This is a genomic window from Photorhabdus sp. RM322S, from assembly GCF_042879395.1.
In the GTDB taxonomy this organism is placed as follows: domain Bacteria; phylum Pseudomonadota; class Gammaproteobacteria; order Enterobacterales; family Enterobacteriaceae; genus Photorhabdus; species Photorhabdus khanii.
In genome coordinates, this window is sequence record NZ_JBHFKW010000010.1 from 1 (window position 1) to 57,269 (window position 57,269).

Genomic DNA, 57,269 nt, shown 5'->3' on the forward strand with positions numbered 1-57,269 from the left:
AGCGCAGGTTTTGCCTGAAATCACAGCTTGTTGATGACCGGGCCGGATCGGTGAAGTAAGCCAGCGGCGGGCCATCCAGTTCACCAAAAATGCGATATTTTCCCGCCCACGCAATTTTCCCGTCCTCGTCCGTGACTTCCAGCGGCGCACCGTTGATATCGGTGTGGTACCAGAAGTAATGGTGTCTGGCTCCCCGTGTGACGATGCTGGCCAGCGGGGTGTAGCTGTCATGGGATTCATAGCAGTAGGTCTGTGTTTCGCCACTTTTCGTGTCACGCTCCTGCAACAGCCGCAGGCCATGCCAGACAAAATCAGTTTGTTCATAACGCGCCAGTCCATCAATCCCGATTTTCACCCCCTTGCGGATACGCCGTCCAAGGGCATCATAGTGATAACGCGCCGTTGTGTTGCCGATGACCGCCACGGTCAGGCGGTTGTCACCATCATAGCGGTAATCCTGGGTTTCGCGCATTCTGCCCTCGCGGCGGGTCATGTTGCCGTGCGGGTCATGCTCATAGCGCCATTTCCGCCAGTAGCTCAGGCGGTCGCCCTGCGGTGTCACCGCTTTAGGGATCCCCTGCTCTTCCGCCTCCCGTTCCAATATCGACTGCGGTTGCTCCAGCAGGTTATCCGCCCGGTCATACCACAACATATCCTCATAAGCACAGCCCTGATGCGTCACTTTTTTCAGGCGACTTTCAGAGTCATAAAGATAGTCAACCATGCCCCGGTAATGATCTCCCATCATCTGCAATTCGTCCTGGGGGCCGTAGACCCACGCCCGCCACGGCTTGCCCTCGCTGAGATAAGGCAGTGGCTCAGCATCGGCCTGTTTCAACGGCAGGCTATATTGGCGGGTACAGCGCCCCAGCGGATCATAATCGCGCAGCTGGAACAGTTTGCCCTGCGTGCGGCGGGTTTCACGATGCAGCCTGTCACGCTCAAATTCAGTGAGGAGTGTCTGTTCATGCCGGATCGCACTCAGGTGACCGGAGCCGTAGTAGAGCCAGCTTAAGGTGCCGCCCTGCGGCAGCGTGAGGGCGGTCAGGTTATCCAGTTCGTCATAGCTGAACTGGAGGCTGTCGTCGCCGTTCTGCTCGCGAATGACCCGCCCCAGCGCGTCATAGTCAAAACGCACGGTGTTGGGTTCTATTCCCAGTTGCTTGCCGTTGTCGTTCGGTTCACGACTGGCCTCCAGCAGCCTGCCCAGGTTGTCCCACCGGTACTGGTAAGTGTCCGTGTGGGTTTCCCGCAGGATCAGCTGACCGGCCGCATCATAATGCTGGTGTACCTGCCGTTCCGGGTACTGGAACACGCGGTCACCCATGCGCCGTTCGGTGCTTAATAAGCCCGCCGCATTGTATTCGTACCGGATTAAGGTGTCGTCAGGACGGATTTCTTCGATTAAGCGCCCTTCGGCATCACGGTTCAGCCGATAGCGGTCATCGTTGGCGTTGTCGAGCTGTATCAGATAGCCTTCGGGACTGTACTGATAGCGAATTTGACGTTGCAAACGGTCCGTCGCACAGACCACCTGACCTGATGCATTGTATTCCCAGGTGCGGGGCGCATTCTCATTGCGCTGGTGATGGGTTAGCTGACCCGCGCTGTCCCATGCCAGGTGTTCTGTGGAATCGTCAGGATAGGTGATGAGGATTAACTGGCCGCTATCGTTATAGTCATAACTGACTGTTTCCATCAAAGCATTGGTAAAGCGGCTCAACCGGTTCTCATTGTCGTAGCGCCAGGCGCTGCTTTGACCAGAACAATCAGTGTGGCGGATCAACTGCCCCTGACCATTCCACGTAAAATGGCTTTCCCCGCCTTTGGCATCAGTGACTTTGTCGGGACGCACCGTATTATCAAAACCGTAGCGATAACGGGTAGTCTGCTTCAATGGCGAGGTTTCACTGACCAGACGCCCAAAGTCATCGTAAGCCAATGCCGTTTCGGTGCCATCCGGCCAGAAGATAACAGTGAGCCGGTCGGTATCATTCTGGTACTGCCAGCCGGTCTGGTTGCCGTTGGCATCGGTGAAACTCAGCTGGCGGCCATGTTGGTCCCATTCACTCAGACGGGTGTGGCCGTCCGCATCTTTGTAGCCGTTCGGCAGGCCAAATTCATCCCACAGGATATGGTGCTCCGTGCCGTTGCGGTCGAGGCAGTGGATGATGTGGTGCGCGTCGTTGAGATGCCAAACCGTGCGGGTGCCGTCGTACCAGTGCGCCGTGCGGGTAAGGGTCTCATCGTCGTATTCCAGCCGATAGCCCGCGCCCTCACTGGTTTGCCGGGCAATAACCCGCCACAGCCCTTCGACTGTCTGCTCCCACTGGTAATCACAGCGCAGGCCGCGCGCATCCTGATGCCATGCCATCACGCCGTGCTCTGTCCAGCCGAATTGTCGTTGGAGAGCGTCGTTGCGATGGCTGACCCCCGTCAATTGGGCGTGCTCATTATAATGGTAGCGGCAAAGCTGAATACGATGGCCGTCATGCCATTCGCGCCAGACAGCGGTGAGGCGGGAAACCGTTTTGCCATCGATATCCATCATCACATAGTCACAGTGCAGGTTCAGCCCGCCATGGCCCGTGATGCTGACCATCCGGTTCTGCTCGTTGTAATGAAAACGCTGTTCGTTGCCGACATTATTGCGGATGTGGCTCAGGCGGCTGAGGCCGTCATGATCAAAAGCCGTATAGTGATAAACTAATTCGCCTGCATCACGAATTTCCCATTTGCCCTCTTCCGTGTGTATCAGGTTGCTTTGCGCCTCAGGGCAAAAACAGCGATGACCTGCCGGCACGTCAGGAAAGGGCACGATATCCCCGGCAGGGGAACGCCAGAGCAACCCGCCTTCCACGCGCGTGAGATGGCTTTCCCAGAACAGGCTCCAGCCCCGACCCAGTACGCTGTCATATTGATAACGGCTCAGGTAACTACGCTGCCAGTAGAGCGGCAATTCAGCGTCAAAAACGAAGTCCAGCTCATCTTCATCGTTCAGGAATTTCTGACCGGCAATGACTTCCACCGGGTTCATCAGAATACCCGCGACAGGTATCGCCACAGCAAGCGCTCCCAGCCGGCAGGCGATTTTGCGGATTTTAGCCGCGCCCGGTATCTTGTTGAACAGCGTCTGCAACGCGCCGGGGCCTTTGGCTGCCGCGCCACCGAAACTGATTAACCCGGCTGCAAACAGGGTTAAATCGGAAACGGTATACGCCCATTTAGGGATTTCCGGCACAATGTTTGCCGTCTGAGCCGTCCCGCCGCCGATGAAGACATTCGACGAACCGGTCATGACCGCGGCATCACAGACCGTTTTGTCTCCGACCCGTACCGCAGGATAGCCATTGATGAAAACGGAATCAGAGCCTTCCGCCATCTGGCGCAGGCCATTTTCTTTACTGCACGCCACTTGACTGCGTGACGCGATGGCGGCGGGTTGGTTGTTGATAAAAACATTGGGGGAGCCTCGCGTGATTTCCCCGCAGGGACTTCGCGACGAGGCCCCCTTAGAGACACAGGCGTCACGCGCCATGTCGCCTAAATATCCCGCCGCCATGCCCACCACAATGGCGGCGCCTATCAGCAAAACGCCTACCCCAAGACAGGATGTAGCTAATCCGGCGACAAACAGGGCCCCCGACAGCATTCCCCCGGCGGCAGAAATTAATGAACCGATGACGGTGCCTGCAACCAATCCCGCCATGGCGCTGGAATGGCCTATCGTGTCTCCAACTCGCGCAGCTTCTGGCATAGCGTCCCCTCCCTAGAATTGGAAACTTTGCAGGCAGTCATCCAGCCACTGCCGTTGAGCCTCGGTGAACGCCTGCTGGGATGACAGGGTGAAAATCAGCGCTTTTTTCTCATCCAGCAGAAATACCGCCTGATATTGATAGACTTGCTGCCCTTTTTTGGGCCGATAACGGGAGAGCAGCGCCATGCCTTGCAGCCGGTTATCGCCCAGCGTTGCGGGCTGTTCTGCCAATAATTGCCAGTTGCGCAGACCGTTTTTCAGCAGACCTTTTTGGCGAGTGAGGTAACCGGGGAGATCTTCGCCTTCGACCAGCTTATCACGCGAGATATTTAGCGCGGGGGCATCGGGCGCGATGAGGATGTTTACCGTCTGTTCCTGATAGCCTGCGGGTAACAGAATGCTGCCTTCAGTGAACCGACAACGTGCTTGATTGTTCATCTTTCTTTTGTCTTATATAGTATAGGCATGCCGAACATAGCAACAACATTGATAATCCTGATTAAACAGATTCAGGGGGGACTCCCTTCTCAGTCATCAATAAACTTATATAATCAATAATGCTGTCCGTTTAATATTCAGACAAAAAGATATAACAAAAAATCGGCTATGTCTTGATTATTAGGTGAATTAATACTCAGCGAATTTAATGAAACGTGATTTATATCACAAAACAATGCCAATGATCGTGCTGAAAATCCGTCCTAATGAACTCAATCACTACAATTTTATTCAATCAATTTACCTTGCCCGGTTTATAGACTTTGCATTAATCACCAGAGAAGTTTAACTCTGCATTTTTTATGATATTGAAAAAAATTAGCTCTGTTTAAGGATGATCAGTTCAGAGGCGCACAGATTTAAACTCGTTTTTTTGGGTTGGAATGTGTAGACAATCAAATTTAAATAGCAACTAATGGACACCGACCTATGCAAGTATGGGTTTTTATTTTTTCTGACAATGTAGTCGCAAACACATATTCGGATTCAGTGGGTCCCTTCCGGTATAGCGATACCGTACTCAAAACCCATTCTTCGTATTTAGTTAACCAGCACCCTTCGGTTTTTCATCAATTGCTGGCGAACCCGTCCTGTTGTTCTAACATCTTCTCCAGTACATAACTCATACCCGGACGGCTATCTGCTTCCACAATGGCATTTAGATTTAAAACCAGAAAGAGTAAAGGATATGCTCATGGTATTAAATCAAAGTCCATTTCTTTAATCATTTTTAATACTGCTAAATGTTTTTGTCCTTTTTTGCTGCCAATCAGGTTTAATCAAAAGACTTATCGGCTTTTTTTAACAATTATCTTTGATTTTTCGAAAGCCTCTTGTAATCATGCAAAAATGTAAAATCTTTTTTTGAGAAAACTTTTTAATGCGGCTAATCCTGTTAAATGTTTTTATATAATATTCCTGTTATTTGGTTAACCCAGTTATTTCGTCACCTTATTAATCAATTTAAAACCTATTTTTCCTGATGTTTTCTCTTTCAATACCAGTATAGCATCGAATTTTTTTCCCGATTTTAAAACCACATTGACAGCCAAAAAATGGCTTTTCTTAACACTTGTTTTATCATTGATGAAAACTCAGCAGTGATAATCGAAACGCTAAAAGTCAGTAATCTAAGAACCTCATGTGATGACAATCACTTGACAGCCAATGCTTACATTCAAATAATAATCATTATCATTTTCCCGAGTTATTGGAAATCATCATGGCAATCCAGAAAGCCATATCTGAAATTGATAGTTTTGCGCAACAATTTTACTTTGAACATCATGACTGGTTATACAACTGGTTACGCCATAAAGTCCCCTGCCCCTGCCATGCTGAAGATCTGACTCAGGATACGTTCCTGAATGTTCTGTCCAGTTCAAATTTGTCAGATATCCGTCAACCACGGCCTTTTCTGGCAACCGTGGCTCGCTGCCTGGTTGCTAACTACTACCGCCGGAGAAAAACGGAAAAACACTATCTGCAATATATAAACGCCATACCAGAAACGACCATGCCTTCTACAGAAAGCAGATTGGTTACACTTGAACAGCTTGAGAAGCTCGATATCACCCTTGATAAACTACCAAGCCGGGTAAAACAAGCTTTTCTGCTCGCACAATTACAAGGTCTGCGTTACAGCGAAATAGCTGATCAGCTTCAGATTTCTTCCAGTTCAGTGAAACAGTATTTGCAGCGAGCCCATAACAAATGTAAAAAAGTTCAATTTTTCATTTAAAATTCGCCAAGCCGTGTTACATTCACAATTGATTTCAATATGAAATCATAAATAAAGTAAATTATTATAATTTACCTATAACTGGATATTATGGAGAAAATTATGCGACACGGAATTACCGCTGCAATCCTACTTTGCTGCTCTGCCAGCGCTTTTGCCACAACACCACAAATCATCGCTCACCGTGCTGGTACAGGTGATGCACCTGAAAATACAGAATATGCAATTTCCAAGTCCTTAGAGAACAAAGCGGATGCCATCTGGATAACTGTTCAGCTTTCAAAAGAAGGTATTCCTGTGCTCTATCGTCCATCAGATCTGAATAGCTTAACCAATGAAAGTGGGCCTGTTTCTGCCTATAACGCAAGTCAATTGACCAAATTTGATGCCGGTTACAAATTTGGCTCTGATAGTGAGCATCCATTCCGCAATAAAGGGTTAAGTATTCCAACACTGGAACAAGTCTTAAAAAAATATCCAGAGACTTTCTTCTATATTGATCTGAAATCACCCGATGCCGATCCAACACAGCAAGCCAAAGCGCTAGAAAAAGTACTAACCAAGCAGAAAGCTCTGGCACGTACCCGTTTCTATTCCACTGATGAAAAATACCTTAACGCGTTGCCAAACATGATTCAGCGCTTCGAAAGCCGTGATAAAACCCGCACCATGCTGGCGAATATTACAATGGCTCACCAGTGCGATATTCCTGAAAACACAGACACTGCTCGCTGGTATGGTTTGGAAATGCGCCGCAATGTAGAAGTTGTTGAAAAATATACTCTTGGTGAAGCACGTTCCAAATCAGTATTGTCATGGGATAAGGAAGCAATGAAGTGTTTCCGGGCTAAAGGTGGTGCAAACATCATTTTATTTGGCATTAAAACCAAAGAAGATTTCAAACAGGCTAAAGAGCTCGGTGCCGATGGTGTGCTGGTAGATTCACCCAAGCTATTCAGTACCTTTAAAACAAAATAAGATTTTGAGGTTCCCGAAAACAAGCAGTTACAGTAATTATTTTCTGAAGGAACCGCTTTTACATCTGTAAACAAAGCAAAACCCGCAGTTCTCTTCTCTGTGGGTTTTGACCACTGATAAACCTTGTTTAAAATAGTTCAAAATGAGATTTTCAGTAATCAATCCCCAATTTCTTTAAACGTGAGATCAATGTCGTTGGGTTCATTCCCAATAATTTTGCTGCACCGTCATCACCAAAAATCTTCCCTTTGCATTGTTTAACGGCAAGAGAGAGATTTTTAATTTCCAACTCTTTCAGCTGTTGCATGGTCAGCACGCCTTCGATTCGTTGAAGTTCATCGTGAATATTCTGACACGTCGTTTCATTTTGCTGTTGATCTTGCTCCAGCAAATATTTAAAGGAAACAGCACCCTGCTTTGCTGTAATGAGTGCGCGTTCAATGACATTTTGCAGCTCACGGATATTGCCAGGCCAGTCATATTGCTGTAGCCCCAAAATATGCTTTTGTGAAAATGGTAAATAATTAATTTTACGCTTGTCACAAATCAACTTAGTAAAATGTGTAACCAAAAGTGGAATATCTTCTTTACGGTCACGTAAGGCAGGTGCATAAATCGGGAATACATTTAAACGGAAATACAGGTCTTCACGAAAGCGTTTGTGTTTAACTTCTTCTTTTAAATTGCGATTGGTAGCGGCAATAATCCGCACATTCACATGCCGCGTTTTTTCTTCGCCAACCCGCTCAAAGGTTCCTTCTTGCAATACACGCAACAATTTACTTTGTAGCTCTATAGGAATTTCGCCAATTTCATCTAAAAACAATGTACCTTGGTCTGCCAATTCAAAACGTCCGACACGGTCACGCACAGCCCCAGTAAATGCACCTTTGACATGTCCGAAAAATTCACTTTCAAACAGTTCCGAAGGAATAGCGGCGCAATTGACCCGAATAAGTGGTTGCTGTTTACGGTGACTGGATTGGTGAATGGCACGGGCGATCAATTCTTTGCCTGTACCTGATTCACCATAAATCATCACGTTGGCATCAGTTGAGGCGACCACCTTGATTTTTTCAATAATCTGTAAAATGGGTTCACTGCTGCCAATAATTTCATGATATTGATTTTCTTGTAAAATCTCTTCTTGCAGATATTCATTCTGCTGTTCCAGACGGCTTTTTAAATCTTGCAGTTCTTCAAGGGCATGAGTCAATTGTTTTTCGGTATTCAGCCGATCGGTAATATCGCGGAACACCACTACCGCGCCAATAATTTCACTATCACAAATCACTGGGGTACTGGTAAATTCCACCGGAAAGCAACTGCCATCACGGCGCCAAAAAATTTCCTGAATACCTTCATGTACAATACCATCATGTACCGCCGCATAAATCGGGCACTCTTCTTCAGGATAGGGCTCACCATTTTCATGGGTATGGTGATGAATCTGATGGATATTGTTACCCAGTGTATCTTCAGGTTGCAGTCCCAACATTTTAGCCCCGACAGGGTTAATAAAGGTACATAAGCCTTGTTTGTTAATACTGTAAATACCGTCACCGACTGAACTCAGTAATAAATGCTTGCCTGTGTCGGAGTCAATAAACAGTTCTTGCAAGGCTTGCGATTCTTTTAAACCTGTGCCAATGACTTTATCAGCATTTGTATTGAGTTGGCGCAGCTCTAAATCTTTGACATCCACCAGCGACCATATCAGCAAGGTTTTGTTTTTATAGGGCAATGAAATGGAAGTAATATCCAACTGGATTTTTTCACCATTTTTATCAAAGACATACAACTCATTGTTCCAGGCCCAACCTTTTGCCAAAGCGCCTTCGGTAAATGCGATAAGGTATGGCAGTTGTCTGAAATGACCAAAAATGGAAGTCACCGTTTTTTGAATAATTTCATGACGTTCATAGCGTAATAGTTGGGTGGCACTAATATTCACATCAATAAACTGGTTTTCATGTGGGTCTAGCACAATTAATGCCTGTGACGTGTGTTCAAATACCAACGGGCGAATCGAATCTTCAGAAACTACCCAGTCCGAGATAAAGTCAGTTGTATTCATACTATGAATTTTCATAATTTAAGTTATGGAATTTCATAATACTACGAAAAATCGTAACTTCCCAGCAGTTCAATTTATCTCCAAAAAAATATTTTTATAAAAATTAAATGTTATTTTTCAATTTGATAGTAATTAACCTCCGCCTAAAAGTATAACTTGGCACAGCTCTCGCATTAATACAGTCAGACTAGACTACATGTTGGTTCATTCCCAAATAATATTGAACTAGGAGACTGCTATGCCAAACATTGATATCGAACAATATAAAGACGGCGATTTTCTCGTTGATTATGAAGAAAAAGTGTTTGAGGACATCAAAGCCCAGCCGGGTGAAAAAGCATTGGTGACTTTCCATACCGTTGCATTTGAGGGATCAATTGGACTGGTCAATGTATTACAGGCAAAGCGTTTATTACGCAAAGGCTTTGAAACCAAAATCTTGCTTTACGGCCCAGGCGTGCAGTTGGGTGTACAACGTGGTTTTCCAACTTTAGGGGCAGAAGCTTTTCCGGGTCTCTTAGCCGTCAATAATCAGTTGAAAACCTTTATGGAAGAAGGTGGCGAAGTCTATGCCTGCCGTTTTGCGTTGCAAGCGATGTATGGTCAAACCGAAAAAGCGCTTATTCCGGGAATTCGTCCAATTAATCCACTGGATGTAATGGATTTAAAACTGCTGATGCGTCGTGACAATGCCTTAATCATTGATACTTGGACTGTCTAAGTAAACATAAATATAAGGGGATAAGGTTATGAACAGAATCGTTAAAGCTGCCGCAGTGCAATGTAGTCCAGTGCTTTATAGTCAAGCCGCCACGGTAAAAAAAATCTGTGACATTATTTTAGAGCTTGGAAAACAAGGGGTGCAATTTGCCGTTTTTCCTGAAACCGTCGTGCCTTATTACCCTTATTTTTCCTTCGTACAACCACCATTCGCCATGGGTAAAGAACATTTAAAACTGTTGAATGAATCGGTGGTTGTACCTTCCGAAGCAACCTTAGCAATTGGGCAAGCCTGTCTTGAGGCCAGCATGGTAGTGTCGATTGGCATTAATGAACGTGCAGGCAGTACCATTTATAATGCCCAACTGTTATTTGATGCTGATGGTTCTATCATTCAGCATCGCCGCAAAATTACCCCAACTTACCATGAACGAATGGTGTGGGGGCAAGGTGATGGCAGTGGTTTACGTGCCATTAATTCTGCGGTGGGACGTATTGGTTCGCTGGCATGTTGGGAACATTACAACCCGTTGGCACGTTTTTCTTTGATGGCAGATGGTGAGCAAATTCATGCTTCCATGTTTCCTGGTTCGTTGGTAGGACAAGTCTTTGCCGATCAAATCAACGCAACCATCCAACACCATGCTTTAGAATCTGGCTGTTTTGTGGTCAATGCCACCGCATGGCTGCATCCCGAACAGCAACAGCAAATTATGCAGGATACCGGCTGTGATATCGGTCCAATTTCAGGAGGATGTTTTACCGCCATTGTTTCTCCCGAAGGCAAGTTCCTGGCTAAACCGATCACGCAAGGTGAAGGTTATTGCATTGCCGATCTGGATTTCAGCCTGATTGATAAACGCAAACGCATGATGGATTCGATTGGGCATTACAGTCGTCCTGAATTGCTCAGTTTATTGATTGATCGTCGTCCAACACAGGTATTACACGAACTGAAAGTTGAACCATCAGATCAAAGTCATCTCGAAAAGCGCTCAAAATCCAATGAAGAACATGTCGAAACCGTATTGATGTAAACCCAATCGATAGGGGGTAAAAATGTCTGCAATACAACTATTGACCGATTTGCAATGTAATGGTCTGAAATGGGAAGGTAAGTTTGGTTTGTCCCGTAGAGGTGGCGCAGGGCCAAGCGATCATAAAGCGTTGAGCCTTGACGGGCAGACCATGATGATTCCGGTGCTAAACCTTGCAGCACAAGACTCTCCCTATACCGCAAAGCCTGAACCGCACTCTGACAAGGTGATCGTCTTTAAAAACCGGATTCCGGTGGCGACCTTAACTGCGCCTGCACGACCCCGTTTTTATGATTTAAAAACCGCCGAAGGCATTGCCTATGAACAAATTGCGACCTTACATAGCCGTGATGTGTTGGCGACAACGGTGTTACAGCATTGCATTCGTATGAAGGACAAGGCAACTGCATGCCAATTTTGCTCGATTGATCAGTCTCTAAAAGAGGGTCGAACCTTGCCCCGTAAACGCCCGGAACAATTGGCGGAGGTAGCGAAAGCCGCCGTTGAACTGGATGGCGTCAAGCAAATGGTGATCACCACAGGCACGCCAAATACGGGAGATCGTGGGGCAAAAATTTTATATGACTCAGTTAAAGCGATTAAGGCGCAAGTAGATTTGCCAATACAGGTACAGTGCGAACCACCCGATGATTTTGCCTGGTTTCAACGTTTAAAAGATGCAGGCGCTGTGTCGATTGGCATGCACCTTGAGGCGGTGAACGAGCGTATACGGCAGAAAATTATGCCGGGAAAAGCCGAAGTCTCGTTGGAAAAATATTTTGCGGCATTTGAAACAGCCGTTACAGTGTTCGGTCGGGGACAGGTCAGTACCTACATTTTGGCCGGTTTGGGCGACACCGAACTGGAAATCGTGGAGATGACCGCCAAACTGACTGAAATTGGGGTGTATCCATTTGTAGTGCCGTTTGTACCGATTCAAGGTACACCATTAGAGCATCATCCTAAACCTGATCACGCTTTTATGCAGTCGCTCTATCCGAAAGTTGGACAGCAACTTAAACAACATGGTTTGCACTCGGAAAAGACTCAAGCCGGCTGTGCCAAATGTGGCGCTTGCTCTTCGCTGAAAGCGTATGAATAAGGAGAATGTGATATGGAACTTTCTCACTATCGTTGGCTGCTTGAGCTAAATGACGGGCTGAAACCATTTGTTAGCGATGACATTGCCATCAAAATTGTGTCGGAAGATTGGGAGCGTCGCCAATATTATCGTTTGCGTGAAGTAACCTTTCGCGATGAACAAAAAATCTTGCAAGAAGATCGTGACGAGCACGATGTTGAAGCATTAGGCATTGTTGCCATTGGGAAAATGTTTGGTGAGCATGACCGGGTGATTGGTGCAGTGCGGATTTTCCCTGATGGCGAACAGACATGGTATGGCGGGCGTTTATGCGTAGAGCCTTTATATCGACGTCGCCATATCATTGGTAAAGCATTAATCAATACTGCGGTATCAACCGCCAAGAACTTGGGATGCCGTACTTTTTTAGCCACTGTGCAAAGTCAAAATGAACGCTATTTCAAAAGGTTATGTTGGGATAGTTTGCATCAGTTGACCGTTGCCAATATTCCACATGTGTTGATGCAGGCACGGATTGAAAACTATCCTTTACAGCATATCCCGCTGCAAGCCTATATGCAGAAGGAGACGCAATGATGGAGCTCAATCAACTACTCGAAATGTTAAAACAGACACCCGCTATGCAATCCAAGCAGGCGATTGCTCACACGGTTTCAGTCAATACAACTTGCCATGTGGATTCATTGGATAGCTTATATGCCTATCCCGGAGATGACACGGCGGCACTGCCGCTAAATGGTCAATATGTATTGCACGCCTGTGAAGGCATGCTACCCAGTTTTGTGACCAATCACCCTTATTTTGCCGGATGGTCAGCGGTAATGGCGAACATCAGTGATATTGCAGCCATGGGTGGTCGGGCATTGTCCGTAGTAAATAGTTTTTGGCATACCAGTAGCGAACATGCCCAGTTGTTAATGCAAGGTATGCAGGATGCTTGTCGTGCTTATGATGTGCCATTGGTCGGTGGGCATACCAATCTTGCCGTCGTTTATCAGCCCACTTTATCTGTTGCGATTCAAGGCATAGCGCGAAAACTACTCTCGGTGTTGCATGTCAAACCACAACAAAAAATTCTGATCGCGTTAAATTTGCAAGGGCAATTCCACGCCAATACCACTTATTGGAAATGCTTTGAACGGGTGCCTGACCACATTTTACAGTCACAAATTGCCTTATTGCCGCAATTGGCAGAGGCAAATCGGGTTCATGCCGCCCGTGATATTAGCAATGCCGGCATTTTAGGCAGTTTGTTGATGCTGCTCGAAGCTACGGCATCGGGGGCACATATCAACTTAGATGCCATTCCTAAACCTGACGATGTGGACTGGTTTAAATGGCTACAAATTTTCCCCAGTTTTGGTTTTTTACTGACTGCCGATGCAAATGAATGTGAAGAAATTATCGAGCTGTTTCACTGCCAGAACATTGCCTGCGCGGTGATTGGTGAAACCAATGTCAGTGGTGAGGTTGCCGTGCAGCAGCAACAGCAATACGACATATTTTGGGATTTTAACAACCGAATGTTTACCGGTTTTTGTTATGCCGACGTTTTAACAAAGTTACAGACTCAATCCATACAGATTGAGGCTAAAAATCAGCAGGAGTCGATGTTATGCCCAGTGTGAATTTTACCGTGAAATGGCCTGATGGGGAGCTGATTCAATATTACTCACCCTCAACGGTGATTTATGAATATCTGTCCATTGGTCAACGTTACCCAAGTACGCAGTTCTTACATCAGGTTGAAAATGGCCTGAATGCCGCATCGGAAAGGGTACAGGCACGTTATGGCTTTGTCTGTAGTTCGGCCATGGATACTCTGGCAATGATCAAACGCCAAGCCAAATTCTTCGGGCCAAGCCCGGAAGATCAAATTGAAGTTATTGAAATGACGAATCAATGAGAGGGATGTTCCATGTTAAATATCCAAAATCAAATGTTACAGCCACATTATGATGTGGTGATTATTGGTGGTGGTCAAGCAGGTTTATCTATCAGCCATTATTTGCAAAAAGCAGGCATTGACCATGTGGTATTGGAAAAAGAATCCGAGTTAACCCATAGCTGGCGCCGTAAACGTTGGGATAATTTTACCTTGGTGACACCGAACTGGCAGTGTCTATTACCTGAACATCCTTATCAGGGAAAAGATCCTGACGGCTTTATGACTAAGCCTGAGATTGTGGAGTATCTTGACGAATTTATTGAAAAAATTAACCCTCCCGCCATTTTAAATATTCAGGTAGAACAGGTGAAAAAAGTGGCGGCACATGAGTTTGTCATTAAAACCAATCACGGTACCACTACAGCCAAACAGCTTGTCGTTGCCGCAGGTGGGTATCACACTCCGATTTATCCAAAACTAAGCGATGCCTTGCCTAAGCATGTGAAAGTGATGCATTCGGAAGAGTATTTAAATGCAGATCAACTGCCTGAAGGAGCGGTGTTGGTGGTCGGGTCAGGGCAATCCGGTGCACAGATTGCCGAAGATTTACATCTGGCAGGCAAAAAAGTCTATTTATCGACGGGCAATGCACCACGTTGCGCTCGCTTCTATCGCGGTAAAGATGTGGTGAAATGGCTGTTTGATATGGATTATTACGAAACTACTGTCAACAATCATCGTTATAGTGAAGAAGTACGTAACAGTACCAACCACTATGTCACAGGGCGTGATGGTGGGCGTGATATTGACCTGCGTAAATTTGCCTTAGAAGGTATGCAACTGTTCGGACATTTTGATGACTTTAAAGAGGGTCAATTCCGGTTTAGACCAGATTTATCAGAAAACCTGAACCGTGCCGATGACACTTATAATCGCATTAATGCCTCGATTGATGAGTATTTAGAGAGAAACAGTATTGCAACCGATGAACCTGCATCGGTGTATCAACCTGTTTGGCAGCCTGAGCAGGAAATCACACACATTGATTTAGCAAAAGAAAATATTACTTCCGTGATTTGGTCTATTGGTTTTAGACCAGATTATTCATGGCTTAATTTAGATATTTTTCAAGCCAATGGTTATCCAAAACATGACCGAGGTATTACCATCGATCCGAATGTCACATTTATTGGTTTGCCATGGTTATATACATGGGGTTCTGGACGTTTTCTGGGGATTAATCAGGATGCCGCCTATGTGGTACAGCATATTGAGCAACAAATAAGTCAGCAAAATATACCTATATTGCCTACTTTAATTAAAGGTGCTAAATCTGAAATCAAAGATAAGCGAATATCTCAAATGTGAGATTCCTAATTTCACCTGACAGAATATTTTTAAGCTCTTATTTTTTCAATAAGAGTCTCATAAGGCATTTTACTTTTCAAATCACCATGTGGTTTGTAGTTGTTGTAAAATGCCTCCCATTCAACCAATTTAAATAGTGAATTTTAAACCGATAATACTTATAAGGGAGTTTTTTTAGATATTCTTGAAATAGGCGTTATTGTAAATATTTTACGGATAATGGCAGGTTTCAGTTTTCTTTTTAACGAATTTTACGTTTCATAAAATACAGTTTCATTCTTAGCAATGAAATAGTGAAAAAAACCAAATGCCAAATAAAAAACCAGTATTTTGTCAACAAGTGTGGTTTTAAAATCTAGAAAAAAATCAAGCATATCATTAATCAAAATCAGTGTTGCAAAAACGGGGATGACCATAGATTTTATGCTCTCGAGCAGGAGGCCGTTCAGTATCATCGCGTTGTGCAGCTGGCCACCCTTGACCTGAATTTCCAGAGCCCGGATACCTTCAGCCAGTGGAATAAGAGGCATCCGGACCTGAAAGAGACGGACTGGCTGACGATGTTCTGGCAATGGCAGTCCCGTTTTCCTTCTCTGGCCGAGCTGGACTGGTTGCGTTATGGCGGCAAATCATTATTCACCATTGTGTTGAACTTGGCGGCGATTGTTCGGGATACACCCGAGGTTATCCGGGCCCGTGAACGTCTCTATGTACCAAACAAACTGGGGAATATCAGATAAGTCATGTTTGAAAGTAATCATTGTTGATTGCTTTGTTTTGATGGAATAAAATCATCGTATATGATTACAAGGATGCTGATATGAAATTTACCGTAACGGTAATTGGCGCCGCCCGTAAGGAGTTAGGGAAACTTCCTGTAAGGTTACAGGTCGCGCTTGTTGATGCAATGGAAGAACTCGAAAATTCAGGGCCGGAGCTCAGGGAACCAAGAGTGAGGGATGTAGGCAATGGACTGAAAGAGTTGAGAGTAAGTGCCCGTGAAGGTATTGCGCGTGGATTTTTCTTCTTTCATACGGGCAGACAAATTTTTGTAGTACATGTTCTGCAGAAAAAGACCCAGAAGACACCTAAAACGTCACTGGAACTGTCCCGGGAACGAATGAAAGTGGTAAAGAGGATGCTGGAATGAAAATGAACAGAGATGATTACGATTTCGTTACGCTGTCTGATGTTAAGGCTGAGCTCCTGGCAACAACTGAAGGGCTGGAGGCATGGGATGATCTTCAGGCTCGCAAGGCTCTTGTCCAGCAACTCAAACTGGCGCGCAAAGCCTGCAAAATGACTCAGGAAGATGTTGCCTGTCGGATGGGAACCCAGAAACAGAATATCAGCCGACTGGAAAGAGGAGAGGTTGATCCTCAGTTGGGAACACTCAATCGCTATGCTGCTATTTTAGGCGGACGATTTGTTTTTCAGGCCGGTTGAATTCACTCACATGCTGGTAAGAGCAACCTGGTAGTTGCTCTCAGACTGCTGACAAACCTCCCTGAAAATCACGAGGCGTGTTTCTTTCATGATGAAGGATCATGCCACCCATTTTCTCATTTATCCGGTTTTATCACCCGGCAGGGGAGTATTTTGGCTCCTGCTGCATTGACTCTACTCGCCCTCCAGAGATAAAAATAACATAGCATTGCGACCAGCAAGGCTATCTTCTTGATATTTTGGGCCGTTGCCGCCAAAAGACACTTATTTGCACTTTCAGCAACCCCCGAAAACGGGCATAATGGTGCCCATGATGCTGCTTCGCATCCGCAAAACTGCGTTCTATCGTCTCCTTTCGCCGTTTGTAGGTTTTTTTACCCCACAGCGTTAGCCGGTTTTCCCTGGCCTGCTCTTTACTGTCCTCCCAGACATGACGGGTGATCGTTTTGCCCCCTTTGGCCTGCGTACAGGACGCGCGTTTCGGGCAATACTCGCAGATATCCATCGCAGCTTGATAATGCCGGTATCCCTCCCGGCCGGTCGTTTTATAAATCAACTTTTCTCCCTGGGGACACACATAGCAGTCCTGCTGGAGAGCATCCCGTTTGCAAGACAAAAATATGAAATTATATTAAAACATTTAATAGGGTTAACCTCATGACGGAAAAAGAACAATAATGTTTAACAGGATTAAAACCATAATGATTAGATTTAATAAACAAAATTTAAAGCATTTTTTCATTTCCACACTTATATTCATTCCCGTCTTGTCAGGTTAAATCAGATTTTGGGGCTTCGTTCTGTTACTCAGTTTTAAGCATTATAGAAATCCGAGCTTTTAAAAGGGTTAAGTCTATCGTGTTATCCCATCAGGGATGATTTGAGCCATTATGATGCAGGAATAAAACGGCTGACACATTGCGCTTATCCAGCATTTTGCTATTATGCAACCGATGTGGCTTTTTTTTACACAATGATGTTATACTCAAATTGAAAACTCCATCCGTTAAATACCGATGTAACGATTTTTGATTTTAAGAATATTAAAGGAAACTTCACGATGACATATAAAAGATACAGGCCCTCTTGGGAAGGCTATATGGGGGATTTTCTAACAGGTAATGTTGGGATTAATCACTTAAAACCCCAATATCAGTTCTTTGATGCTATTGGTCTTGATAAACAGTTAAACGAGAATACAACGTATATTGCACTGCTATCCTTAGAGGAGGCGAAAAATGTTTTAGAGGATATTGATTCTCCAAAACCAAAAAGCCCATTTATGAGGAAAATGTTTTCGGTTGCCGATCCCATATCACCCTATGCAGGTAATATACGTGACGCTTTTGACTTTACAAATGTAGTCGGAGAATTTAAAAGGCTAGGGATTAAAGCCACAGAGTATGTTGGTAAAAATGGGCAAAGATATATTAAAATCTCAGGTCATGCGGGGCTTAGAAAAATCATCACCGCTTCAAGATACAGCGCTTCTAACATGAAGATGATATCTATGGGGATAGGGCAGCAGGGAATAAATAGTGGCATAGTTAAGGGAATTAAATTCAATATATTATTTGCCTCAGCTTATCGAGCGGTTGAATACATCTTTAAGGATGAATACACACTGGCTGATTTCTTAGGCAATATTGCAGTAGATCTGGCTAAGGCGGCAGTAGGGGCTTTTGCTTCCTGGGTTGTAGGAACTGTCCTTTCAGTTTTCTTTGTAACAGGTGGTAGTGTAATTGCTGTGGCTGGTATTATGCTTGCTATAGGTGTTGCAACGGTATCTATACTTAATTCATTAGATAAAAAATTTAAAATCAGTGAAACTGTGATTAATTTGATCAAAAAAGAAATGGAGAGAAAACCAAGAACACCAGAAGCTAATTTCAATCAATTTCTTCATAACTGGGGGAATCATGGTAAATAAAAAAAAGATTATACATATTATCGGTGCTTTTGCTATTTTTATTTTAGCGCTATCAGGTTTCTTTTTAACTGGAGAAAATTTAATTTCTTTAATTAAAATGGATGAGAAAATAACATTCTCAGGTCATGTTTTCATAATATTCTTTTCTTTTCCTCTACTTTCATATAGCATGATTTTTGTTATTTTCTTTAATATAACTGGCCGTTGCCCAAAATATCACGATAATTTTATTAACTGTTTTGGGATGATAACTGTCATCTCATTTTTTTCGAGTTTTCCCCTATCTTTTTATGTGGATTATAAATTAAAAAGCGAGAATTATTTGGTATGTGAAAGAATATCCTGGATGTCACCTAACACCTATGTAAAAGATATTAAGTTATGTGATTAATATTATTGTATTTAATTTATTAATAGCTGGGTGAATTATGGTAAATAAAAAAGATTATACATATCATCGGTTCTTTTTCTTTTCTTTTCTTATTTTAACGTTATTTACTTTCTTTTCGACCGGAGAAAATTTATTTTCCTTAATTAGAATGGAAGATAAAATAATATACTCAGGTCATGTTTTTATACTATTTTTTTCTTTTCCTCTGCTTTCGTATTTTATGATTTTTATTATTTTATTTAATATAACTGGCTGTTGCCAAAAATATCACGATAATTTTATTAACTATTTTGGAATGATAACTGTCATCTCATTTTTTTCGAGTTTCCCCCTATCTTTTCATGTGGATTATAAATTAAAAAGCGAGAATTATTTGGTATGTGAAAGAATATCCTGGATGTCACCTAATACCTATTTAAAAGATATTAAGCTATGTGATTAATATTAGGTAGATTCACATAATAAGTGCAACATCGTTAATCTGGAAGTAAACATGTTCGTATTCCCTTAAATAATTCATTCGGTGTTTTCCCACCCCGATGATTATCGTCGATGCTAAGAACGACATAGCCAAAAAACTGTATATGAATGTAGGATTTGAGGAGTTTCCTCAGACAAAGAGTAAACTGTTCATGCCTATGACTGTTGCAATAGAAATGATAAAAAGGGTAGATGCGATGTAACATGTCGCTACTTTTCAAATCATTTTCGTGCCTTGTTAACGCTTAAATATCCATTCAATCCACTTTTTATATCCATCTCCCCCCCAAATACTAAAAGTTCGCTCTGCTCTCAATTAGCATTCAGGAAGGAGAATTCCGCCGATTTATTAAACTCAGATAATCCGATGCTTCTCTAACTGAACCTGCCGGGCTGCTTCACGCGCCATTCGTTTCCTACGGGCATCACAAGGTTCTGGGCAATCACATACTTTCTCAACGCCAATACTGCTTAAACCACCACAGCTCCCTTGTATGCTCTTACGTTTAATCATGTAACCTAACGACATTCCCGCAAAAACCAGCAGGAAAAAGATGAAAGTTGCAATAAATACGGTCAACACGCCCTTCTCCCCCTCTCATTGATTTTTCTGTAAGTACGGCTCAAAAGCTTTACTGTAACGCTCTTCAAAACCATTTTTTGTTTTTACAATCATAAAAACCGGGATATTCAAGCTTTCTGCAACTTTCAATCCTTTTTCCGGCCCTAACACATTTAACCCGGTAGAAAGCCCATCAGCACTCATGCAAACTGGCGCAACTACAGTAATAGAGACCAGATTATGCGAAATAGGAGCACCTGTTTTTGGATCAATCGTGTGTGAATAGCGCACACCATCTTGTTCAAAATAGTTACGGTAATCGCCAGAAGTGGCAATCGACATATTTCCAGGTGTTATCACTTCCTGAGCACTTTGTTCCATTCCGGTATCAGAAGGCTTTTCAATCGCAATCCGCCATGGCAGATCTTTACCATTATGGCCTGATGTACGAACTTCACCACCAATATCAACCATATAACCGTTGATATTCTGCGATTCCAGATATTCAGCAACAACATCTACACCATAACCTTTAGCAATAGATGACAAATCGACATACAGCTCCGGCACTGTTTTAATCAGATTATTGCCTTCCACCGCCAGTTTCTCAATCCCCGTCAATTCTCGACGTTTTTCCAGTTCACTTTCAGAAGGCGTTTTCGTCACACGGCCTTCAGGGCCAAAACCCCATAAATTAACCAACGGCCCCACCGTTATATCCAATGCACCATCCGTTAATCTATTAATATGGATCGCCTCTTTGACCACTTTTGCTGTCGCCGGCGATACAGGGAATGGCTTATTAATTTCACGACTTTGATTAAAACGACTCAATTCAGAATCAGGGCGATAAGTTGACATCTGGTCGTTAACCTCTTCCAGCAGACGATCAATCTCTTTTTGCAAAATTTCTGGCGAGGGAGCCGACGAGCCAGTGACAAATTTAATGGAGTAATAAGTCCCCATCGTTTGCCCATGAATATTTTGCTGCTCCTGGCCATCACATGCAACCAACAGCAGCACTGCAAACATTAACGCTATCCAGCTACTTATCTTTTTACGCACAATTCATTACCCTTTCTGAACCACCAGCGCCCACAAATTGTGGGCACCAGCATTAAATCAAACCGTTTATGGCCTATCAGCCACCGAAATCATCCAGCATGATGTTTTCATCCTCAACACCAAGATCTTTTAACATCTTGATCACTGCGGCATTCATTACCGGAGGTCCACACATGTAGAATTCGCAATCTTCAGGAGCCGGATGGTCCTTCAAATAGTTTTCAAACAAAACATTGTGGATAAAGCCGGTGTAACCATCCCAGTCGTCTTCAGGCAATGCATCAGATAGAGCCACATTCCAGGTAAAGTTTTCATTTTCAGCCGCCAGCTGATCGAAATCCTCGGTATAGAACATTTCACGTTTAGAACGAGCGCCATACCAAAAGCTGATCTTACGTTTTGAATTCAATCGATTAAGCTGATCAAAAATATGAGAGCGCATGGGTGCCATACCCGCACCACCACCGATGAAAATCATTTCCGCATCAGTCTCTTTTGCGAAAAATTCACCGAATGGACCAGAAATAGTCACTTTATCACCGGATTTCAGTGACCAGATATAAGAAGACATCATTCCCGGCGGCGCTTCCGAATCCCTTGGCGGCGGCGTCGCAATCCGAACGTTAAGCATGATAATGCCGTGTTCTTCTGGGTAGTTTGCCATGGAGTAAGCACGAATCGTCGGTTCTTTCACCTCAGAGACAAAACGGAACAAGTTAAATTTATCCCAGTCTTCGCGGTACTCTTCCGGCACGTCATAATCTGCGTAGCGAGCCGTATGTGGTTGAGCCTCAATCTGAATATAGCCACCAGCACGGAAAGGCACGACTTCCCCATCAGGGATTTTCAGTTTTAGCTCTTTGATGAAAGTGGCCTTGTTATCGTTGGAGATAACTTCGCACTCCCATTTCTTAACACCAAATATCTCTTCCGGTAATTTGATTTTCAGGTCCTGTTTTACATTAACCTGACAAGCCAGACGGCAACCCTCTTTCGCTTCACGCTTACTAATGTGGGAAAGCTCTGTTGGCAGAATATCACCACCACCATCTTTAATCTTTACACGGCACTGACCACAAGAGCCACCGCCACCACAGGCAGAAGAGACAAAAATGCCCTGGCTTGATAACATATTCAGCAACTTATCACCGGCAGGAGCGGTAAAGCTCTTTTCCGGATCACCGTTAACTTCAACTTTAATATTCCCGGTGTTAACTAACTTTGATTTTGCGAACAAAATCAGGGCCGTTAGTACCAACACAATCAGGGTAAACATCACTACGCCTAAAATTATTATATCCATGAACGCTTCTCGCCTTTATAACTGCACACCAGAGAAGGACATAAAACCCAATGCCATCAAACCCGTGGTGACAAAGGTGATCCCCAATCCTTTCAGACCTGCCGGAACATCAGCATATTTCATTTTTTCACGGATAGAAGCTAGCAAAACAATTGCCAGCATCCAGCCTATACCTGAACCAAAGCCATACACGATGGATTCAGAAAAGTTATAGTCACGCTGCGCCATGAAAGAAACACCACCAAAAATCGCACAGTTAACCGTAATCAGTGGCAAAAAGATGCCGAGCGCGTTATAGAGTGAAGGGAAATAACGATCAAGGATCATTTCAAGAATCTGCACTAATGCAGCAATCACGCCAATAAACGTAATAAAGTTCAGGAAGCTGAGATCAACCCCTTCAACCAATGCACCGTCACGCAAGACAAAGTTATAAACGAGGTTATTGGCAGGAACAGAGATCCCGAGAACTACCGTTACTGCAATGCCTAAACCAAACGCTGTCGTGACATTTTTCGATACGGCCAAAAAAGTGCACATACCGAGGAAGAAAGCCAACGCCATATTCTCAATAAAGACGGCACGGACAAACAGGCTTATAAAATGTTCCATGTTGTCAGTTACTCCTTCTCAGCCTGCGCCGGTTTCAAAGTCCTCAGACCCCAAATCAGCATACCAATAATGAAAAACGCGCTAGGTGCTAACAGGAACAAGCCATTAGGCTGATACCAGCCACCATTCTGTACGGATTCCATCACGGTAATACCGAACAATTTGCCGGAGCCAAACAACTCACGCAGAAAACCAACCAGTACCAGAATAACGCCATACCCCAAGCCATTACCGATACCATCCATAAAGCTCTCAATAGGTGGAGACTTCATAGCATAAGCTTCTGCACGCCCCATCACGATACAGTTAGTAATGATAAGACCAACAAATACAGACAGTTGCTTGGAAATTTCATACGCATAGGCCTGCAAAATCTGATCTACTACGATAACCAATGATGCAATAATCGCCATCTGTACAATGATTCGTACACTACCGGGGATGTAATGACGGATCAATGAGATAAAAAAGCTGGAAAATGCGGTAACCAACGTCACGGCGATTGTCATCACCAACGCAGTTTCCAGTTTGGTTGTTACCGCCAGCGCGGAACAGATCCCCAGAACCTGCAATGCAATCGGGTTGTTATCCAATAGTGGTCCGAGAAGGACGCGTTTTATTTCTTTACTATCAGCCATCTTTCAACGCTCCTTCGCGTACTTTTTTCAGGAACGGACCAAAACCGTTATCCCCTAACCAGAAATTAAACATATTCTGCACACCAGCAGAGGTCAGAGTCGCACCGGATAGGCCATCAACACCATAAGGATTATCAGCAGCAGCACCGCCACGGACAATTTTGATCGCCGGATGGCCTTCATCGTTATACAGTTTTTTACCTATCCACTTTTTACGCCATTGTGGATTATCGACCTCACCCCCCAACCCCGGGGTTTCTCCATGTGAATAATAGGTAATCCCGCGGGCAGTTTTGCCATCCACATCAACAGAGATAAAGGCATACATAACAGACCACAGACCAGAACCATAAACCGGCAGAACGATTTCACTGGTTTTACCCTGTTCATCCTTCACCAGATAGATCTCCGCCATATTGGCGCGACGGCGGATTTTCGCCAGATCCTTCTCAGGAGGTAATGCGATACTGGTATCATCACTACGCAACGCATCATTCAGGTTAAACTTGCTATGATTCTTTTCAAGCGTTGCCGTATCCAGATTCAGTAGTTCAGTTTTAATACGGCTTTTGAACGTTTCTTTAAGCTCATCAATACTCATTTTAGGGGTTAATAACCCGGCGACATCGAGAATGTTACGCTGTTTATCCAGCAGTTTTTGTTCCTGTTGCTGAGATTTCAGCCCTACCGCAGAACCTGCTACAACAATTGAACAAACGAGACATAGCACAAAAACAACGATAAACGTTCTGCCGATGCTGTCATTATTTTTTGGTTTATCATTAGCCACGGGCTTTTCTCCGCTTAATATTGGCCTGTACTACCAGATAATCAAACAATGGCGCAAACAGGTTGGCGAACAGAATCGCCAGCATCATGCCTTCCGGGTATGCCGGGTTAACGACCCTGATCAGAACACACATCACACCGATCAGAATGCCGTACCACCATTTACCTTTATCAGTAAATGAGGCGGATACCGGATCTGTTGCCATAAAAATCATACCAAAAGCGAAACCACCCAGAACCATGTGCCAGTACCACGGCATAGCAAACAGCGGGTTAGTGTCTGAACCGATAGCATTAAACAAGTAGGAGGTTGCCACCATACCCAACATGACACCAGCGACAATGCGCCATGCAGCAATGCGGGTAAACAGAATGATCGCACCGCCAATGAAAATCATCAGCGTAGAGACTTCACCAATAGAACCCGGAAGATTGCCAATAAAAGCATCCATCCAGGTAACAGGCTGACCGGTAACTGTATTGACTAATCCCTGACTACCACCGGCAGCCCACTGAGACAACGGAGTCGCACCGGAGAAACCATCAGCCGCCGTCCATACCAAGTCACCTGAAATCTGTGCAGGATAAGCAAAGAACAGAAATGCACGGCCGGCCAGTGCCGGGTTCAGGAAATTACGACCGGTACCGCCGAAGACCTCTTTCGCAATCACAACACCGAATGTAATACCCAACGCTGCCTGCCACAGGGGAATCGTTGGCGGAACAATCAACGCAAACAGAATAGAGGTAACGAAGAATCCCTCGTTAATTTCATGTTTACGGATAACGGCAAACAGGACTTCCCAGAAGCCGCCAACAGCGAATACAACAGCGTAAACAGGTAAGAAGTAGGTTGCACCAAGCAACATTTTGCTGCCCCAACCCGCATCTGGTGTCAGTGATGCGCCAAAGAACTGAGCAACACGATAGTGCCAGTCAGATGCCAGCAGCTGTTGCAGTTCTGCGCCACTGTATAAATGATACAGTGCAGGGATCGCCTGTTGACCAACGTTATACATTCCCCAGAACATTGCCGGGAATACCGCCAGCCATACCGTGATCATCATACGTTTTAGATCGATAGCGTCACGGACATGGGCACGGCCAGAAGTGACTGTGCCTGATGTATAGAAAATCGTCGTTACCGCTTCATACAGCGGGTAATACTTTTCTAATTTTCCCCCGGGCTCAAAGTGGTGCTCAATTTTTTCAAAAAAGTTTTTCAGGCCCATGGATCATCCTTCCTGCTCAATCTTAGTCAGCACTTCACGCAATACCGGACCATATTCATATTTGCCGGGACAGACATAGGTACAAAGTGCCAGGTCTTCCTCATCCAACTCCAGACAACCCAGTGCCTGAGCACTATCGGTATCACCTGCAAGCAGATCCCGCAGCAAATGCGTTGCCATAATATCCAAAGGCATAACACGCTCGTAGTTACCGATTGGCACCATAGAGCGCTCACCGCCATTCATTGTGGTTGAAAAAGCAAAACGCTTATTTTTCAGGAAATGACCAATAGTGGTACGGGTAACAGAAAACTTATCGGCACCCGGCATGATCCAACCAAACAGCTCTTTTTCACGGCCTTCACGTAAAACAGAAACTAAAGTGTGGAAACGGCCGAGATAGTGACGAACTTCATCTGACTGGGTACCACATAATACAGAACCTGAAATAATACGGTTTTCACCCACTTTCAATTGATCCTGAGTCAACTCAAGCAGGTCTGCCCCCAGGCAGGTACGCATAAGACGCGGTTTCTCAACTTGTGGTCCTGCCAGTGCAATAACGCGGTCAGTATAAAGTGTGCCGGTAGTGAATAACTTACCGATAGCAATCACATCCTGATATCCCAAGTACCATACCGTTTTAGTCGCGCTGACGGGTTCAATAAAGTGGATGTGAGTTCCAGCAAGCCCCGCAGGATGTGGACCAGAGAACTGATTATAAGTGATTTGTGCATTATTACCGGCATTCGGCAAGCTTCCTGCACCGTGGCAAACATGAACTTTACCTTCGGTTAATCTGGTCAGCACATTCAGACCATCAACGAAAGCCTGTTCTTCGGTAGCGATAACCACCTGTGGATTTGCAGCCAAGGGCTGGGTATCCATTGCTGTTACAAAAATTGCTTTCGGCGAAGAACCGGGAGCAGGGCTTTGACTGTACGGGCGGGTACGCAGTGCAGTCCATAATCCGGAATCAATCAGATTCTTTTCTGCTTGTTCCCGGGATAACTGAACAAGTTGGCAACGATCATAACGGTCAAAATCAACCTGATCGTCTCCCGTTATTTCAATCACGATTGACTGAAAAACACGTCGCTCACCACGATTGATCGCAACTACCTGCCCACAGGCCGGACTGGTGAAAACTACCCCTGGATTCTTTTTATCTTCAAAAAGAATCTGGCCTTTCTTAACATGCTCACCTTCCTTAACCAACATAGAAGGACGCATTCCAACATACTCATCACCCAGCAGTGCTACATGGCGAATTGTCGGACCGTCTTCTACCACTTGAGCAGGCGCTCCTGCAATCGGGAGGTCGAGTCCTTTTTTAATTTTAATCATAAGATTTGCACAAGTTTATCAATTAAATCATATGCTACAGATTACCTGGTGGTAACATAGCCACTCTATAAAAAACCCCTTAAGTCACGGATCGTGCCCAGGTTATAATTCTCCAATAATTGTTACGATTTTCTTTTAATCTCAAGGCGGTAATTTTAACATCTCCCTTCTTCGACTGTCGGACTAATCAAGTGATTTAGTTCAAGCAAACAGGAATAACTTTGGCCCTAACCCATTAACAGATCGCAAAAAACGAACTATTGTATCACCTTTCCCGACGGCTGATTATTTTTTGATCTCATGATCACTTTGCAGGATAAAGCCATCGTTATTATTTTTTATTCACAAAGTCGATCACTCATGGCAATCTTAAGCTAAATTCCAGGTTAGCCCACGACATCTCTATACGGTAGTCACATGAAAAAAACTGCTATATTTGCTGTAATAACATTGTTGTCTTTTAGTTCACTCCTACCTGTCTACGCTCAGGATACTTTAGTTAAATTTAAGCCAAGCTCCCCCACGCCACCCGGCTCTCCCCTCTTTATCCAAATATTCAAAGAAGAGCGGATACTGGAGCTTTACACTAAAAATAATCATGGAAACTACCAACTGGCTAAAAGCTACCCCATTTGCAATTACTCTGGTGGCCTCGGCCCCAAAACCACAGAAGGTGATTTGAAAAGCCCAGAAGGTTTTTATCGTGTGAAAACCCGTCAGCTCAATCCAAATAGTCGGTATTACCGATCTATTAATCTCGGTTTTCCAAATGAATACGATAAATCCAGAGGCTATTCCGGCAACCATTTAATGATCCACGGCGAGTGTAAATCTGTCGGTTGTTACGCGATGACTAACGGTTACATGGATGAGATCTACCATTATGCAGAAAATGCATTATTGCGCGGACAGTATGAAATTGATATCAGCATTTACCCATTCAGAATGACACCGCAGAATATGTTACGCCACCGCTCATCCTCCCATTATCTGTTTTGGTTGCAATTACAACCGGCCTATGAATATTTTGTCAAAAATAACCGACCAGCAGCAATTAGCGTTATTAATGGTCAATATACGGTTAACGCAACACCTTATAAATCGCCACCTTTGCAGAATCAATCACAATATGCGCTCACCAAGATGAAATAGCGCATAATCACCCGGCGCGATCCGGTTCCAGGACTCATTGCCGGTTAAAGGCTGAGTGACAATGACAGAAACGACATCATCTGGCTGAGTGTGCTGCTGGAAATCAATTTCAACATCCTGATCGAGAAGTTTTGCTTTTCCAAACGGTGCCCGACGGGTAATCCAATAAAGGTTGGTTGAACAATATGCCATCACAAAACACCCGTCTGACAGCAACATATTGAATACCCCCTTTTTCCTGAGTTCATCCGCCAGTGAGGCAATAAAACGAAAAACCGCAGGCCAGTTAGAGGGCGTCCTTGGATATTTTTGTGAAAGTTGATGTAAAATCCAGCAAAAAGCATGTTCACTGTCAGTTTGCCCGACTGGGCGATATTGACCGGTTTTAAGCCACCGATAACCCTTAAGTTGCCCATTATGGGCATAGGTCCAATTGCGCCCCCACATCTCACGGATAAAAGGGTGGGTATTTTCCAACGCAACATTACCCCGATTAGCCTGCCGGATATGCGAGATCACCACTCTGGATTTAATCGGATACTCTTGTACAAAACGGGCAACGGGTGAATGGTAACCTGGTTGATGATCTTTAAATGTGCGACAGCCCCGCCCCTCATAAAAAGTGATCCCCCAACCATCTTTATGGGGTCCGGTATGACCGCCACGCTGAATCAGACCACGTAAACTAAAGCAGATATCTGTTGGCACATTTGCACTCATGCCAAGTAACTCACACATTGCCCACCTCTGTAGCCTGTAAAATCAAGCTCTAACCATCTCTTTTTCAATAAGTTGAATCAGGATATGAATCACTTTGATATGAATTTCCTGAATACGATCTGCATAGCCAAAATGCGGCACACGAATTTCCACATCCGCCGTTCCTGCCATTTTACCGCCATCTTTGCCTGTCAGCGTAATCACTTTCATGCCTTTTAAACGGGCAGCTTCAACTGCTTTGATAATATTGCCGGAATTACCGGAAGTGGAGATACCCAGCAAGACATCCCCTGCTTGCCCGACCGCTTCCACATAACGGGAAAAAACGAATTCATAACCAAAATCATTACTGACGCAGGAAAGATGGCTGACATCAGAAATCGCAATCGCCGGATAGCCTGGACGGTTTTCGCGATAACGGCCTGTCAATTCTTCCGCGAAATGCATCGCATCACAGTGCGAACCGCCATTACCACAGGACAATACCTTACCACCCGCTTTAAATGAATCAGCCAGTAATACCGCTGCTTTCTGAATCGCTTCAATATTTGCATCGTGACTTAAAAACTTTGCCAGCGTATCCGCGGCTTCACTCAATTCACTACGGATCAGATCTTGATACATAGGCTCCTCACTTCAGTCAGGTAATCTTTAATGTTATGCCGGATGGCAGTTTACCGGATCAAGGGCCTTGAAAGAAGACAACATCACATTTCTGGGAAATTAATCCGCTTCCGATTACCACGAGTTTGTGAGCTGCATTGTAATTAAGATGTAAATATATTGCTAAAAACAGCTTCCTGGTCTAAAAAGAGAAGAAGAACACAACAGGTCAGACCTCTGATGACTTACCCTGAGATTAACCAGGAGCTTTTATTATGACCACATTGAGTATCATTCTATTCTTAGTATTGCTTGGGATACTTTGTTATCACAAAGTCAATCTCAGCCTCAGCAGCCTACTGCTCCTTGTCTATACCGTCTTGATGGGCGCTATTGATGCATGGAGCTACTGGATGTTGCTACCCATGGCCATCATTCTGTTCACGCTGAATTTTTCGCCAATTCGTCATTCCTTGCTCACCGTTCCGGCATTAAAAGCCTTCCGTAAAGTGATGCCAAGTCTGTCCCGCACGGAAAAAGAAGCCCTTGATGCCGGTACTACCTGGTGGGAAGGTGATCTGTTCCGGGGCAAACCTGACTGGAAAAAATTGCATGACTATCCAAAGCCTCAGTTAACCGCTGAAGAACAAGCGTTTTTGGATGGACCGGTAGAAGAAGCCTGCCGCATGACCAATGATTTCCAGATAAGCCATGAACTTGCTGATTTACCACCTGAGTTATGGAACTACCTGAAAGAACACCGCTTCTTTGCCATGATTATTAAAAAAGAGTATGGCGGTCTGGAATTCTCAGCCTATGCACAAGCACGGGTATTGCAAAAACTGGCAGGTACTTCCGGCATTCTGGCCATCACCGTAGGTGTACCTAACTCGCTTGGCCCAGGTGAATTACTACAACATTATGGCACCGATGAGCAAAAAAACCGTTATTTACCCGGACTGGCCCGTGGTGAAGAGATCCCATGTTTCGCATTGACCAGCCCGGAAGCCGGTTCAGATGCCGGCGCTATCCCGGATACAGGCGTGGTTTGTATGGGAGAATGGCAAGGCGAACAAATTCTGGGTATGCGTCTGACCTGGAACAAGCGTTACATCACCCTTGCCCCTATCGCCACCGTACTTGGTCTGGCTTTCAAACTCTCTGACCCTGACCATTTACTGGGCGATACAAAAGAGTTGGGTATCACCTGTGCCTTGATCCCGACAAATGTACCGGGAGTAGAAATTGGTCATCGCCATTTCCCACTGAACATCCCATTCCAAAATGGTCCGACTCGCGGTAAAGATATTTTTGTGCCAATCGACTACATCATTGGTGGACCGAAAATGGCCGGGCAAGGCTGGCGTATGCTGGTTGAATGTCTGTCTGTTGGCCGTGGTATCACCCTGCCGTCAAACGCAACGGGTGGTTTGAAAAGTGTTGCCATGGCGATTGGCGCATACGCTTATATTCGCCGTCAGTTCAAAATGCCAATTGGTAAAATGGAAGGGATTGAAGAGCCACTGGCACGTATTGCCGGTAACGCTTACCTGATGGACGCCGCTTCAACGCTTGCTACAACAGGTATCATGCTGGGCGAGAAACCCTCCGTATTATCGGCTATTGTGAAATATCATTGTACTCACAGAGGCCAGCGTTCAGTTATTGACGCAATGGATATTGCCGGTGGTAAAGGTGTTTGCCTTGGCCCATCCAACTTCGTTGCCCGCGCTTATCAGGGCGCACCTATCGCCATTACCGTTGAAGGCGCTAATATTCTGACTCGCAACATGATTATTTATGGTCAGGGAGCTATTCGCTGTCATCCTTATGTACTTGATGAAATGGCCGCGGTTGAAAATAACCGTATTAAAGATTTTGATAAGGCATTGTTTAGCCACCTCGGTCACGTTGCCAGTAACCTGTTACGCAGCTTCTGGCTTGGTCTGACCAATGGCCGCACCAGCAGCACGCCGGTTAATGATGCAACCCGCCGTTATTATCAACAATTAAACCGTCAGAGTGCCAACCTGGCTCTGTTATCAGATGTGGCAATGGGGGTATTAGGTGGCAGCCTGAAACGCCGTGAACGTGTCTCTGCCCGTCTTGGCGACGTTCTGAGTCAAACCTATTTGGCTTCAGCAACCTTAAAACGTTATGAAGATGAAGGTCGTCAGAAAGAAGATTTACCACTGGTACATTGGGCCGTTCAGGATAGCCTGCATCAAGCAGAACAGGCGATAGACAACTTACTGCGTAACTTCCCGAACCGTCTGGTTGCAGGTCTGATGCGTGCTATTGTCTTCCCATTAGGACGTGTGCATTCAGCGCCATCTGACCATTTAGATCACAAACTGGCACAGCTCTTACAACAGCCTTCCGCTACCCGTGATCGCATCGGCCGTGGTCAGTTCCTGACACCGAGCGAACATAACCCTCACGGATTATTGGAAGAAGCTCTGCACGATATTATTGCCGCAGAACCGATCCACGCCCGTCTAAGCCGCGAAGCGGGTAAACGTCTTGGCTTTACTGGCCTGGATAAACTGGCAGAACAGGCACTGGCAGAATGTAAGATTACGCCAGAAGAGGCTGAAATTCTGAAGCGTGCCGAAGCAAACCGTTTACGTTCTATTAATGTCGATGAGTTTGAACCAGAAGCATTGGCGGTTCCTGTTCAGGACAAAAAACCAAAAACGAAAGCGGCCTGATACTGACAACTAAAGAATGGATGTCATTACGGGACGATACCTTAAGGTATCGTCCCGAGTTGCCAAGGTAGGATTTCGCTTTGCGCAAAAAAATAGACACAGTCAAAAATATCCGATATTTCCTTTGAAAGAGTAGATGAAATTTACTCTCTACAGCACCCTACTCACGATACAGACGACAATCCGCTTGTAATGTCACACCAGCACATCCTTCAACATAGCTTTGTCGAGGCTCAGATCGGCAACCAACTGATTCAGTTGCAATAACTGAACAAATGGTTAAGCATAATTTTTTATCGTAGTTTATTGATACACAAGACAGTTAAACTCATTCAACAGTGGTGCTTATGGACAAATTAAGAGCAATCAACGTCTTCCGGCGTGTTGTGGAACTAGGCAGTTTCAAAGCCGCCGCCCAAGATCTGGGCTTATCCAAGGCTGCTGTCAGTAAAAACATCAATCAGCTTGAAGAGCATCTCAAAAGCCCCCTGATTAACCGAACGACCAGAAACATGCACATAACCGCAAGTGGCAGGAATTACTATCATCAGGTGTGCAACATTCTGGATGAGCTTGAGAATGCTGACTTATCGGTTATGGAAACGTCTCACACTCTGACAGGTTCGATAAAAGTCAGTATTCCAATGTCTATGGGGCTAAAGGCATTAAATCCACTGATATGCCAGTTTATGCATACTCACCCCGGTATTTCTGTAGAAGTTGTCATGATTGATAAATATATCGATCTTATTGAGCATGGAATAGATGTTGCGATACGTGGAGGAGGTGAACTAAGCGACTCCAGCCTTCGTTCCAGGAAACTGATAAAAATACCCCGAGTCTTATGCGCCTCACCAGCATATATTGAGGCTTCTGAAAAAATACTCATCCCTGAAAATCTCACTTCCCATAACTGTCTTGTCTACAGTTTATCTTCTTCTCCACGACGCTGGGTATTTCACAATCAAAATGATGTGAAAGTCGTTGACCTTAAGCCCGGAACCTATGTGGTGAATAACGGGCTTGCACTCAAACAGGCAGCCCTTTCCGGACATGGTGTGATTTTACTGCCTGAATTACTGGTCACTGATGAGCTGCTGTCAGGCAAACTTGTCAGACTACTTCCGGAATGGGAAGCTGACATGCAGGCACTTTATGCCATACAACCCTTTCACAAAGAACGCTCTAACAAGACAAGGGCTTTTATCGATTTCCTTATAAATGCACTAGACAAAACCTGCTGAATATCTGAAAAGTGATCGGTGATTTTAAATGGCAAATCTCCGGTTGAAATAAATGCCAGGCCAACCGGTTTTAAAAAGTCATGGTCAAATCAGAGAAGACCCGATAATTGTTTACTATCAGTGTACAATGTTTTCACATAATAGGCGTTTTAATAAACTATCTCTCTCCCTATACTCAGTTCTGCAAATGAACTTATCGGTTACATCAAAATTGAGGAGATGTAGATATGAACAGTTCCGTTACTTCAACATCAGAAAATCTTGTTCTGTCCTATCTTGACGAACGCCAGCCGACCGTTGGCATTGAAAACGTAAACAAGGTCTTATTTTCCATCGGGGTTCTGGTCAGTACAACGCCGATCCCTGAAGAAGCCAGACCTATTCTTGAAACGTCAAAAACCCGTGCGCTCACGGAAGAAGAGAGCGAGAAACTGATTTCGCTGTTTCCTTTACACCGAGGAGAACTTCTGGAACAAATCCGACTGGCTGGTCGCCAGCCGGAAGCTCACCGCGGCGGTTTCCTGTCAACGTCGGAAGTCGGTGTTGCACCTTATCCTAAAGTTTACGATATGAAAGCAATCTCGGCTGAAGCCAGAAAAACTGTTCTCGAAAAATTCGGTAAACTGCATGTGAACAGCGCTGAAGACGGGATGGGTATTGATGAAGTCATGACAGTTGTGGCTGGCGGACCGTGGACTTGGTTCTTCCGTCTGCCAGACGGCGTGATTACAAAGCTGTCGGTAGGACGTGTGGAAGCTGGCGATCCTGCTTGGCGTCTCAGCTATCCCGGGCTAGGAATGCATGCTGCGTTTCTGGATGCTGAGGATGGATTGATCGTGGCATTTGCCCACGGACCAAAGCATTTCGTTATGCGCTATGACGAACCCAGTGTTGACGGTGCAGAGATACTGGGCACCAACCCGTGGATTGATTTCAGCGTTGATATCCCGAAATTAGTAAAATAACATCCTAATAACGCTTTATTACATCAACGATAATGAAAAGTCTGGCGGATTAATCCGCCAGAAAGATTATAGGTATTTAAACGTTAACAGAGCGTGAAAATAGCTTGGAAAAATAACGATATAAATTGATTTTAGCGTTAAATCACAGTCTCATTTTTCATGATTAATGGTTTAATGAAAAAATTCATTCCCTGATTGAAAACATTATTAAAGCCGATGCTTTTTGAAAAATAGATTATCTAATTAACCTATTCATATTGTTATTGTTCTTTTCCCCAAGAAACATAAGCATTAACAAAGTCGGTTTTTGTTTCTTATTTTACACTGATGGATTTATGATGGATAGGTTTTCAATTACTATTCAAAGTCATTGTTTTAACGCCCGGGTTTAATCGGCATAAGGTTTTAACGATTTTTTTACCACTTTTTCACCTGCTTTTTATTAAACTTAATCATCAGGAATATCGTGTTTTACGTTTAAAAAACATTAATAACATTCGCTTTATATCTTTATAAATCAGCCAGTAAATAGCTTAATGAGATAAAGATACTCCTTTATGTTTTTTCGGATAATCATGCTTTTTTTCAGGGCTTAAACCCTACAAAATTAACCGTTTTATCCCTTTTTTTATAATGCTTTTTAAGGAAACGTTGTTGGATTGACAGGATTAAGGGATAGGTTTAGTCAACGGTCTAGGGCGATATCTTAGGGTATCGCCCATATTTCACGACACTGATGCAAAAGATACCTCTTCCAACGCTAATAACTCGTCAATCGTTTGACGACGGCGAATCAATTGAGGTTTACCATTAATAAACAGCACTTCGGAGATAAGCGGACGGCTATTGTAATTAGAAGACATTGACGCACCATAAGCACCGGTATCATGAAAAACCAGATAATCGCCAACCTGAACAGGTGGCAACATTCTTGGCGCAACCCCACCACCTTCAACCTGAGTGAAAACATCACCCGATTCACATAACGGACCTGCGACTAACGTTTCCTGCAATGGAAACTGTTCAAACTGACGCCCATCAGCAGGCAAAACCGAGATATGGTGATAACTGCCATACATTGCCGGACGCATTAAATCATTGAATCCTGCATTCACCAGCACATAATGACGGCTTCCCATCTGTTTAACAGCCCGAACTTCTGTCATCAGAATGCCGGATTCCGCAACCAAAAATCTCCCCGGTTCAATTTCCAGTTCAACTTTATGGCCCAAATGCTGCTCAATTCTTTTACGGGCATCATCCCACAGCCCAAAATAGTGAGCGATATCGATCTGTTCATCTCCCTGCCGATAAGGAGTCGATAAACCACCACCAGCTGAAATTGCCTGAATATCTTCACCGCAGAGAATAACCTGTTCAACCATTGCATCGCACACACTCGCAAGGTGTTGATAATCAACACCAGAACCGATATGCATATGCAAACCAAGCAATTTCAATCCATAGTGCCGTATTTTCTCAATTGCCAGTGGGAGATCCTGATACCAAATACCATGTTTGCTGTTTTCACCACCAGTATTGGTTTTCTGGCTATGACCATGACCAAACCCAGGGTTAATCCGCAACCATACCGGATGCCCTTTTTGACATTGACCAATCTGCTCCAGCATATCAATAGAACCCGCATTAACCGGAATATCCAGTTCAGTTACCTGTCTAAGCGTTGGCACATCTATCAAATCAGCAGTAAAAACGATTTCTGCCATTTCTTGGCCTGGACGAAACCCAGCCCGCAAAGCACGCTCAATTTCACCCAGTGAAACCGCATCAACTTTCACACCATACTCACGCATAAGACGCAAAATATGAGTATTAGAGCAAGCTTTCTGCGCAAACCGAACCACATCAAACTGACGTAACATTCTGATTCTTTGGATAATCGTTTCGCTATCATAAACCCATAACGGAGCACCATACGTTTCTGGCAGACAGCTCAGATTTTCTGGTATCAGATCAGAACGACTATTACGGATAAAGGTACTCATTATGGGTTCTCTCACAAAATCAGCAGATAACCCATTATTAGCAGTAAAAAACAGGAATAAAAATATCTGTTTCGCTATAGTCTATTCATCTGTGATATAGAGTTATCAACTAAAGGAGTCATCTATGTTTGCTTGTTCATGGCGCCATATTGAAATATTCCACGCGGTAATGACGGCAAAAAATCTGACAGAAGCGGCGGTTTTATTACAAACTTCACAACCGACCGTCAGCCGTGAATTAGCACGATTCGAACATCTGATAAAATTCAAACTGTTTGACCGGGTAAAAGGCCGCCTGCATCCGACAGCACAAGGATTACGCCTTTTTGAAGAAGTTCAGCGCTCTTATTATGGACTTGAAAGAATCATGAATGCAGCTGACAGTATCCGTAAATTTCAACACGCTCAACTTTCTATTACCTGCCTGCCGGTATTTTCACAATCCTTATTACCTAAAGTTTGTCACAACTTCACCCGCCAATACCCTGAGGCTAATTTAACCATCATTCCACAAGAATCACCGCTATTGGAAGAGTGGCTCTCAGCTCAGCGTCATGATCTTGGCCTGACCGAACATTTGCAAACACCACCCGGTACACAAAGAGAAACACTGATCACGCTGAATGAAATTTGCGTATTGCCCGCAGTTCATCCACTTAGTCATAAATCATTACTGACGCCAGAAGATTTCAGTGGGCAAAATTTTATCAGCCTTTCGATAACAGACAGCTACCGTCAACTTATTGATGGAGTCTTCGCAGAGCACCATATTCACCGCCGAATGATTATGGAAACTCACAGTGCCGCATCAGTCTGTGCCATGGTGCGGGAAGGTATCGGCGTTTCTATTGTCAACCCACTGACCGTACTCGATTATCTGGACCACCACGGCGAAGCTGAAATATGCGCCCGCCCATTTAGTATTAACATTCCTTTTACTGTCAGCCTGATCAAACCCATTCACCGCCCTTCTTCCACCCCAGTAGATGCTTTTATTGAACACCTGAAAGCACAGATTGCCCTATTTCCTCAGAAACTCAAGTTAGCTTTTCAGCATTAATTTTTGCCAGTATGGAGAAGAAGCAAACCATTTCACCAAAAAATCCAGTAATGCCCTGAGCGTTGCCGGCATATTTTGACGACTGGCATAAATACCATAAATACCCATGGCCTGAGGTTGATATTCCGGCAACAACTGAATCAGTTTTCCTGATGCCAGATGAAAAGCAACAGAATAATAAGGTTGCATAGCGATTCCCGCACCTTGCAATGTTGCTTCCATTAAGACAATGGATTCATTAGCGCTCAAAGTTCCGCTAACAGGAACAGAATATTTTTCCCCCTGACGTTCAAACAACCAAAGACTTTTGCCAAAGAAGTTATACGTCATACAGTTATGCAACACCAAATCAGCGGGCTTATGAGGGATCATTTTTCCTGCCAGATAGGAAGGAGCGGCACAAACAACAGAGTGACAAGTCGATAACGGTCTGGCAATCAAATTCGGTTCCAGATTATTTGTGATCCGTAACGCCAAATCTATCCGCTCTTCGACCAAGTTTATTGCCTTATTACTCATCTGCATATCAATAGCTATCTGAGGATAAATTTGCATAAACTCAGGAATAGCCACAGACAGTGCGCTCATTGCCAGAGATTGAGAACTGCTTATCCGCAAAAGACCACTAAGCTCTTTAGCTACTACTGGTTGATGGACAGGTATCTCTTCCGCCAATTGCAACAGCTTACGGCTGCGCTGATAGGCGATCTCTCCCGCTGATGTCAGGCTGATCTTTCTGGTTGTACGATGTAACAGGCGTACTCCTGCCCATTTCTCCATTTCAGCCAAATAGCGCGACACCATTGCCCGCGACATATCTAACCGTTCCGATGCAGCAATCATGCTGCCTTGTTCTACAATTATAGTGAACACTTGCGCAGCAGTGACTCTATCCATCAATTAGCTCGATTTATGCAACAAATAATTGCCAATTATGCGGTTTTTCCATCGAAAAACGCAACTTATTATGAACCTTGCTACACACAACATCAGGAATTCAATCATGACTCGCAAAACAACACTAAATATTGCGCTGGCAGGTATCCTTTCCTTGGGTACTATTTCTCTGGCACAAGCCACTAACCTAAAACTGGATGTTTTCAATCCAGGTGAAAGAAGCGTATTTCCCGTCTCTTCTGAGCTCATCATCGGTGATAGAGAAGTTGTACTGATCGATGCTCAGTTCCAAAAAAATGACGCTGAAGCACTGGCCAGAAGAATTAAGTATACCGGCAAAAAACTGACAACTATCTATATCAGTCAGTCTGATCCTGATTTCTATTTTGGCCTTGATACACTGACCAAAGCGTTCCCTAACGCAAAAGTCATTGCATCACCAGAAACCATTAAAGAAATCAAAAAAACCAAAGATGGCAAACTGGCTTATTGGGGAGGTGTTCTGAAAGAACGGGCCCCAAAAAAAGTTATCGTGCCGCAACCGTTGGAAGGTAACACTTTTACAGTTGACGGTGAGAAGTTAATCGTCGAAGGTCTTGATGGCCCTGCGGCTGACCGTACTTTTGTTTGGATACCAAAGCTGAAAGCGGTAGTCGGTGGTGTCACCGTTTCAGGCAACATTCATGTCTGGATGGCGGATACACAGACTAAAGCATCCCGGAAGAATTGGATGCAAACATTGGATCGTATCAAAGAACTGAAACCGACCATTGTGGTGCCGGGACATTTCGTTGGTAACGCACCAATGACATTGGAATCAGTCAAGTTCACGCAAAAATACCTGACTATTTTTGAGAAAGAGTTACCAAAAGCGAAAGATTCAAAAGCGCTGATAGCGGCAATGGAAAAGCACTATCCAAAACTTGGAGACAAATCCAGCCTCGAACTGAGTGCCAAAGTGCTGAAAGGCGAAATGAAGTGGCCTCAATAAGTCAATTAACTATTTTTCAGGAATAAGTAATATGCCCGGAATGACTCTGCATTATATCTATGATCCACTATGTGGCTGGTGTTATGGCGTTTCTTCTCTCATACAAGCAGCAAAAGAGGTCGCAAATGTGAGAATTGAATTGCATGGCGGCGGAATGCTGACCGGTGATAACAGACGCCAAATCGACAGTACATGGCGCGACTATATCCTTAATCAGGATAAACGGATCGCAAGCCTGACCGGGCAAGTTTTCAGTGAGCAATATGTTGCACTGTTAAACGATAAGTCACTGATTATGGATTCATTACCACCAATATCAGCCATTCTTGCAGCAGAAAAGTTGGCTGGTAAAGGTGTCGAAATGTTACTGACGGTACAAAAAGCGCATTATGTTCGTGGATTAAAAATCAGCGAAACTGAAACATTATTGAATTTAGCAAATGAATTACAGCTTGATTCAGAACAGTTCCAGCAAGCGCTGACACTGAATAATGAATCAGAAAGTCTCCAGCATATCAGGAACAGCCGTGAACTATTGGCAAAAGTTGGCGGCTCAGGTTTCCCTACCTTTATTCAGGAAAATGACAGAAACGAGCTATCTGTCATTTCTCTTGATAAATATCTGGGACAACCAAAACGTTGGCAAGATGCTCTGATTCACTCTCAGTTTTAATACCACAACTCTAACTACTGGCGCCCATACCTTATTCAATTATTGGGCGCCATCCACGATAATCCATCAACGCCCTGTAAATTCAAATAGAGCATTATGATCGCAGAAATGGCGATATATGGGCCAAAAGCGACAGGCGCCTGACAATTTCCCCGTAATTTCCACATCCATAAGCACCCAATAATGCCAAACAATGAAGATAGGAGCATTAATAAAGGAATTGCGCCAATTCCCAACCAAGCACTAACTGCCGCCATTAACTTAAAATCACCATACCCGATCCCCTCTTTGTGATTGATAATTTTGAACAACCAATAGAGCGACCATAAAATCAAATAACCTGCAACCGCGCCTGTTACAGCGTGTTCAATAGGCACAAAAGTTTTATTCAAATTCAATAATAAACCTAACCATAAAAGTGGATAATTTATTATATCTGGCAACAATTGAATTTTTATATCAATAAAAGAAAGTATAATTAGCATCCAAATAAATATTAAAACAACATATAAATGAAAACCCAATGGAAGATAAATAACAAAAAAAGCAGTTATAAACAGTGTAACTAATTCAACCTGGAAATAACCAAAAGCTATTTTATCATATCCATAAATAATTTCAGAAAAAACCGATATCACTTTATTTAAAGTAATTCCTGCTGTTATTCCAATAGAAACAGCCAGAATAACAATCATTACATTAACGCCAGCAAAATAAAACATATTTAATTTCAGCCAATTACATTAAAAACATCTTAATTGAAGAATAGAAGCAATTCCTATTATACTTTCGACACAATAAGATAATAATAAAAACGCCCACATTAAAACAACAAAATAAATAGAGAACATTCAAATAAGAGATAAATCTGCGAGCAGACTCGCAACATTTATTCAGAGATAAAAACCGGTATCAGAGATAACTTGATAATTGGCTTGAGCCTACCTTATCATAACACCATTATTTATTGCCTTATGTACAGCTATACCCCGCTGGAAGGAAAGAAGAACATGCGTATACCCCGCATTTATCACCCGGAATTACTCTCATCTGACACTGAAATTTATTTGAGTGATGAGGCAGCCAACCATGTCGGGCGGGTACTCAGAATGAGTAACGGTCAACAGTTACAACTGTTTGATGGCAGTAATCAGATCTTCAATGCTGAAATTACCGAAGCCAATAAGAAATCTGTCAAAGTTCATATTAACAATAGTGAACTTGCCGATAACGAATCACCACTTAATCTGCATCTGGGGCAAGTCATATCCCGCGGTGAGAAAATGGAATTTACCATTCAAAAATCTGTAGAGTTAGGGGTGAATGTTATCACACCTTTAATTTCTGAACGCTGTGGTGTCAAACTGGATGGAGAACGGCTGGCTAAAAAACTTCAGCAATGGCAAAAAATTGCCATTGCTGCCTGTGAGCAATGTTGCCGTAATCGCATACCTGAAATTCGTCCGGTGATGCAACTTGAACACTGGTGTGCAGAAAATGATGGCAGTTTAAAATTAAATTTACATCCACGCGCCAGCCAAAGCATCAATACCCTGCCTTTACCTGTGGAAAAAGTACGTTTACTTATTGGCCCGGAAGGTGGCTTATCAATAGATGAAATTGCTATGACAGCTCATTACCAATTTACTGATATCCTGTTAGGACCACGTGTCTTAAGAACAGAAACGACAGCGCTTACCGCAATTACTGCATTACAAGTGCGTTTCGGCGATTTGGGTTAAGGAGAAAGAATGATCAAACTCGGAATAGTGATGGATCCCATTTCATCCATCAAAATCAAGAAAGACACCAGTTTTGCTATGCTGTTGGAAGCGCAACGCCGCGGCTGGGAACTTCATTATATGGAGATGAGCGATCTCTATCTGCACCAAGGGGAAGCCCGCGCACGTACCCGCCTATTGCAAGTAGAAAATAATCCACAGCAATGGTATCAATTCGATAGAGAACAAGATCTGGCACTGGAAACACTGGATGTTATCCTGATGCGTAAAGATCCTCCATTTGATACTGAGTACATTTACGCCACTTACATTCTGGAGCGCGCGGAAGAGAAAGGTACGCTTATCGTCAATAAACCACAAAGCCTGCGCGATTGTAACGAAAAGCTCTTCACAGCCTGGTTCCCTGATTTAACACCAGACACATTAGTGACCCGCAATGCTGCTCACCTACGTGAATTCCATCAAAAACACGGTGATGTCATCTTTAAACCGTTGGATGGCATGGGTGGCGCATCTATATTCCGCCTGAAAAAAGATGACCCAAACGTCGGCGTAATTATTGAAACCCTGACAGAACACGGCAATCGCTTCTGCATGGCACAGAATTTCTTACCTGCTATAAAAGAAGGCGACAAACGGATATTAATTGTCGATGGTGAACCTGTTCCTTATTGTCTGGCCCGTATTCCAGCCCAGGGCGAAACCCGTGGTAACCTTGCTGCCGGTGGTCGTGGTGAAGCGCGCCCGCTTTCAGAAAGTGACTGGACTATAGCCAGAACTGTTGCACCAACGTTAAAAGAAAAAGGGTTAATTTTTGTTGGACTGGACATTATCGGTGACAGATTGACTGAAATTAATGTCACCAGCCCAACCTGTGCACGCGAGATAGAGGCGGCTTTCCCTGATATTTCAATAACCGGCATGTTGATGAATGCGATTGAAAAACGATTGGAGAAATAAAAAGCTCTTTTCGTTAATTTTCCTGTCAAGGTTTGTCATTTGCACTTTTAGCCCACATACTGTGGGCTAAATAATCCTTAAATAGCCAGGTTAATTACCAAAAACAAAATGAATCTACAGCACCATTTTCTTATCGCCATGCCCACATTATCTGATTCCTACTTCAAACGCTCAGTTGTTTACGTTTGTGAACACAACGAAAACGGGGCAATGGGATTGGTGATAAATAAACCAATTGAACAAATCTCTGTTCGGAAAGTTCTACAAAAACTGAAAATTTCACCGGAAGATCGGGATGAAAGTATCAGCCTAAACAAACCGGTCATGACAGGTGGCCCTCTTGCCGAAGATCATGGTTTTATATTGCACACACCACAACCAGGTTTCAGTTCAAGTATCAAAATTTCCGATGACACGATGATCACCACATCCAAAGATGTGCTTGAAACCCTGGGTACGCCACGCCAACCAAAACAGATATTAGTCACGCTGGGGTATGCAAGTTGGGAAAAGGGGCAACTTGAAAAAGAGATAATGGAAAATAGCTGGCTCACCGCAAACGCTGATCCACATATTATTTTCAACTCACCCATTGCAGATCGCTGGCGTGAAGCCGCATCTTTGCTTGGTATCAATATCTATAATATTGCTCCACAGGCAGGACATGCATAGATGGGTAACCGCACAATAATGGCCTTCGATTTTGGTACCCGCAGTATCGGCGCAGCTATCGGGCAGGAAATTACGGGTACCGCCAGAGCATTGACCTCGTTTAAAGCCACAGATGGTATCCCCAATTGGCAGCAAATCGAAAAATTACTTAAAGAGTGGCAGCCAGATCTGGTTATTGTTGGTCTTCCCCTCAATATGGATGGCACTGAGCAACTTGTAACAACACAGGCACGTAAATTTGCAAACCGGCTTCATGGCCGGTTTGGTGTACAAATTGAACTCCAGGATGAACGCCTGACAACGATTGAAGCCCGCGCTCATCTGTTTGACCGTGGAGGCTACAAAGCTTTAGATAAAGGTAAAGTCGATGCTGCATCCGCTGTTATTATTCTGGAAAGCTGGTTCGAGCTGCACTATTAAGCTATCAACTAACAATAACTGCGGATCAACTAACAACAACGATTAACTGCTAACCTCCATCTGCTCAGCCAATAATCCCTGTAATTTACGCTGCTGCCAGCCTTGCTCATAGGTTTGCATTCCACTGGCAGCACCTGTCTGCATAAGCGTTGTTATTTGATGATTTTTTCCTTCCCGTATCAGATGACTGACCGCCTGATTAACCACCAACACTTCATACACGGCAATCCGCCCTCCATCCTGTGCAGAAACCAATTGCTGCGCTATCACAGCCTTCAAACTCCCTGCAAGCTGACTACGTACCCATCCTTTTTCTTCTGCCGAAAATATATCCACCAGCCGATCAATTGCCTGTACTGCGCCTCTGGTATGCAAAGTTGAAAATACCAAATGCCCTGTTTCTGCCGCAGTTAATGCCAGACGTATTGTCTCCTTATCCCGTAGCTCACCCAACAGCAATACATCAGGATCCTGCCGAAGAGCACCTTTCAGCGCTTCCTGATAGCTGGAGGAGTCCAATCCGATTTGTCGTTGTTGTATCAGACAATTGCGGCTGTGGTGGATAAATTCCACAGGATCTTCCAATGTAATAATGTGCTGACAACAATGACTGTTCAGCATATCCACAATGGCGGTTAAGGTTGTCGATTTCCCACTGCCTGTGGCACCAGTCACCAGAATCAATCCACTTTCTTCCCGCAAAATCATTTCCCGGATAATTTCAGGCGCTTTTAGCTGTTCCAGAGTTGGGCACTGCGAGCTAATTAAGCGCAGAACGACTGACAGCCCCGATTGCTGACGAAAAATGTTGCCTCTCAATCGTTGGTGGTTTTCTGTCTCCATCGCAAAATCCACATGTCCACAAACTAATAGCTGTTCTAACTGATATTCTGATAGAAACTGCCTGCTCCACTCTTCCAGCAAAGCATTATTTACAGATGACAGTTGAGTTTGTGGATAAAGCACACCATTTATACGTAATACAGGAGCTTGCCCAACACAAAGATGCAGATCTGAAGCATTATGCTTTACACTAAGGGCCACTAGCTTATCCATATTCATTTTTTAATCTCCTGAGTCACTATGAACAATATTGAACAAAATTTACAAGATGTCAGGACCCACATAGCCGTTGCCGCACAAAAATGCGAACGCGCTCCAGAAGAAATTACTCTGCTTGCAGTCAGTAAAACCAAGCCTGTGGAAGATATCGAAAAAGCAATCGTTGCCGGTCAGCGCCAGTTTGGTGAGAATTACGTACAGGAAGGGGTAGAAAAAATTGCTTATTTTGCAAATCGTAATGATTTGATATGGCACTTTATCGGTCCGTTACAGTCTAATAAAAGCCGTCTGGTAGCAGAAAATTTTAACTGGTGCCATACCGTTGACCGTCTGAAAATAGCACAACGTCTAAACGAACAACGCCCGGAAGGAATGGAACCACTGAATATTCTTATCCAAATAAATATCAGTGATGAACAGAGTAAATCAGGTATTCAACTTGCTGAACTCTCCACTTTGGCAGCCGAAATAAGCAAACTGTCGAACGTGAAACTACGCGGTTTAATGGCAATCCCTGCACCGGAGCCCAACTATGAACGCCAATTAGTGGTTTTCAGGCAAATGGAACAGGCTTTCTTTAACCTGAAAACTCAATATCCTCAAATAGATACCCTTTCAATGGGGATGACTGATGATATGGCTGCTGCCATTAATTGTGGTTCCACATTAGTACGGATCGGGACGGCAATTTTCGGTGCACGTCAGTATCACAACTAACCATATCAATGCTACGAGGTATTTAATGGAAAAACGTAAAATTACTTTTATTGGTGCAGGTAATATGGCTCACGCCATCATTGCCGGATTAGTAAAAGGAGGCTACCCTGCTGAGCTGATTAATGTTTGCGCTCCTGGCAATGCTCGCCGCGATGTACTGGCAAAGGAGTATGACGTCAATAGCAGCAGTGATAATATTCGCTGCGCACAGGAAGCCGATGTTGTTGTTATGGCGGTAAAACCGCAAGTGATGGCAGATGTCTGCCAGCCGCTAAAGGAGCAGGTGGATTTCAGTAACAAATTAATTCTGTCTATCGCAACAGGAATTTCTGTTGCACGCTTTAAAGTTTTATTACAAGACAAACTCAACATTGTCCGAATCATGCCAAACACCCCAGCATTAGTTGGTCAGGGGTTGAGTGGATTATTCGCGCCTGAGCAAGTCAGTCAGTCTGACCGTGATTTCACTCAAGCATTGATGAACAGCGTCGGTAAAACCCACTGGGTAAAGGATGAAAACGGCATCAATGATATTATCGCTATAGCAAGTAGTGCCCCTGCTTATTTCTTCCTGTTTATGGAATCAATGCAACAGGAGGCAGAACGCCTAGGTTTTGACAGTGAAACAGCCCGTGAAATCGTTTTGCAAACAGCAACCGGTTCTGCGGCGCTGGCCGCATCAAATGCAGATCTCCCTTTTGCAGCCCTGCGCGAGCAGGTAACATCTAAAGGTGGTACCACTGCGGAAGCATTGCGCATTTTTTATGAAAGCAAATTGCCGGAAATCGTATCCAGTGCCATGCAGGCAGCTATTCGCCGCGCACAGGAAATAGAAAAACAATTTTAATTTTTATCAGGGCTGCTAAATGCAATTTTTAACTTTTATTCTGTTCACCATTCTGGATTTATACATCGTTGTTTTATTACTTCGTGTATGGATGCAATGGGCCCGTTGTGATTTTTACAACCCATTTGCCCAGTTTGTCGTGAAAATTACTCAGCCGGTCGTTCGGCCACTGCGCCGTGTGCTCCCGGCTATTGGCCCGCTTGATACCGCTTCTGTTGTTGTGGCCTATGCTCTGGTGCTGCTTAAATTAACCATGCAACTCTGGTTCAGTACTGGTGCATTTGCTTTCCTCACGCTTTTCATCCCTATCGGATTAATTGAATTGCTGACAGCCGCAGGCAAGCTGATATTTTGGCTGGTGCTGGCGCGCGCGCTGTTAAGCTGGATAAGCCAAGGCCGCAATCCGATTGACTATGCTCTGATGCAACTGACAGAGCCATTGATGGCGCCTATCCGCCGTATTATCCCAGCAATGGGTGGCCTTGATTTCTCCGCAATGATCGTCATTTTGATCCTCTACGCGCTGAACTATCTCCGCGCTGATGTTCTCTCATGGCTGATACAGTAAATAAGAATTAAATTGGGTTCAAAATAATGCAAAAAGTTGTTCTGGCAACCGGCAACCCCGGAAAAGTTCGTGAACTGGCGCAATTACTGGCTGATTTTGGTCTGGATATCGTTGCTCAAACTGAATTAGGCGTAGATTCTGCCGAAGAAACTGGGCTGACATTTATTGAAAATGCCATTCTTAAAGCCCGTCACGCGGCACAAATCACCGGCCTGCCAGCGATTGCTGATGATTCTGGTTTATCCGTAGATATCCTTGGCGGCGCTCCAGGCATCTATTCAGCCCGTTATGCGGGTGAAAGTGCCACCGATCAGCAAAATCTGGCAAAGCTGTTGGATACGATGAAAGATATTCCTGATGATCAACGCCAGGCTCAGTTTAACTGTGTTCTGGTTTATATACGCCACGCAGAAGATCCCACACCTCTGGTATTTCATGGCCGCTGGCCGGGGATTATTGCCCATGAACCTGCCGGTAATGGCGGGTTTGGTTACGATCCCATCTTCTACGTACCGGAATTAGGCTGTACTGCGGCTGAGTTAAGTGGTGAGCAAAAAAATGCCGTGTCACACCGCGGTCAAGCACTGAAAATGATGTTGGATACATTACGTAATGCTTAAGCTTCCACCACTGAGTCTTTATATCCATATTCCGTGGTGTGTACAAAAGTGTCCTTACTGTGATTTCAACTCCCATGCATTAAAAGGTGATGTTCCACATCAGGAATATGTTGACCATTTATTAGCAGATCTGAAAGCGGATCTGCCAATGGTCAACGGCCGGGAAATCACCACTATCTTTATTGGTGGTGGAACTCCCAGTCTGCTCAGTTCACAAGGGATGCAACAATTACTGGACGGTGTTCGTACTCTCCTGCCGGTATCGCCGCAAGCTGAAATTACTATGGAAGCCAACCCGGGTACAGTGGAAGCCGACCGTTTCAGTGGTTATCAGCAAGCCGGCATTAACCGAATATCCATTGGCGTCCAGAGCTTCAGCCCGGATAAACTGGTACGTCTTGGCCGTATTCACGGGCCGGATGAAGCCAAACGGGCAGCACATTTAGCCGCCAGCCTGAGGCTACGTAGTTTTAATCTGGATTTGATGCACGGTTTGCCAAACCAAAGCCTTGATGAAGCACTGGATGACTTACGTCAGGCAATTGCGTTATCACCACCGCACCTTTCGTGGTATCAACTGACTATTGAGCCGAATACCAGCTTTGGTTCCCGCCCTCCGGTTCTGCCTGACGATGATGCTTTGTGGGATATTTTTTCACAAGGGCATCAATTGCTGACAGCAGCAGGTTATCAGCAATACGAAACTTCTGCTTATGCCAAACCAGGCTATCAATGCCAGCATAATCTCAATTACTGGCGTTTTGGCGATTATCTTGGTATTGGTTGTGGCGCTCATGGAAAAATCACATTTGAAGATGGTCGTATTCTGCGTACAGTAAAAACCAAACATCCTCGCGGATATATGCAGGGGCGCTATCTGGATAAACAGCATCAGGTAGAAAATGAAGATCGGCCATTTGAATTTTTTATGAACCGCTTCCGTTTACTGGAAGCTATGCCAAAACAAGATTTCAGTGATTTCACCGGATTATCGGAAAGTTCAATCCGCAATCAAATTGATCAAGCCTTAGCAGCAGGTTATCTTTCTGAAACAACGACACATTGGCAAATTACGCAGAAAGGGAAACTGTTCTTGAATTCATTATTGGAACTGTTTATTTAATGCAAAAACTGCCTTCGAAAAATTCAGCTCCATAAAGATCATCTTGTGCATAAACTTGATACCACCATTGGTTTCGAGTTTATGCATAGCTGTGCTTAAATAAGCATAATTTTTGGATCAAGAAAGCTAATAATCGGCAGAAAACTATTATATTGTTATAGTATCTCTGCAATCATAAATTAAATAATATATACCCGTTATCTTTCAAGTTGCCTCTTTGTTGGCTGCACTCGCTCACCCCGGTCACATAGTTCGCTATGCTCCCGGGGATTCGCTCCCTTGCCGTCTCGATGCATCTTGAAATCTATAGGGTATATAAGTCACAACTCAATGAAATTATAAATATTTAAATAAAAACTTATCATTTAATTCAACAATAAAAAGCCAACATATAGAAAAAGTTAACGAATAATCACGGGCCTGTAATTTAAATTGTGTAATTGCCTGTTTTTGATATATTCCTTCCAATATAAACATCTGGAATTAAATCTGACAGTCACCGGTAATATTAACTGTCAAACTAACAGCCTATCCCATTAAGGCTACTGGGATAGGCTCTAAGACAACACATTATCGAACTTCAATCACAGCCCAAATTCAACATGACAAAAGCGGCTGATTAAAGGGCATCCTCAACAGCTTTAATTTGTGCTGCCAGACTTTCCAAACCACCACCAGATAAATACCACAGATCAGATTTAAGATAAGTAATTTTGCTATTCTTATATGCAGAAGTAGATTTTACTTTATCATCTTCAAACTGTACTTTATCAAGTTTACCGGCACCAATTGCTTCGCTGCGATCAATAATGAGAATCACATCTGGATTGGCCTGAGCAATCATGTCGGAAGTCACCACAATGCGTTTGGTTTTATCCTCACCAGCCGGAATAGGCACTTCCGCTTTCTGTGCCTTAACCACATCAAACACGACGCTCTGGTTATTCAGCATTAATTTATCTGCGTTATGCAATAATACTAAAACCTGAGCACCAGAAGCTTTAGCTTTATCCTGAACTTTAGCAATTGTTTTTTCCAATTCAACAATCTGCTCTTTCACTTCATTTTGCTTACTAAACAACTCACCTAATAATTTCAGGTTACTTTCAACTGAAACCAGATAATTTTTACTATCAGTTCCCAGATTAACGGTTGGCGCTATTTTTGACAAACGTTCATAGAAAGGCCCTTGGCGGGCGGTGATAACGATCAGATCGGGTTTAATTTGCGCCAACTTTTCCAAATTCGGCTCTTTTATACCCCCGGCACTTTCTACCCCTTTAGGCAAATTATTGCGGAGATATTCAGGCGTATGACCAGTAGGTAGTGCAATAACCCGATCTGACAAGCCTAATTTAGCCAATGAATCATAAGTACCGAAATCAAATAAAACGACCTTCTGAGGATCCCTTTTGACATCCGTTTCACCAGAAAGATGTTTCACTGTGATTCTATCGCCAACCTGGGAAGCAACAGCATTTGGAGTGAATACAGCAGATGTCTGACTAAATACGGAATGGCTTGCAACAACAAATAATGAAGCCAGAACGACAGGGATTATCTTTTTCATATATCGCGCTCCAAGAAAGGATATTAGTAACAATCTGCATTCTAGGTGGCGGGAAAAATATGTCAATCTAAATAAGAATCAATTTCAAATTGATTCTTATTTGTAATTATTGGGGATTACTTAATAGAATTCAGTAATTCAATTCTTTGTTGTTCAAGGCCGCTGACTTTACCACAAACCTCTTTACCAAAACGCTGGAAATCTTCTTCCTGAGTTTTCCATTCAGCTTTCAAATTATTCTGCAACCCACCTAAGCTACCAAGCAAAGATTGCAATGCCTGATTATTATCACCATTCAAACTGAATTGTTTATTACCAATCTCATTAATGCTGTCTTGTAACACGCCACCAAGGCTCTGTTCAATTAAGCTACGGCTCTCTTTTTCAACCTGTTTAATCGCCTGATGATGAAATGCTATACCCTCTGAGCGGGTTTCAATAATTCGGCTTATCTGTTTATTAAGCCCTGATTCAAGATCAGACAACCGGCTACGCACATTACTGTCCTTCCCCATAGTCTCCACCACCACTTTATCCAAAGATTTACGGGCAGTTATTAGATGGTTACTGGTTTCTTGCTTAATCCAGGGCAAATCTTGCCGCAAAGCTCGCTGATAATGTTGTGCTTTCCGACGCTGTTCCGTATTTAAGTTCAGATTCTTACCATCACGGATAACCGAACCATCAGGTGAAATCTGGAGATTACCGCTTGCTCCCACAACCTGAACAGATTGAGAAGTAATAATAATGTCATTCTGCGGATTTACCTGGCATTCATAACCAGCCTGAGCCTGAGCAACAAATAGCAAAGATACAGCAATGATAGTTTTGCGTAACATATTTTCTCCTAAGAAAACCACCTGAAAGTTAAAAAACGGATCGCCCGACACGATCGGCTAACAGTTCTAAGGCAGCACAACCCGCTAAAGAGTTCCCCGATCGATCCAATTCCGGTGACCAGACAGCAACCGTCAACTCTCCCGGCACAACACATACGATCCCACCACCAACGCCAGATTTTCCCGGCATACCAATCCTGAATGCAAATTCACCGGAACCATCATACATACCACAGGTCATCATCAACGCATTAATCTGTCGTGCCTGACGCGGGCTTAAGATCTGCTGTTCAGAACCTATCGTGCTTCCCTGATTAGCCAAATAAACGAAACACTTGGCAAGTTCAATACAGTTCATTTTCAAAGCACAATAATGGAAATAAGTTTGCAGTACAGCAAGCACATCGTTATCGAAATTACCGAAGGATTTCATCAGATAGGCAATTGCCGCATTTCGATGAGAATGTTCCATTTCAGAACGGGCAACTTTGTTGTCGTAACAGATATCAGGGCAACCAGCAAGTTTACGTACAACCTCCAACATGCGTTGCTTAGGTGCGCTCAATCGCGACTGCAACATGTCACACACAATTAACGCACCCGCGTTAATAAAAGGGTTACGGGGTTTGCCTTTTTCCAGTTCTAACTGAACTAATGAATTAAATGGCTGACCGGAAGGCTCCTGTCCGACCCGCTGCCAGATTTCCTGTTCCTGATAACGTGTCATCGCTAAGGTCAGGCTCAATATCTTAGAAATAGATTGAATCGAAAAACGCTTCTCAGCATCTCCGGCATGAAATATCTGCCCATCAATGGTGCAAATAGCTATTGCCAGATTATCAGCAGGAACTTCTGCCAATACAGGAATATAACTTGCCACTTTCCCTTGGCCAATCAGGGGGCGAACTTGTCGCAAAATATCCGACAATAACGTGTTAGAAAACGTTGTACTCACTGATTTTACTCCTGACAGGGACACCTATTAAAGGTGCCCCTGTTGTTATTCACTCAGGCTATTTTACAGCGATATGTTATTCAATCCCACCAAACATCAAACAGTTCAGAGGTCATGACATCTTCCATACCACGATCCGTCAGCCATTTCTCAACCAATTGGCGGTGTTCTTCTGTACACATACCAACTTTTTGCAGGCAGATTAAACCTTCCCAATGCAGGTAACCACTGGCATCCAGCGCTAAACCATTAGATTCAATCAGCTCATCAATAAATGCATCAACAGTGCTGTCAATAACATCTATAGGTGTATTCGACGGGAAGCTCCACTTAACAGAAAAGCCCATTTCTTTGAATTCATCAATATGCATCTTTTTACGCAAACGACGACTGCGGTTTTTAGCCATTACTTAACCCTCTTAAACATGATATCCCACACGCCATGCCCCAACCGCTGACCGCGCAATTCAAATTTCGTTACCGGGCGTGAAGATGGACGCGAAACATAATCACCATTCTCAGACAAATTAAGGTAATTATCTACACCATTCATCACTTCCAACATATGTTCAGCATATGGCTGCCAATCAGTCGCCATATGGAATACACCACTCACGTTCAACTTACTTTTTATCAGTTCAGCAAATGGCGGCTGGACAATCCTGCGTTTATTATGACGCGCTTTATGCCACGGATCCGGAAAGAAAAGCTGTACCATTTCCAGACTGTTTTCCGGGATCATTTTTTCCAACACTTCAATAGCGTCATGACACATCACCCGCAAGTTACTGATATTTTCACCTTCAGCAGAAGCCAGGCAAGCACCAACACCAGGTACATGAACTTCAATCCCAAGAAAGTTTTTTTCGGGATTCTGGCTTGCCATAGTGACAAGTGATGCTCCCATGCCAAAACCAATTTCCAGTACAATGGGGGCTTCACGCCCAAAAAGTGCCGCCATATCCAGCTTTTCCGCCTGATATTCAACACCCACTTTTGGCCAGAGATCATCAAGTGCTTGTTGCTGACGATTAGTTAACCTGCCTTGACGACGAACAAAACTCCTAACACGGCGCAATGGCCTGCCATTTTCATCAAATTCCGGCGAAATTACGTTATTTATCATGATATTTCTGTCAGTTTTAAAGGCGTTTATTCAGGCGCTTATGGCTGCTTTACCGGCAAACCACCTAAAGAGAGCGCATTATCCAAAGATGGGCGATTTTAGCAAGTCCAATAGTGACAAGTACAATTTTAATCCCAGATTGCGCAGTGCCGCGAAAACAAAGTTCCGGTTTACAGCGAGGTAACACTATGTTGCAATCCTGTTCACGAAACACTGATTTTCCCTAAAGATAATTATCCCAATGATGGAAGCAAAGCAATTCTCTAAAGTGGTACTGGATTGGTACCATCGTTACGGTCGTAAAACCCTGCCCTGGCAACTGGAAAAGACGTCTTATCACGTCTGGCTTTCAGAAGTGATGTTGCAACAAACCCAGGTTGTGACAGTCATTCCCTATTTTCAGCGCTTTATTTCACGTTTTCCTGATGTAGCTTCACTTGCCGCCGCACCGCTTGATGAAGTTCTTCATTTATGGACTGGTCTTGGTTACTACGCCCGCGCCCGTAATTTGCATAAAGCAGCGCAACAGATTGTGGAACGGCATAATGACGAATTCCCAACAACATTTGATGATGTTGTTGCCCTGCCTGGCGTCGGCCGTTCAACCGCCGGTGCAATCCTTTCGCTTTCTCAGGGTAAACATTTCCCGATTCTTGATGGCAATGTTAAGCGAGTATTGGCCCGCTGTTACACAGTAGAAGGTTGGCCGGGTAAAAAAGAGGTTGAAAGTCACCTCTGGCAAATTAGCACCAATGTAACGCCAGCAAAAGAAGTCGAATATTTTAATCAGGCGATGATGGATTTAGGGGCAATGGTTTGCACCCGTAGCAAGCCAAAATGTGAAATCTGCCCATTAAAGCAGGGATGTATCGCCTATGCTAACCATAGCTGGACAAAATACCCGGGTAAAAAACCTAAGCAGAGCATTCCTGAAAAAACAGCTTATTTCCTGCTGATGCAGAATGACAACACGGTCTGGCTGGAACAGCGCCCACCAACGGGGATCTGGGGGGGATTATTCGCATTTCCTCAGTTTGAAAGCCTGGATTTGTTGAATAGCTGGCTGGAACAATCCGGTATTTCTCACAGTAAACATGAGCAACTAACCGCATTCCGCCACACATTTAGCCATTTTCATCTGGATATTGTGCCGATAAAAATAAATATTTTATCTTTTGCCGCTTGCATGGATGAAAATAGAGGACTTTGGTATAACTTACAGCAACCCGCGACTGTTGGGCTGGCAGCACCAGTTGAATATCTGTTGCAACAACTGAGCTGAATCCCATACCCGCTATTTTGAGGATTTATTATGAGCAGAACTGTTTTTTGTACTTTCTTACAACGTGAAGCCAAGGGGCTGGATTTTCAGCTTTATCCGGGAGAGTTGGGCAAACGCATTTTCAATGAAATTTCCAAAGAAGCATGGGGACAGTGGATGAGTAAACAAACCATGCTGATCAATGAGAAAAAACTTAGCACCATGAATCCGGAAGATCGTAAATTGCTTGAACAGGAAATGGTTAAATTTCTGTTCGAAGGCCATGATATTCAAATTGACGGATATACCCCACCAGAAAAATAATATTCAGCTTTCATCAGAGCCGCTGGCTCTGATGTTGTATTCAACACCAGATGGCAATGTAAGATGAAAAAACTGTTAGCGCTGTTTGTTATTGCCCCACTGCTCGTTTCCTGTACCAGTACTAAAGATACCAAATACAACGAAAAATATATAAAAGACACTAATGGCTTTGATATTTTGATGGGCCAATTTGCCCACAACATTGAAAACATTTGGGGGTTGCACGAAGTATTAATTGCAGGCCCAAAAGATTACGTCAAATATACCGATCAATACCAGACCCGCAGCCATATCAACTTTGAGGCCGGAACGATCACTATTGAGACAATTTCTCCGACAGACCCCACAACATATTTGCGCAAGGCCATTATCACCACCTTATTAATGGGTGATGATCCAGGTTCTATCGATCTCTATTCTGATATTAACGACATTCAGATCAGTAAAGAACCCTTCCTTTACGGACAGGTTATGGACAATAACGGTCAGCCGATCCGTTGGGAATGGCGGGCAGCACATTTTGCAGATTATCTGCTGGCGAATAAATTACAGAAACGCCAAGCGGGTTTACATGTCATCTGGTCTGTCACCATGCAACTGGTACCAAACCATTTGGATAAACGCGCTCATAAATATCTACCACTGATCCGTCAGGCTTCCATTAAATACGGGGTAGACGAATCCCTGATCCTGGCAATTATGCAAATAGAATCCAGTTTTAACCCATATGCCGTCAGCCGCTCTGATGCACTTGGATTGATGCAGGTTGTACAACATACCGCTGGCCGTGATGTCTTTAAGATGAAAGGCAAAGCAGGCCAACCAAGCCGTAGTTATCTATTTGATCCAGAAAATAATATTGATGCCGGCACGGCATACTTATCGATATTACAAAACAGTTACCTAGGTGGCATTACTAACGCAACTTCCCGCCGTTATGCGGTGATAACCGCTTACAATGGCGGTGCAGGCAGTGTATTACGGGTATTCTCCAGCGATAAGAAAAAAGCGGCTCAAATCATCAACAGCATGGCACCGGGTGATATTTATGAAACCCTGACAACTAAACACCCATCGGCAGAATCACGCCGCTACTTGATGAAAGTCAATACTGCCCAGAAAGGCTATCATCATTGAAACATTAAAATATTAAGAAAATAACGGAGAGCAATTTTTCTACTCTCTGTTATTTTTTTGCCTATATTTTTAACTAATCGAGTAATTTCAGAGCACGAATCACTATTTCAAAAGAAATATATTGACGGGTTCTACCGAATACGGTTTAATGCGCCCCGTTGCCCGGATAGCTCAGTCGGTAGAGCAGAGGATTGAAAATCCTCGTGTCGGTGGTTCGATTCCGCCTCCGGGCACCAATTTAAAGTGCGCTTGTTAGGAGATGAAAACTTAATGGGCGACCAATGCAAGAACCCGAATGTATAACTGTAGTCAGTTTAGCTTTTCAGTACTTTGATATTGAATTGAACATAAGGGTTACCAAGCCAGGATGCCTGAAAGTTTAGGCATCCCTTTCGCGCTGGAACGCAATACTTACAAGTTCTATTGCAACTGTCAAGCCATCCAAACCAAAATCAACGAATTAATTAACACGATGTTGTATGTCGGTTACTCAATTTTCCTAATTGTTCAGAAGAAGGTCAATTATGGGAGATTGCATCAGTTCAAAAAAATTCCCCATCTTGCGACAGGGAATTTGTATAGAAAAAACAAGTCTAGGCAACCGCGAAAATATTTCGGTTTATCTGATTAACATTTCTCCTCTCTCTGGCTCAACATCAATATACAGCATCAATTCGCGCTCCAGCGCACGCCCGGCAATATCCAGATTGATATCAATATATTCCATCGTTGTGGCAATACTGCGGTGTCCCAATAATCCGCGTACCATTTGCAAATTACGATCAGGCGCTTTCATCAGTTCAGTTGCCAATGTATGCCGAAAATCCCATGATAAGTGGATGGTTGAGCTATTATAGTCAATTTTTGTCGTTCGGAACTGTATAAGGTATTCAGGCAACTCAACAAAGCATGAGTGCGCTGGGCCAGACGAAAGTTCAAGGCACTGAGCAGGCATAAAACCCAAGCCTCAAAACTGCTTCAAAGGATTGCAGAAGCATCAGGGGTTGCTTGCCCATTGGCGGGCAGGAATGACAGGCACGTTTGCTTGATGAGAGCGGTATGAGTCAAGAGGCTCGCGTACCGTTCTGCGAGAGACTGTGGGGGAAGTTCCTGCGGTCTACTCACCCCATCAATGATCAATCAAAGAATATTTCTCAGATAGAACATTCACGACACCGTAGTGTTCAGGGATTAATGTTGAATGTGCTGGGGGGACTCATCGCTTATTGTCTCAAAGAGAACAAACCGTCACTGAATATTTCCTGCTCAGAAATGGATAGGTTAGTGACGGCTTAACCAGAACTCAGGTTAATGTAAGCATGATTCCCTTTTCATTGGCACTT

The 57,269-nt window shown here is 44.0% G+C and carries 57 protein-coding genes, 1 tRNA gene and 3 pseudogenes; 36 read left to right on the forward strand and 25 right to left on the reverse strand.

The window, feature by feature from the left end; genetic code table 11:
- The coding region (locus tag ACGF63_RS07975) for a PAAR domain-containing protein (protein ID WP_387629968.1) at positions 1-3,757 on the reverse strand (3,757 nt) is incomplete at its 3' end.
- A gap of 12 nt (positions 3,758-3,769) precedes the next feature.
- On the reverse strand, positions 3,770-4,195 hold the full coding sequence (locus ACGF63_RS07980) for a DcrB-related protein (RefSeq protein ID WP_387629970.1): 426 nt from the start codon (positions 4,193-4,195) through the stop codon (positions 3,770-3,772).
- Between the two features lie 1,282 nt (positions 4,196-5,477).
- Here ACGF63_RS07980 and ACGF63_RS07985 point away from each other — a divergent pair.
- Together ACGF63_RS07985 and ACGF63_RS07990 are read left to right on the forward strand one after the other, a co-directional pair.
- A complete protein-coding gene (locus ACGF63_RS07985) occupies positions 5,478-5,996 on the forward strand; it encodes a sigma-70 family RNA polymerase sigma factor (protein ID WP_387629972.1) in 519 nt (172 codons plus the stop codon).
- 102 nt (positions 5,997-6,098) lie between these two features.
- The gene (locus ACGF63_RS07990; RefSeq protein ID WP_051477492.1) at positions 6,099-6,974 is read left to right on the forward strand and encodes a glycerophosphodiester phosphodiesterase family protein; all 876 of its coding nucleotides are present in this window, start codon (positions 6,099-6,101) and stop codon (positions 6,972-6,974) included.
- A gap of 151 nt (positions 6,975-7,125) precedes the next feature.
- Here ACGF63_RS07990 and ACGF63_RS07995 read toward each other — a convergent pair whose 3' ends face one another.
- On the reverse strand, positions 7,126-9,051 hold the full coding sequence (locus ACGF63_RS07995; protein ID WP_387629976.1) for a sigma 54-interacting transcriptional regulator: 1,926 nt from the start codon (positions 9,049-9,051) through the stop codon (positions 7,126-7,128).
- A 238-nt stretch (positions 9,052-9,289) separates the two neighbouring features.
- On the opposite strand from ACGF63_RS07995, the gene ACGF63_RS08000 reads away from it, so the two are divergent.
- The 7 genes from ACGF63_RS08000 to ACGF63_RS08030 are packed head-to-tail and all read left to right on the forward strand — an operon-like array spanning position 9,290 to position 15,166.
- Positions 9,290-9,772, forward strand: coding sequence for an MSMEG_0572/Sll0783 family nitrogen starvation response protein (locus ACGF63_RS08000; protein ID WP_387629979.1), 483 nt, complete (start codon positions 9,290-9,292; stop codon positions 9,770-9,772).
- A 28-nt stretch (positions 9,773-9,800) separates the two neighbouring features.
- A complete protein-coding gene (locus tag ACGF63_RS08005; protein ID WP_387629982.1) occupies positions 9,801-10,808 on the forward strand; it encodes a Nit6803 family nitrilase in 1,008 nt (335 codons plus the stop codon).
- A 22-nt stretch (positions 10,809-10,830) separates the two neighbouring features.
- The gene (locus ACGF63_RS08010; RefSeq protein WP_387629986.1) at positions 10,831-11,910 is read left to right on the forward strand and encodes an MSMEG_0568 family radical SAM protein; all 1,080 of its coding nucleotides are present in this window, start codon (positions 10,831-10,833) and stop codon (positions 11,908-11,910) included.
- Between the two features lie 12 nt (positions 11,911-11,922).
- The gene (locus ACGF63_RS08015; protein WP_036850063.1) at positions 11,923-12,486 is read left to right on the forward strand and encodes an MSMEG_0567/Sll0786 family nitrogen starvation N-acetyltransferase; all 564 of its coding nucleotides are present in this window, start codon (positions 11,923-11,925) and stop codon (positions 12,484-12,486) included.
- On the forward strand, positions 12,483-13,538 hold the full coding sequence (locus ACGF63_RS08020) for a sll0787 family AIR synthase-like protein (protein WP_152963923.1): 1,056 nt from the start codon (positions 12,483-12,485) through the stop codon (positions 13,536-13,538). Before ACGF63_RS08015 ends, ACGF63_RS08020 begins: the two co-directional genes overlap by 4 nt.
- Positions 13,526-13,816 (forward strand): MSMEG_0570 family nitrogen starvation response protein, encoded by a 291-nt coding sequence (locus ACGF63_RS08025; protein WP_036850058.1) that lies wholly within the window; start codon positions 13,526-13,528, stop codon positions 13,814-13,816. Before ACGF63_RS08020 ends, ACGF63_RS08025 begins: the two co-directional genes overlap by 13 nt.
- A gap of 12 nt (positions 13,817-13,828) precedes the next feature.
- Positions 13,829-15,166 (forward strand): MSMEG_0569 family flavin-dependent oxidoreductase, encoded by a 1,338-nt coding sequence (locus tag ACGF63_RS08030; RefSeq protein ID WP_387629990.1) that lies wholly within the window; start codon positions 13,829-13,831, stop codon positions 15,164-15,166.
- 251 nt (positions 15,167-15,417) lie between these two features.
- Here ACGF63_RS08030 and ACGF63_RS08035 read toward each other — a convergent pair whose 3' ends face one another.
- The gene (locus ACGF63_RS08035) at positions 15,418-15,738 is read right to left on the reverse strand and encodes a hypothetical protein (protein ID WP_162524246.1); all 321 of its coding nucleotides are present in this window, start codon (positions 15,736-15,738) and stop codon (positions 15,418-15,420) included.
- On the opposite strand from ACGF63_RS08035, the gene ACGF63_RS08040 reads away from it, so the two are divergent.
- The 3 genes from ACGF63_RS08040 to ACGF63_RS08050 all read left to right on the forward strand — a co-directional run bounded on the left by ACGF63_RS08040 (position 15,628) and on the right by ACGF63_RS08050 (position 16,612).
- Positions 15,628-15,906, forward strand: coding sequence for a plasmid SOS inhibition protein A (locus ACGF63_RS08040; RefSeq protein WP_152963921.1), 279 nt, complete (start codon positions 15,628-15,630; stop codon positions 15,904-15,906). The two genes, ACGF63_RS08035 and ACGF63_RS08040, sit on opposite strands and share 111 nt — an antisense overlap.
- Before the next feature lie 80 nt (positions 15,907-15,986).
- Complete coding sequence (locus ACGF63_RS08045; protein ID WP_152963920.1) at positions 15,987-16,316, forward strand: type II toxin-antitoxin system RelE/ParE family toxin; 330 nt, start codon at positions 15,987-15,989, stop codon at positions 16,314-16,316.
- A 2-nt stretch (positions 16,317-16,318) separates the two neighbouring features.
- Positions 16,319-16,612: a helix-turn-helix domain-containing protein gene (locus ACGF63_RS08050; RefSeq protein ID WP_118986868.1), complete on the forward strand. Its 294-nt coding sequence runs from the start codon at positions 16,319-16,321 to the stop codon at positions 16,610-16,612.
- Positions 16,613-16,728: 116 nt separating this feature from the next.
- On the opposite strand, the pseudogene ACGF63_RS08055 reads toward ACGF63_RS08050, so the two are convergent.
- Positions 16,729-17,201, reverse strand: a pseudogene (locus ACGF63_RS08055) (transposase); the annotation flags it as partial.
- Positions 17,202-17,672: 471 nt separating this feature from the next.
- On the opposite strand from ACGF63_RS08055, the gene ACGF63_RS08060 reads away from it, so the two are divergent.
- From ACGF63_RS08060 to ACGF63_RS08070, 3 genes are all read left to right on the forward strand, one after another.
- Positions 17,673-18,542, forward strand: a complete 870-nt coding sequence (locus ACGF63_RS08060; protein ID WP_152963919.1) for a hypothetical protein — start codon at positions 17,673-17,675, stop codon at positions 18,540-18,542.
- Positions 18,532-18,933, forward strand: coding sequence for a DUF1240 domain-containing protein (locus ACGF63_RS08065; protein ID WP_152963918.1), 402 nt, complete (start codon positions 18,532-18,534; stop codon positions 18,931-18,933). The genes ACGF63_RS08060 and ACGF63_RS08065 overlap by 11 nt, the downstream gene beginning before the upstream one ends.
- 148 nt (positions 18,934-19,081) lie before the next feature.
- The gene (locus ACGF63_RS08070) at positions 19,082-19,375 is read left to right on the forward strand and encodes a DUF1240 domain-containing protein (RefSeq protein ID WP_387630091.1); all 294 of its coding nucleotides are present in this window, start codon (positions 19,082-19,084) and stop codon (positions 19,373-19,375) included.
- A 393-nt stretch (positions 19,376-19,768) separates the two neighbouring features.
- Here ACGF63_RS08070 and nqrM read toward each other — a convergent pair whose 3' ends face one another.
- From nqrM to ACGF63_RS08110, 8 genes are all read right to left on the reverse strand, one after another.
- Positions 19,769-19,996 (reverse strand): (Na+)-NQR maturation NqrM, encoded by a 228-nt coding sequence (gene nqrM, locus ACGF63_RS08075; protein WP_118986848.1) that lies wholly within the window; start codon positions 19,994-19,996, stop codon positions 19,769-19,771.
- Positions 19,997-20,011: 15 nt separating this feature from the next.
- Complete coding sequence (locus ACGF63_RS08080; RefSeq protein ID WP_387630093.1) at positions 20,012-21,007, reverse strand: FAD:protein FMN transferase; 996 nt, start codon at positions 21,005-21,007, stop codon at positions 20,012-20,014.
- A gap of 109 nt (positions 21,008-21,116) precedes the next feature.
- Positions 21,117-22,343 (reverse strand): NADH:ubiquinone reductase (Na(+)-transporting) subunit F, encoded by a 1,227-nt coding sequence (nqrF, locus tag ACGF63_RS08085; protein WP_036850041.1) that lies wholly within the window; start codon positions 22,341-22,343, stop codon positions 21,117-21,119.
- A gap of 15 nt (positions 22,344-22,358) precedes the next feature.
- Positions 22,359-22,955: an NADH:ubiquinone reductase (Na(+)-transporting) subunit E gene (gene nqrE, locus ACGF63_RS08090; protein WP_021322987.1), complete on the reverse strand. Its 597-nt coding sequence runs from the start codon at positions 22,953-22,955 to the stop codon at positions 22,359-22,361.
- Between the two features lie 8 nt (positions 22,956-22,963).
- Positions 22,964-23,593, reverse strand: a complete 630-nt coding sequence (locus ACGF63_RS08095; RefSeq protein WP_021322988.1) for an NADH:ubiquinone reductase (Na(+)-transporting) subunit D — start codon at positions 23,591-23,593, stop codon at positions 22,964-22,966.
- On the reverse strand, positions 23,586-24,383 hold the full coding sequence (locus tag ACGF63_RS08100; protein ID WP_387629996.1) for a Na(+)-translocating NADH-quinone reductase subunit C: 798 nt from the start codon (positions 24,381-24,383) through the stop codon (positions 23,586-23,588). Before ACGF63_RS08100 ends, ACGF63_RS08095 begins: the two co-directional genes overlap by 8 nt.
- Positions 24,376-25,614, reverse strand: a complete 1,239-nt coding sequence (locus ACGF63_RS08105; RefSeq protein ID WP_152963916.1) for an NADH:ubiquinone reductase (Na(+)-transporting) subunit B — start codon at positions 25,612-25,614, stop codon at positions 24,376-24,378. Before ACGF63_RS08105 ends, ACGF63_RS08100 begins: the two co-directional genes overlap by 8 nt.
- Before the next feature lie 3 nt (positions 25,615-25,617).
- Positions 25,618-26,961 (reverse strand): Na(+)-translocating NADH-quinone reductase subunit A, encoded by a 1,344-nt coding sequence (locus tag ACGF63_RS08110; RefSeq protein ID WP_152963915.1) that lies wholly within the window; start codon positions 26,959-26,961, stop codon positions 25,618-25,620.
- Between the two features lie 417 nt (positions 26,962-27,378).
- On the opposite strand from ACGF63_RS08110, the gene ACGF63_RS08115 reads away from it, so the two are divergent.
- The gene (locus ACGF63_RS08115; RefSeq protein WP_152963914.1) at positions 27,379-28,113 is read left to right on the forward strand and encodes a murein L,D-transpeptidase family protein; all 735 of its coding nucleotides are present in this window, start codon (positions 27,379-27,381) and stop codon (positions 28,111-28,113) included.
- On the opposite strand, the gene ACGF63_RS08120 is transcribed toward ACGF63_RS08115, so the two are convergent.
- Together ACGF63_RS08120 and lpcA are read right to left on the reverse strand one after the other, a co-directional pair.
- Positions 28,084-28,851 (reverse strand): class II glutamine amidotransferase, encoded by a 768-nt coding sequence (locus ACGF63_RS08120; protein WP_036850026.1) that lies wholly within the window; start codon positions 28,849-28,851, stop codon positions 28,084-28,086. The genes ACGF63_RS08115 and ACGF63_RS08120 overlap by 30 nt on opposite strands.
- Positions 28,852-28,875: 24 nt before the next feature.
- Positions 28,876-29,457, reverse strand: a complete 582-nt coding sequence (gene lpcA, locus ACGF63_RS08125; protein WP_132355687.1) for a D-sedoheptulose 7-phosphate isomerase — start codon at positions 29,455-29,457, stop codon at positions 28,876-28,878.
- Between the two features lie 254 nt (positions 29,458-29,711).
- Between lpcA and fadE the strand changes: the two genes are divergently transcribed.
- From fadE to ACGF63_RS08140, 3 genes are all read left to right on the forward strand, one after another.
- Complete coding sequence (gene fadE, locus ACGF63_RS08130) at positions 29,712-32,147, forward strand: acyl-CoA dehydrogenase FadE (RefSeq protein WP_152963913.1); 2,436 nt, start codon at positions 29,712-29,714, stop codon at positions 32,145-32,147.
- Positions 32,148-32,494: 347 nt separating this feature from the next.
- Positions 32,495-33,391 carry a LysR family transcriptional regulator gene (locus ACGF63_RS08135; protein ID WP_387630003.1) on the forward strand — a complete coding sequence of 299 codons (897 nt, stop codon included), beginning with the start codon at positions 32,495-32,497 and terminating at the stop codon, positions 33,389-33,391.
- A 227-nt stretch (positions 33,392-33,618) separates the two neighbouring features.
- Positions 33,619-34,356: a hypothetical protein gene (locus tag ACGF63_RS08140; RefSeq protein ID WP_387630005.1), complete on the forward strand. Its 738-nt coding sequence runs from the start codon at positions 33,619-33,621 to the stop codon at positions 34,354-34,356.
- 725 nt (positions 34,357-35,081) lie between these two features.
- On the opposite strand, the gene lysA is transcribed toward ACGF63_RS08140, so the two are convergent.
- Positions 35,082-36,362, reverse strand: coding sequence for a diaminopimelate decarboxylase (gene lysA / locus ACGF63_RS08145; RefSeq protein WP_152963911.1), 1,281 nt, complete (start codon positions 36,360-36,362; stop codon positions 35,082-35,084).
- A 124-nt stretch (positions 36,363-36,486) separates the two neighbouring features.
- Here lysA and ACGF63_RS08150 point away from each other — a divergent pair, with 124 nt between their 5' ends.
- Entirely contained in the window at positions 36,487-37,422 is a 936-nt protein-coding gene (locus ACGF63_RS08150; RefSeq protein WP_152963910.1) for a LysR family transcriptional regulator, read from the forward strand.
- Here the strand turns inward: ACGF63_RS08150 and ACGF63_RS08155 are convergent.
- Positions 37,405-38,319, reverse strand: a complete 915-nt coding sequence (locus tag ACGF63_RS08155) for a LysR family transcriptional regulator (protein WP_152963909.1) — start codon at positions 38,317-38,319, stop codon at positions 37,405-37,407. The genes ACGF63_RS08150 and ACGF63_RS08155 overlap by 18 nt on opposite strands.
- A 106-nt stretch (positions 38,320-38,425) precedes the next feature.
- Between ACGF63_RS08155 and ACGF63_RS08160 the strand changes: the two genes are divergently transcribed.
- Positions 38,426-39,310 carry an MBL fold metallo-hydrolase gene (locus tag ACGF63_RS08160; RefSeq protein ID WP_152963908.1) on the forward strand — a complete coding sequence of 295 codons (885 nt, stop codon included), beginning with the start codon at positions 38,426-38,428 and terminating at the stop codon, positions 39,308-39,310.
- A 31-nt stretch (positions 39,311-39,341) separates the two neighbouring features.
- Entirely contained in the window at positions 39,342-39,983 is a 642-nt protein-coding gene (locus ACGF63_RS08165; protein ID WP_152963907.1) for a DsbA family protein, read from the forward strand.
- A gap of 35 nt (positions 39,984-40,018) precedes the next feature.
- Here the strand turns inward: ACGF63_RS08165 and ACGF63_RS08170 are convergent, their stop codons facing one another.
- Complete coding sequence (locus tag ACGF63_RS08170; protein ID WP_239002569.1) at positions 40,019-40,678, reverse strand: A24 family peptidase; 660 nt, start codon at positions 40,676-40,678, stop codon at positions 40,019-40,021.
- 315 nt (positions 40,679-40,993) lie between these two features.
- Here ACGF63_RS08170 and rsmE point away from each other — a divergent pair, with 315 nt between their 5' ends.
- The 4 genes from rsmE to ruvX all read left to right on the forward strand — a co-directional run bounded on the left by rsmE (position 40,994) and on the right by ruvX (position 43,777).
- A complete protein-coding gene (gene rsmE, locus ACGF63_RS08175) occupies positions 40,994-41,725 on the forward strand; it encodes a 16S rRNA (uracil(1498)-N(3))-methyltransferase (protein WP_036849964.1) in 732 nt (243 codons plus the stop codon).
- 9 nt (positions 41,726-41,734) lie between these two features.
- Positions 41,735-42,685 (forward strand): glutathione synthase, encoded by a 951-nt coding sequence (gene gshB / locus ACGF63_RS08180; RefSeq protein WP_152963905.1) that lies wholly within the window; start codon positions 41,735-41,737, stop codon positions 42,683-42,685.
- A gap of 108 nt (positions 42,686-42,793) precedes the next feature.
- Entirely contained in the window at positions 42,794-43,357 is a 564-nt protein-coding gene (locus tag ACGF63_RS08185) for a YqgE/AlgH family protein (protein ID WP_036849968.1), read from the forward strand.
- The gene (gene ruvX, locus ACGF63_RS08190) at positions 43,358-43,777 is read left to right on the forward strand and encodes a Holliday junction resolvase RuvX (RefSeq protein ID WP_036849970.1); all 420 of its coding nucleotides are present in this window, start codon (positions 43,358-43,360) and stop codon (positions 43,775-43,777) included.
- Positions 43,778-43,819: 42 nt separating this feature from the next.
- Here ruvX and ACGF63_RS08195 read toward each other — a convergent pair whose 3' ends face one another.
- Entirely contained in the window at positions 43,820-44,839 is a 1,020-nt protein-coding gene (locus ACGF63_RS08195) for a type IV pilus twitching motility protein PilT (RefSeq protein WP_387630013.1), read from the reverse strand.
- Between the two features lie 21 nt (positions 44,840-44,860).
- On the opposite strand from ACGF63_RS08195, the gene ACGF63_RS08200 reads away from it, so the two are divergent.
- The 5 genes from ACGF63_RS08200 to hemW are packed head-to-tail and all read left to right on the forward strand — an operon-like array spanning position 44,861 to position 48,714.
- Positions 44,861-45,556, forward strand: a complete 696-nt coding sequence (locus ACGF63_RS08200) for a YggS family pyridoxal phosphate-dependent enzyme (protein WP_152963904.1) — start codon at positions 44,861-44,863, stop codon at positions 45,554-45,556.
- Positions 45,557-45,581: 25 nt separating this feature from the next.
- Positions 45,582-46,403, forward strand: coding sequence for a pyrroline-5-carboxylate reductase (gene proC, locus ACGF63_RS08205; RefSeq protein WP_387630015.1), 822 nt, complete (start codon positions 45,582-45,584; stop codon positions 46,401-46,403).
- 19 nt (positions 46,404-46,422) lie between these two features.
- Positions 46,423-46,971, forward strand: coding sequence for a YggT family protein (locus ACGF63_RS08210; protein WP_152963902.1), 549 nt, complete (start codon positions 46,423-46,425; stop codon positions 46,969-46,971).
- Between the two features lie 26 nt (positions 46,972-46,997).
- Positions 46,998-47,591 (forward strand): XTP/dITP diphosphatase, encoded by a 594-nt coding sequence (locus ACGF63_RS08215; RefSeq protein ID WP_387630018.1) that lies wholly within the window; start codon positions 46,998-47,000, stop codon positions 47,589-47,591.
- Positions 47,584-48,714 carry a radical SAM family heme chaperone HemW gene (gene hemW / locus ACGF63_RS08220; protein ID WP_036849982.1) on the forward strand — a complete coding sequence of 377 codons (1,131 nt, stop codon included), beginning with the start codon at positions 47,584-47,586 and terminating at the stop codon, positions 48,712-48,714. Before ACGF63_RS08215 ends, hemW begins: the two co-directional genes overlap by 8 nt.
- Positions 48,715-49,333: 619 nt before the next feature.
- Here the strand turns inward: hemW and ACGF63_RS08225 are convergent.
- The 5 genes from ACGF63_RS08225 to trmB form a co-directional block, all read right to left on the reverse strand.
- On the reverse strand, positions 49,334-50,284 hold the full coding sequence (locus ACGF63_RS08225; RefSeq protein ID WP_152963900.1) for a siderophore ABC transporter substrate-binding protein: 951 nt from the start codon (positions 50,282-50,284) through the stop codon (positions 49,334-49,336).
- Between the two features lie 116 nt (positions 50,285-50,400).
- The gene (locus ACGF63_RS08230) at positions 50,401-51,123 is read right to left on the reverse strand and encodes a DUF2884 domain-containing protein (RefSeq protein ID WP_036849986.1); all 723 of its coding nucleotides are present in this window, start codon (positions 51,121-51,123) and stop codon (positions 50,401-50,403) included.
- 28 nt (positions 51,124-51,151) lie between these two features.
- On the reverse strand, positions 51,152-52,078 hold the full coding sequence (glsB, locus tag ACGF63_RS08235) for a glutaminase B (RefSeq protein ID WP_162524247.1): 927 nt from the start codon (positions 52,076-52,078) through the stop codon (positions 51,152-51,154).
- A gap of 80 nt (positions 52,079-52,158) precedes the next feature.
- Positions 52,159-52,485: a YggL family protein gene (locus ACGF63_RS08240; RefSeq protein ID WP_036849990.1), complete on the reverse strand. Its 327-nt coding sequence runs from the start codon at positions 52,483-52,485 to the stop codon at positions 52,159-52,161.
- Positions 52,485-53,204 (reverse strand): tRNA (guanosine(46)-N7)-methyltransferase TrmB, encoded by a 720-nt coding sequence (trmB, locus tag ACGF63_RS08245; RefSeq protein ID WP_387630023.1) that lies wholly within the window; start codon positions 53,202-53,204, stop codon positions 52,485-52,487. Before trmB ends, ACGF63_RS08240 begins: the two co-directional genes overlap by 1 nt.
- A 241-nt stretch (positions 53,205-53,445) precedes the next feature.
- Here trmB and mutY point away from each other — a divergent pair, with 241 nt between their 5' ends.
- From mutY to ACGF63_RS08265, 4 genes are all read left to right on the forward strand, one after another.
- The gene (gene mutY, locus ACGF63_RS08250) at positions 53,446-54,486 is read left to right on the forward strand and encodes an A/G-specific adenine glycosylase (protein WP_152963898.1); all 1,041 of its coding nucleotides are present in this window, start codon (positions 53,446-53,448) and stop codon (positions 54,484-54,486) included.
- Positions 54,487-54,516: 30 nt separating this feature from the next.
- Positions 54,517-54,789 carry an oxidative damage protection protein gene (locus ACGF63_RS08255; RefSeq protein ID WP_036849997.1) on the forward strand — a complete coding sequence of 91 codons (273 nt, stop codon included), beginning with the start codon at positions 54,517-54,519 and terminating at the stop codon, positions 54,787-54,789.
- A 63-nt stretch (positions 54,790-54,852) separates the two neighbouring features.
- Complete coding sequence (mltC, locus tag ACGF63_RS08260; RefSeq protein ID WP_152963897.1) at positions 54,853-55,926, forward strand: membrane-bound lytic murein transglycosylase MltC; 1,074 nt, start codon at positions 54,853-54,855, stop codon at positions 55,924-55,926.
- Between the two features lie 160 nt (positions 55,927-56,086).
- Positions 56,087-56,162: transfer RNA gene (locus ACGF63_RS08265), tRNA-Phe, on the forward strand.
- Positions 56,163-56,545: 383 nt separating this feature from the next.
- Here ACGF63_RS08265 and ACGF63_RS08270 read toward each other — a convergent pair.
- Positions 56,546-56,749, reverse strand: a pseudogene (locus ACGF63_RS08270) (site-specific integrase); the annotation flags it as partial.
- A 305-nt stretch (positions 56,750-57,054) separates the two neighbouring features.
- Here ACGF63_RS08270 and ACGF63_RS08275 point away from each other — a divergent pair.
- A pseudogene (locus ACGF63_RS08275) lies at positions 57,055-57,222 on the forward strand (IS982 family transposase); the annotation flags it as partial.
- Positions 57,223-57,269: the final 47 nt, after the last annotated feature.

What these genes read in the sequence shown, in the direction of transcription:
- ACGF63_RS07980 (WP_387629970.1), bottom strand. Translation starts at nt 4,195, where the DNA reads ATGAACAATCAAGCACGTTGTCGGTTCACTGAAGGCAGCATTCTGTTA.
- ACGF63_RS07985 (WP_387629972.1), top strand. Translation starts at nt 5,478, where the DNA reads ATGGCAATCCAGAAAGCCATATCTGAAATTGATAGTTTTGCGCAACAA.
- ACGF63_RS07990 (WP_051477492.1), top strand. Translation starts at nt 6,099, where the DNA reads ATGCGACACGGAATTACCGCTGCAATCCTACTTTGCTGCTCTGCCAGC.
- ACGF63_RS07995 (WP_387629976.1), bottom strand. Translation starts at nt 9,051, where the DNA reads ATGAATACAACTGACTTTATCTCGGACTGGGTAGTTTCTGAAGATTCG.
- ACGF63_RS08000 (WP_387629979.1), top strand. Translation starts at nt 9,290, where the DNA reads ATGCCAAACATTGATATCGAACAATATAAAGACGGCGATTTTCTCGTT.
- ACGF63_RS08005 (WP_387629982.1), top strand. Translation starts at nt 9,801, where the DNA reads ATGAACAGAATCGTTAAAGCTGCCGCAGTGCAATGTAGTCCAGTGCTT.
- ACGF63_RS08010 (WP_387629986.1), top strand. Translation starts at nt 10,831, where the DNA reads ATGTCTGCAATACAACTATTGACCGATTTGCAATGTAATGGTCTGAAA.
- ACGF63_RS08015 (WP_036850063.1), top strand. Translation starts at nt 11,923, where the DNA reads ATGGAACTTTCTCACTATCGTTGGCTGCTTGAGCTAAATGACGGGCTG.
- ACGF63_RS08020 (WP_152963923.1), top strand. Translation starts at nt 12,483, where the DNA reads ATGATGGAGCTCAATCAACTACTCGAAATGTTAAAACAGACACCCGCT.
- ACGF63_RS08025 (WP_036850058.1), top strand. Translation starts at nt 13,526, where the DNA reads ATGCCCAGTGTGAATTTTACCGTGAAATGGCCTGATGGGGAGCTGATT.
- ACGF63_RS08030 (WP_387629990.1), top strand. Translation starts at nt 13,829, where the DNA reads ATGTTAAATATCCAAAATCAAATGTTACAGCCACATTATGATGTGGTG.
- ACGF63_RS08045 (WP_152963920.1), top strand. Translation starts at nt 15,987, where the DNA reads ATGAAATTTACCGTAACGGTAATTGGCGCCGCCCGTAAGGAGTTAGGG.
- ACGF63_RS08050 (WP_118986868.1), top strand. Translation starts at nt 16,319, where the DNA reads ATGAACAGAGATGATTACGATTTCGTTACGCTGTCTGATGTTAAGGCT.
- ACGF63_RS08060 (WP_152963919.1), top strand. Translation starts at nt 17,673, where the DNA reads ATGACATATAAAAGATACAGGCCCTCTTGGGAAGGCTATATGGGGGAT.
- ACGF63_RS08065 (WP_152963918.1), top strand. Translation starts at nt 18,532, where the DNA reads ATGGTAAATAAAAAAAAGATTATACATATTATCGGTGCTTTTGCTATT.
- ACGF63_RS08070 (WP_387630091.1), top strand. Translation starts at nt 19,082, where the DNA reads ATGGAAGATAAAATAATATACTCAGGTCATGTTTTTATACTATTTTTT.
- ACGF63_RS08080 (WP_387630093.1), bottom strand. Translation starts at nt 21,007, where the DNA reads ATGTTTGCAGTGCTGCTGTTGGTTGCATGTGATGGCCAGGAGCAGCAA.
- nqrF (WP_036850041.1), bottom strand. Translation starts at nt 22,343, where the DNA reads ATGGATATAATAATTTTAGGCGTAGTGATGTTTACCCTGATTGTGTTG.
- nqrE (WP_021322987.1), bottom strand. Translation starts at nt 22,955, where the DNA reads ATGGAACATTTTATAAGCCTGTTTGTCCGTGCCGTCTTTATTGAGAAT.
- ACGF63_RS08095 (WP_021322988.1), bottom strand. Translation starts at nt 23,593, where the DNA reads ATGGCTGATAGTAAAGAAATAAAACGCGTCCTTCTCGGACCACTATTG.
- ACGF63_RS08105 (WP_152963916.1), bottom strand. Translation starts at nt 25,614, where the DNA reads ATGGGCCTGAAAAACTTTTTTGAAAAAATTGAGCACCACTTTGAGCCC.
- ACGF63_RS08110 (WP_152963915.1), bottom strand. Translation starts at nt 26,961, where the DNA reads ATGATTAAAATTAAAAAAGGACTCGACCTCCCGATTGCAGGAGCGCCT.
- ACGF63_RS08115 (WP_152963914.1), top strand. Translation starts at nt 27,379, where the DNA reads ATGAAAAAAACTGCTATATTTGCTGTAATAACATTGTTGTCTTTTAGT.
- ACGF63_RS08120 (WP_036850026.1), bottom strand. Translation starts at nt 28,851, where the DNA reads ATGTGTGAGTTACTTGGCATGAGTGCAAATGTGCCAACAGATATCTGC.
- lpcA (WP_132355687.1), bottom strand. Translation starts at nt 29,457, where the DNA reads ATGTATCAAGATCTGATCCGTAGTGAATTGAGTGAAGCCGCGGATACG.
- fadE (WP_152963913.1), top strand. Translation starts at nt 29,712, where the DNA reads ATGACCACATTGAGTATCATTCTATTCTTAGTATTGCTTGGGATACTT.
- ACGF63_RS08135 (WP_387630003.1), top strand. Translation starts at nt 32,495, where the DNA reads ATGGACAAATTAAGAGCAATCAACGTCTTCCGGCGTGTTGTGGAACTA.
- ACGF63_RS08140 (WP_387630005.1), top strand. Translation starts at nt 33,619, where the DNA reads ATGAACAGTTCCGTTACTTCAACATCAGAAAATCTTGTTCTGTCCTAT.
- lysA (WP_152963911.1), bottom strand. Translation starts at nt 36,362, where the DNA reads ATGAGTACCTTTATCCGTAATAGTCGTTCTGATCTGATACCAGAAAAT.
- ACGF63_RS08150 (WP_152963910.1), top strand. Translation starts at nt 36,487, where the DNA reads ATGTTTGCTTGTTCATGGCGCCATATTGAAATATTCCACGCGGTAATG.
- ACGF63_RS08155 (WP_152963909.1), bottom strand. Translation starts at nt 38,319, where the DNA reads ATGGATAGAGTCACTGCTGCGCAAGTGTTCACTATAATTGTAGAACAA.
- ACGF63_RS08160 (WP_152963908.1), top strand. Translation starts at nt 38,426, where the DNA reads ATGACTCGCAAAACAACACTAAATATTGCGCTGGCAGGTATCCTTTCC.
- ACGF63_RS08165 (WP_152963907.1), top strand. Translation starts at nt 39,342, where the DNA reads ATGCCCGGAATGACTCTGCATTATATCTATGATCCACTATGTGGCTGG.
- ACGF63_RS08170 (WP_239002569.1), bottom strand. Translation starts at nt 40,678, where the DNA reads ATGATTGTTATTCTGGCTGTTTCTATTGGAATAACAGCAGGAATTACT.
- rsmE (WP_036849964.1), top strand. Translation starts at nt 40,994, where the DNA reads ATGCGTATACCCCGCATTTATCACCCGGAATTACTCTCATCTGACACT.
- gshB (WP_152963905.1), top strand. Translation starts at nt 41,735, where the DNA reads ATGATCAAACTCGGAATAGTGATGGATCCCATTTCATCCATCAAAATC.
- ACGF63_RS08185 (WP_036849968.1), top strand. Translation starts at nt 42,794, where the DNA reads ATGAATCTACAGCACCATTTTCTTATCGCCATGCCCACATTATCTGAT.
- ruvX (WP_036849970.1), top strand. Translation starts at nt 43,358, where the DNA reads ATGGGTAACCGCACAATAATGGCCTTCGATTTTGGTACCCGCAGTATC.
- ACGF63_RS08195 (WP_387630013.1), bottom strand. Translation starts at nt 44,839, where the DNA reads ATGAATATGGATAAGCTAGTGGCCCTTAGTGTAAAGCATAATGCTTCA.
- ACGF63_RS08200 (WP_152963904.1), top strand. Translation starts at nt 44,861, where the DNA reads ATGAACAATATTGAACAAAATTTACAAGATGTCAGGACCCACATAGCC.
- proC (WP_387630015.1), top strand. Translation starts at nt 45,582, where the DNA reads ATGGAAAAACGTAAAATTACTTTTATTGGTGCAGGTAATATGGCTCAC.
- ACGF63_RS08210 (WP_152963902.1), top strand. Translation starts at nt 46,423, where the DNA reads ATGCAATTTTTAACTTTTATTCTGTTCACCATTCTGGATTTATACATC.
- ACGF63_RS08215 (WP_387630018.1), top strand. Translation starts at nt 46,998, where the DNA reads ATGCAAAAAGTTGTTCTGGCAACCGGCAACCCCGGAAAAGTTCGTGAA.
- hemW (WP_036849982.1), top strand. Translation starts at nt 47,584, where the DNA reads ATGCTTAAGCTTCCACCACTGAGTCTTTATATCCATATTCCGTGGTGT.
- ACGF63_RS08225 (WP_152963900.1), bottom strand. Translation starts at nt 50,284, where the DNA reads ATGAAAAAGATAATCCCTGTCGTTCTGGCTTCATTATTTGTTGTTGCA.
- ACGF63_RS08230 (WP_036849986.1), bottom strand. Translation starts at nt 51,123, where the DNA reads ATGTTACGCAAAACTATCATTGCTGTATCTTTGCTATTTGTTGCTCAG.
- ACGF63_RS08240 (WP_036849990.1), bottom strand. Translation starts at nt 52,485, where the DNA reads ATGGCTAAAAACCGCAGTCGTCGTTTGCGTAAAAAGATGCATATTGAT.
- trmB (WP_387630023.1), bottom strand. Translation starts at nt 53,204, where the DNA reads ATGATAAATAACGTAATTTCGCCGGAATTTGATGAAAATGGCAGGCCA.
- mutY (WP_152963898.1), top strand. Translation starts at nt 53,446, where the DNA reads ATGATGGAAGCAAAGCAATTCTCTAAAGTGGTACTGGATTGGTACCAT.
- ACGF63_RS08255 (WP_036849997.1), top strand. Translation starts at nt 54,517, where the DNA reads ATGAGCAGAACTGTTTTTTGTACTTTCTTACAACGTGAAGCCAAGGGG.
- mltC (WP_152963897.1), top strand. Translation starts at nt 54,853, where the DNA reads ATGAAAAAACTGTTAGCGCTGTTTGTTATTGCCCCACTGCTCGTTTCC.